The following is a 56,956-nucleotide window of genomic DNA, read 5'->3' on the forward strand; positions in this document are numbered from 1 at the left end:
CTGTCAATCCGGTGCGTGGAATGCGCCAGCCACACAGCTTGAGCGAATGGTCTGGGAAGTGAACTCTGGAAAAAACTATGGAGATATATGCCAGTCATCTCTCAAGGATTCTGGGCTACTTGCGCAAGGGTGGATTTCAACGGGTTCAGACGCTTGTACAGAAGATGACGTGATGTGCAGCGTTGATAACGTTAAGTGCTTTGCCATCAAACTTAAGTGATAAGACCAAGTTAATAATCCAGTATGACTTTGATGCAACTACAGTAACCGTTGGGTTGATCTCCTGGTTGGATAACAGGGCACCTATCATCTGTTCGTGGAGTAAACCCAACGTAATCATCAGACCTACCTTTGTCAAAGGATGTCCTGCGGCAGTAGTATCCAGAACGTCCAATTCCAGGAGACACCCACGCACCGGATTGACAGTGTTATTGCATTTTTCGCGCAAGGCTTTATTTTCTTCGCCTTTTTGGGAGTAATAATGTCTTCTGTTGCGCGTTTAAGAAAAATGTCCCTCAGTCGGGGACTCGATAAATATTACGAGTCGGTATCAGTTCACAAAAAAGGCCATCTCCAGGAATTTTACCGGGTCAATGTGATTAAACGGCACCCACTGGCCAGCCGGAACATGGATGAGATCACCACAGTTGATATTGCAGCCTACCGTGATGAAAGACTGATGCAGTGCAACCCCAGGACTGGGAACCCTATCTCAGGCAATACAGTAAGGCTTGAACTGGCGCTGTTATCATCACTTTTCGGAATTGCACGAGTGGAATGGGGGACATGTCGTAGCAATCCGGTCGAACTGGTGCGTAAACCTAAAGTATCCAAAGGTCGCGATCGCCGCCTGACATCCAGTGAAGAGCGCAGACTCTCCCGTTATTTCCGCGAACGAAACTTAATGCTGTATATAATTTTTCATCTCGCGCTTGAGACAGCCATGCGCCAGGGTGAAATCCTTAACCTGCAATGGGAATACATTGACCTGCAGCACGGCGTAGCACATCTGCCCGATACCAAGAATGGCTCATCGCGAGATGTTCCTCTCTCACGTAAGGCTCGTAACCTCCTTCAGATGATGCCGGCCCAGCTAAAAGGTAAGTTGTTTTCCTATACGTCATCCGGTTTCAAAAGCGCCTGGCGAAATGCTCTCAAGGAACTCTCTATCGAAAATCTGCATTTTCATGATCTTCGGCACGAGGCCATCAGCCGTTTCTTCGAACTCGGTACGCTGAACGTTATGGAGGTCGCAGCTATATCAGGCCACCGCTCGATGAATATGCTAAAGCGCTACACCCATCTGAGAGCTTACCAGCTGGTCAGCAAGCTGGACGCGCGACGGCGCCAGACTCAAAAGATCGCCCCCTACTTCGTGCCCTATCCTGCCCAGGTCGAGCAGGACAGCGAAGAGTCAGGAGACATCAAGGTAATGCTATGCGATTTCGAAAATCTGACGGTATCAGCGCCGACTCGCGAACTTGCATTGGCCCGCGCCAGCGAACTGCTACTGCGGACACTGGCTCTTGCAGCCCAGCGCGGCGAACGAGTCCCCGCGCCGGGGGAGCTTCCTGTCAGGACAAACAATCACATCATGATATGTCCGCTTAACCCCGACCAGGCACTGTCGGCCCTGGTATAACTTTTCTTCTGGAGGGGCTGTGTTTTTGATTCTCCTTTCAGCAGTACCACTAACACTACTGCTGTATTGCCCGATAATGACAATCGTCAGTGCCGTTACGCCCTGGAAAGGGTTCCGAACGGCCTTGGTTCGACATCGTAAGAAGCATTACACAACCCTGCATCTGTCGACATTTGACCGGGTTGGCCATCTTAATCTCCGACGTGCGGCACGCTTTCACCGGAGCTTTCTGGCCACGTTGCAGCTGGCGCTACAAAGAGACAGCACGCCGGTGTACTTCACATCCCATCTGATGCGACCGGCACACCTGAAAAGCATGACTATCCTGATGTCAAAAATGGGGGAAACGCACCGCTGGCGCTGCACCATAGTCACGATACCTCCAGCCATCAGAAACGGGATACGGATGCAAACATTTTTACAGGAATGGCGCTGGATAACCGTACCTGAAACCGGCGTGCTTGTACTCATTCGTCCGCGCCGGAAAGCGCGTTAAAAAAGCAAATACACAAACGCAATTAAAACGAACACGCAAACGCAGTCGATCTACACGATCGAATTAACTCGTTATACATACGCGTCACGATTAATTATTCTTTAACCCACTGAGTAACAAAGTTTAATTTCACTTAAGGGGGCCATGTGGCAAACAGTCTTACAGCAATTTTCACCTCGCTTCTGGCGCTCCCCGACCTTGATCGGAACAGGATTGCAGAACTGCTTCAGCGCAATGATAAGAAGCCCATGCAGACCACATCACTTCGGTTGCGACCTGGTACCCGTCAACTGATTGATGAGCTGTCAGGCAAAATTGGAATTTCTCAGTCAGAGTTGCTGAATATGGTAATTGAAGGCTCTTTTCGCGATATCTTCCTGCCATTCAGTAATACTGCAATCAGCGTTATAGACCGCTTTGAGCTACTGATGCAGTCACACGAGCTTAGCCCGACGGACATCGCAGAACTGCTGTCGTCATGGAATGTTCGGGTTAGTGTGCTACAGGACAGGGAACGTACAATGGACTATCTGTCCACCCCGCTTCTCCAGGCGCTCGCTGACTGGTTTTTCGTTTCGCCTGGCTGGTTGCTTGGAAGCAACGTTCCCCCTGTCGACACAGGCAGCGCGAGTCATCAATGGCCACAAACGGAAGAAACTTTCCGGGAGGTAATTATTCCTTCAGCCGAAAATAATAATGACAACATTATTTTCTGGAAGACTGAAAATACAACTGAGGATAAAGATCAGGAACGAAACGGCATATTAATTAAGAAGAAAATATCTTCATCTCAGCTGACATATTTTCCGGTGCTATCCATTATTACGAGCACCCTGAATACAGAGCAGGAATGCTGGAAAGAGCGACTCCTCAGGGAACACGCAGCATCAGGTACTATCCGCCCCGTCACCTTAGGTGCAGGGCTGGCAACAGCACTTGAACACGGAACAACGTTACCCGTACTTATATTCAGACAGCTTTAAACCACGCTGAAAATCTGAATTAAAAAAGAAAAAGAAAATTTTGATGCTGGCGCATCAGGACCTTCTTTTGCCTAAATCCAGACAGGACTACAGGAAATTTACTTATGAAAAAGACTCACATTGCAAAAACACTGATATCTTCCGCCGTCGTGATGGCATTTCATGCAGGAGCTGCAACTTCTTATATGGAAGCCCGCAGCGATGCGATGGGCGGGACTGGCGTAGCTTCCGCACATTACGGTACAGCTGCCTTATCCAACCCTGCACTCCTGACGAAATTTGGCGCGAACGATGACTTCAGCCTGGTGCTGCCGTCCGTAGGTGTCCAGGTCGCAGACCCAGATAATGCCATCGATAATACCGATGACGTAAAGGATCTGTGGAACAATTTTGACAATGCAGTTGACCGCCAGAGCGGTGTCAGCGAAAGTGCAGCCGCATTACGCAACAAGCTGGAAGACCTGAAGGACGTAAAAGCAAACGGACAGGTCGGGGCATCTGTCATTGCTACCACCCCTAATAAGGTGCTGCCATTTGCGGTTGTAGTGAAGTCCTGGGGCACCGTTTCCGTAAACGGCAAGGTCAGTGATCACGATCTACAGTATCTCGATAATATCGCCAGCGGCGCCATCCCGTCAGATACGGTAGACAAGGATGCGCTAACGTCCCGCGCTTATGGTCGGGCTGCCGTTATCACCGATGTCGGTGTGGCTATGGCGCACGAATTTGAAACAGCGGGACATAGCTGGTCACTGGGGATCACGCCCAAGTATCAACGCATCGATCTTTTCAACTACAGCGCAAAGGTAAACGACTTCGACAAAAATGACCTGAATTCGGATGACTACCGCAATACTAAAACCGGATTTAACGCCGACATCGGTTTGGCAACAAACCTCGGCGACAACTGGATGCTGGGTCTCGCGGTACAGAACATCATCGCCCGCACCGTTGACACTAAAGCAGTGAATGGTGAGAAAGAAACATTCAAAGTAAAACCACAGGCCACTGCAGGCGTGGCATGGAGTAACAGTATCCTGACCACCGCTCTCGATGTGGATCTGACCGAAGCCAGCCGCTTTGAGCGGGATGACAAACGCCAGTTCGCCAGTGTGGGTGCCGAGCTGAATGCCTGGAACTGGATGCAGGTACGCGCGGGTTATCGTCAGAACATGGTCTCCAGCGAGGGCAACGCTTTCACTGCGGGTCTGGGCTTCTCTCCTTTCGACGTAGTACATCTGGACCTGACCGGTATTGCAGGAACCGATCGTACCTACGGTGCGGTCGCACAGTTGCAGTTCACGTTCTGATAGTTTAGGGGAAGCCCGCAATGGGCTTCCTCTGCCGTTTCTTTGTGTGTTATCCCCTGTGCACTGGCTGTAATCCCCCCGAACTTTCTCCCGCTGAGACCGTTGAAGATGAAATCTTTCCGATATGTACATGTATTGCATCAAATCAGCAGTGTTGCTTTCAGCAGCCTGATAACTGCGCCAGCCACCGGTTTTTTTATTCTGTTCATGCTATTTGGATTCAACCACTCGCTCGCCGACACCTTCCTTGAACAGGCCCGATCACTTACCGGTGATGCACCACCAGGCATGGTAAGAGAATGTAAACAATCAAACGATAGCGGCCCGCCATCTCCTCTTGTAATGCCTCAGGTATGCAAAACGGTATTAATTGATGAGGATGACTGGAAAGAGCGTGTTGACGATACCATCAGGCAGTTTTATCTCACTTTCTCTGTATTCGGACTTTTATTCTGGATGACCGCAAATAATCAACCAGCTGAATTAATTGGCTGGATACGCAGGAAAAGTAAACATCAAAATTAACGGCATCATAAGCCTCGCCCACTGAATCTTCTGGCTTTAATCTCCGTCGCCCCCCGGCAAGGTAACTACCATGAATTATTTAATGCTTCCCGGCGTGTTGGCCATCTCCCTGCTCGCCGGCTGCCAGTCCTGGACTACGCCATCAACGTCTCCAGTTTCTCCTTCCCCCGACCGTTACGGCGCGGCCTCATCCGTTGCCGTTACCCGTCACACACAGTATCAGATGTGGAATAACGGTGTCGGGTCCGGTTCGAAAACCGTGCCATCATCCATGGAGATCATTCGCTCCAACAGCGCTGACGTCTCTTTCGACTGGGAAGGTGATGCTGTGGAACTACTGGATGAACTGGCGCGGGCACGTGGCCTGCAGTTCAACTACAGCGGCGTTCGCCTGCCCTTGCCCGTAACATTGCACGTTCGTGGCATGACGTTCAGCAATGTGTTGCGCGTTATCGAAGCACAGACCGCATGGCGCGCAACCCTAAATCAGTACCCTGGGCTGCTCCAGCTCAACTTCATGCAACCGGAGACCAGAAAGAAATGAAATGCTTTCTCTTGTTACTATTCCCTGCTCTGCTCCTGACTGGGTGTGCAGGAGAGCGGCCGGCTTCACCGACAGATACAGGGGCACCACCTCCGGATATGCAGGCCTGGCTCAACCCGGAGCGACAAAGACCAGAAGGTCTGTCCGAAACGCGCTGGCAAATGCTTACTGATGCTGGCAGAACACTGGGATTCCGGGGAGGAAAATCCCAGCGGGCATGGGAGTTAACCCAGGCACTCAACGCCCGCGAATCCACCCTCAATGCCCTTTACGATTTCCGTCCACTTATCAGCCCTGAAGGCTGGCTTCCTCCGGTTATTGATGAAGCGCAGGATGTAGCACACATCACTCCTGATCAAATTCGCACAGCCTCAAAAGTCTGGACCATCATCCGACCGGAGCGATTCGTCAGTAACCCGCCCAGCTGGCGCAGCTGGTTACTACGCGGTCTGGCCACCACGGCAACCCCTGGCACAGAAGGTCTGGTTGTGCCGGAAGACAGCGCCCAGAGAAAGGTCTGGGAAGACGCACTGAAAAAAGGCTGGCAGGAAGGTCGCGAAAATGCCGATCTGACCTTTGAGGCCAGCATGAATCAACTCACCCGGGACTATCGCGGCATGATGCTTTATTCCCTGCTCTGGCGACGGGGCATGATTTCCCGGCCGGAAGTCACCGAGCAGCAGCAGACTGTTACTGGCAGTGGTCAGAAGCTCGTTACCGGCGATCGTGTTCGCCGACTCAAATCACATGCATCGTTTGAGCTACAGAAATCACGCTGGCGCCCGTCCGTTACCATCCAGTAAGGAGTTTTCCTCGTGAACATATCAGCTATCCCTGACTCGTTCGGGCTTTTCCCGTTCAGCGGTGCCTATACCGCCGACGAGTTCAGGACATTTTTTGCCTGGTGTTCGGCACATGGAGTCAGTGATGTGGATCTGGTTGGCGGCTCACCAGTTTCAGTGAGTCGTTATGGCCGACGTGAGAGAGTCTCAGACACCATACTGCCGAATATCATGCTGGGAAATATGCTTGACGACCTGCTGGGGCCAGAAGTGCGCCCCCGAGTGCAGGGTGGAAGACCGCTGGACAGAGCCATTCAAATCGACGGCGACATGCATGGGCGATATGGCCTGGAAAGGGGGGAACGCGTGCGGCTACGCGCGCACATCATCCAGGGGACATCTGCCCGGGAAGAAAAGGCTCTCTCCGTCACTCTGCGTGTGATCCCCCACATCATTCCCGATTTTCTGAAGCTGGGTATCGAGCCCGATCTGGCGGCGGCAATGCTGCCAAAAACCGGGCTGGGTCTTATTTGCGGTGAAACGGGTTCGGGTAAATCAACGTTGCAGGCGTCGTTGTATCGCCACTGCCAGGACACACAGCCAGATCGCAAAATTGTGACCTACGAAGATCCAGTAGAGTACATTCTCGGCCGCCCCGACGACCTTCTGCCGCCGCATCAGGCTCAGGTAAGACGTGACGTCGCAAGTTTTGCAGATGGGCTTCGCTCCGCAATGCGCCGAAACCCGGAGGTCATCGGTATCGGGGAAATTCGTGACACGGAAACAGCAGAGGCTTCTGTCCAGGCCGGTGAAAGTGGACATTTAACCATCGGTACACTGCACTCTAAATCACCAGGTGAAACCCTGAACCGACTGCTTGGTCTGTTCCCGCCTCAGATTCGTGATGCACGCGCCTGGGAGATGCTTGGGATGTTACGGTTTATCGTAGTCCAGGTACTTGTCAGAACGACAGACGGCAAACGCCGGGCTCTCCGGGAATACATCGTCTTCGACGATGAGCTACGCGATGCACTACAGAATCTCCCGTCAGAGAAGTGGCCGGCCCACATCGATAACATCCTGAGACTGGAGAAAAGGCGCATTGTCGATCAAGTGCGTGAAGGTTACGTAACGGGTGATATAGACAGACACGAAGCGGCACTCTACCTACCGACACAGGAGCTTAGACATTGAAACGAGAAGGATTCTGGCGCTATGCCACACCGCCTGTCACCTTTTTTGGTATCCCGCTGCCGTTCCTGTTGCTGTATCTGGTCTGGTTTCGCTGGCCGTCCATGAAGACGCTGTATATCTGTTCCGCCATTCTGGGATTCTTTGTTGCCCTGAATTTCTTTGGCTGGAGTGTACGGGCTATCTGCCTGCGCGTAATAAGTACCTTCAGGGGAAAGATTGCCTCCGGTCGCCCCTGGTGGTACCGGCATTTTGTTGAAAAACCACGAGACTGGACTGGTCTCTGAACCCGATGTAACCCGTTCGTTCCCCATAGCGCTCCCACGCTACTCCCTCAATATCTTCCAGGAATGTGACCATGCAAAAAAGTCACCGCGTATGGCTTGCCGTACCTCACGAAGAGAAGGACGACGCCATCAACGCCCACCCGCGTCTCAGCGATGGGCAGAAAGCCCTTAAATGGGACGATGAGCACCGCCTCTGGTATGCCCGACCAGGAGCCGACCTGACCAGGTTCGAGCGATGGATGCCCCGCCCCCATGAACTGTCGATGAATGCGGACGATCCGGTAAGAGAGTTTGCTCAAAAACTTGAAGAAGCAGGACTGCTGGTTAAGGGGCTCCCCGTGATGGATGGAAGCCTTCAGCGCGTACCGACGAAACAGGACAAGAAAGGTTCGAAAAGCGGAGCTTACAAGGCTTACCTGGACGGGCGCCCTGCCGGATGGTACCGCGATTATCGCAGCGCCGACGCTAAACCGACGCAGTGGGTGTTTTCAGGTGGTGGCGAGATGGATCCGCTTGCGCGTCTTCATCTCCGTGCACACGCCCAGCAAACGCGTGAAGACAATGCCCGTGCTCTGAAGCAACAGTACAACCGGCAGGCGGAGTACGCCGCCCGATATGTTGAACGCTACCCGCAGGCTACAACGAACGCCTATCTGACCCGTAAGGGTGTGGAGGCTGCGCCGGGTATAAGAATCAACGATAAGCAAGAACTTGTGATCCCCTTCAGCAATGCGCATGGCGACATACGATCTTACCAGCGTATTCCGCTCACCGGCGGAAAAGACGCCCGCATCCTTAAAGACAGTGAAAAAACAGGTAACTGGTTTGCACTGGGGACGCCACAGAATGGCCTGCCTTTGCTGTTTGCTGAAGGATATGCCACAGCAGCCTCTCTGCATGAGGCATCAGGTCTGCCGGTACTGATGACGGTTGATGCGGGAAACATGATTGCCGTTGGCCAGAATGCTCGTGCCGTCTGGCCTGACAGTCCTTTTATTTTCTGTGCAGACAATGATCATCAGCTGAAGAATGCGCAGACAGGACAACCTGAAAACAAGGGCATCCTGAGTGCTGAGAAAGCGGCAGAACTCACGGGCGGCAGAGTCATCGTCCCTGATTTCACCGAAGAAGAAAAAGCACGCTTGCTGACGGACTTCAACGATCTCGATATCAGCCGGGGCAGAGAAGCCTTCCGTGAGCACATCAGCGACCGCCTCAGGTCTGCCGGCATCGATATCCGGACAGACTACGCACCCAACGATGCACAATTTCTCTCACAACAGGACCCAAAAATGGAAAATCTGGAAAGCCAGGAATCCGGCCAGTCTTCGATTGCCCCGGATGAACCTGTCGTTATTCCGTCTGAAAGCCACAGGCTGGATGAGTCAGTAAACCCAGCGCCTCCCGCCCCGCCTGAACCTGAAATAATCTCTCCGGCAGCGGTGATGCCGCCCGATGAAGCCAGTATCAGTGCGGCACCGGTTGAGAATAAGGCTGAACACGATGAACCCGCCCCCACGTCCCTGCGAGACGCTGATGTTTTAATTCCTGATACGCAGAGCACCACGGACGGGACGATCGTGACGTCTTCTGCGGATGCCGGTCAGCGTAGTCATAGTGCCGTCGAATCAGGATCGAATATACCGGTTCCTGACCTCGATGATTATGCAGACATACGTGCGCAGATGGACGACCCACAATTTGCTGAATGGGTGAACAGTCAGTCTGATGACATTCCCCATATGCCTGCTCAGGAACGACAGACAGACCATGAACTACCAGAAACGGGTAAACAAACCCTGAAGCCTGAGGCTGCGTCACATGAAACAGACGCTGAGTCTCCGGAGCCGATCGTTCCTGAATTACCAATCCCTCCACAGCCCCCCGGAGCAACATCAACCGGGCAAAAACAGGAGCAGACACAGACTGCCGATGTGGATCAAAACACGTCAGAGCCCTCCCCGGGCAGGAAGGAAACGGCAAAGAGTGAGGTGCATGAAGCGGATGGGCTTGTCTACGGACCGCGAAGACCGGAACCGCTTCAGCGAGAAGATCTCGATGAAATCATTAAAGCCCTGTCAACGGAAGAACAGCGTGACAATAAGGTGCTTTACCGTCTCGACGGGGAAGATGCGTTTCACGATCTCGGCAACCGTCTCGAAATGTGTAACGGTGCGAGTGAGGACAAGCGCAAGGTGCTCGCCGCGCTGGCCGTGGCATCACGCTATTACGGCGGCGTGGTGGAGCTCACCGGCAGTACGCAGTTTAAAGAGCAGGCCATGCGGCTCATTATTGAATATGACCTCGATATCCGAATGAAGCTGCCTGCGCAGCGCGCGCAGCTTGAGGATATGCGGCAACAGTTTGGGGCAACCAGGGATTCAGTCACAACGCATATTCCTACGCCGGACCTGAACCGACAGACTCCATCACCTGATGCCGCATCGCCAGTGTCACCGGCAACAGCCGCCCCCGAAGCTGTTACCCCTGACGCTCCGGGCATACCCGTGCCCCCCGTATCACCGACGCCGTCAGCACAGGCAACTGCCGCAAAGCAGCCTGCCGTTTCACCCTCAACAGAGCCTGTAGCGCCTAAGCAGGCCGACAGCATCCGGGTCCCTGATATGCCCGCTGAGCCCGCCCCCTCTGCACTGAAACCAGGCCAGAGCGTCACGGCGGTCCTCAAGAACTTTGGTGAAGCGATGTACGAAAATAAAGAGCAAAAGGGCAAGAGCTTCTTTATCGAGCTACAGAACCGCGGTGGAAGTCATACCTACTGGGGGCAGGATTTACGGGAGCTGATCGCGCACCACAAAACCGGCGATGTGGTCACGCTGACGCTCAATTCCCGTGACAGCTGGCAGGTACCTGGTGAGGAAAAAGAGCGCGTAAAAAATAACTGGTCATTGACGTCCGCCTCAACAGGTCTTGCCGTGGCACATGATCGACCGGAGCAGGGACAGCCTCTTCAGGCTTTCCCGGTCGATACGTTTGGCCGCCTCACACAGCAAATCCGACAGGCCTGGCCTGAGTACACCACAGACCTGAAGCTGCCACCTCGCCTGGAAGAGCGTCAGTTTTATCTGGGCGAAGACAGGCATCCTGTAAAGTCACCGGTAGCCGCGGCCAGCATTTCGCCACCGTCCACGGAAGCACCAGACAGGCTGGTACCCGTCATGGCCTCTATGGACACACAGTCAAACCAGTTAGATCTTCTGCTTGTCCAGTCTGCGGGGGAACACCTGCAGGGGATGGTTCGTCTGGATGGAACGCTGTATCCGGCACTGGCCACGCCAACCACAGACAACAGTCAGCTGGTTATTAATGCCATCACCGATGACGGTCCCCGCTTTGTAGGCTACGGACAGGCGGTGAATTTCGAACCCGACGGCACCACACGTGCCGCACCTCAGCTGATGACGTTCCACCTGAAAGGTCGGGAAGAGGATACACCGCTTCCCGCCCGGCTCTACACACCGGAAAAACAGGCAGATACCTTGTTCCAGCGCCTCGGTTTTGAACAGACCTGGAAACAATGGGATGACGCCCGAAAGCCGGAGGGCAGACAGGAAAAAGCGCTTCATCAGGAACACTCCCACAGCCCCGGCCGCTAAGCCGATAAGCCGATAAGCCGATAAGGAGAGAGAATGCGATATCACATGCTTAAAGCCGGACTTTTGTCCGGCTTCATGCTTTTTTCTGCCGCCGCTGCGGCGGCAACCTGCCGAGCAGGAAGTGCTGCTGAAGCGGGTAGCCAGGCTGGTTATGAGCGAGCCAGGGCGGCCGCAACAGCCTGGGAACAGCGCGAAAGCAATGTCTCATCCTCCCTGCAGTCCTGTCTGTCCCGTATCAAGAACGTCAAGGTGACCCTGCCGCAATTCCCCGGGCTCGATGAAATCATTTCGCAACTGGAAAATAAGGTCTGCGAAGCGGCCCTGGATAAAGTCAACGAACAGATCCCAGACAACATCGATCCCTGGAAAAACTTCAACTCCTGAAACCTATGACAAAACAGACACAATCAGCCCCCCCTGCAAAGGGGCGGGCCCCCTCCCCTGCGGAGGATCCGCTGAAAAACGCCGTGAACATGATGAAAACGGCAGAAAAACGCCAGAAAATGGCACCAGAGCTGATGAAGAGTAACCTCCTGCTGGGGAGTGGCCTGCTTATCAGCATCATCCTCAATGCTGGCCTGACCTGGGCTCTGATACAACAGCCACGGGATTACTTTGCCACCGACAGTGGGCGCCTGGTTCGCTTGGCTCCCACTTCCGAACCAGCATGGAGCCAGGACGATGCCATCGCCTTTGGCAGCAAGGCTCTGATGCGGGCCTTTAACCTGGACTTCGTTCATTATCGTGAACAGGTATCCTCTACAGCATCGCTGTTCTCTGAAGCAGGACACGCCAGTTACATCCAGGCGCTAACCAACTCCAATATCTACGATGCCCTGAAACGCGAGCGTATGAATCTTACCGGCTCCGTAGGGGCTGGTGTCGTCATCCGGCGTGGGCGTCTGTCTGACGGAACCTGGTTCTGGACAATGCAGTATCCGGTACGTTTGCGCCTGGTTGGGCAGACGACCAGCAAGCCTGAACAACCGTTTGTTTTCGAAATTACCATCCAGCGCGTAGATCCACGACAGAAACCCGTCGGGATGGAAATCCGCCAGATGATCTCACGCAACGCTCCCCGCAACCTCTGAGGCTCCCGCCATGAAACTTCGTTATCTCATGACCACACTACTGCTGTGTGGTCCGGCCCTCGTAGCCGCCGCTGACAATACTGGCTGGCAGGATGCCAGGACGCCTGGTGCAACAACTGCCGCCGCTCCTCAGGGGGCAGAAGCGCAAACAACAGGTGTACCGGCAACCCGGATTAGTGGAGAGCTCCCGCCCCCGGAACAAAGCTCGCCGCTGGTAGATGAGGCAGCAGGTTTAGACTCGCCTCTGTCAGCGGATGAGATACGCGAATTGAGGCTTCGACTGACCGACAACGAGCGTTCTGTAAATGCCCCAATGATAAGCGTGGTTCCGCGTATCAGTTCATTAACCCTCAATCTTTCTCCAGGCGCCAGTATCCCGCTGGTACGCACGGCCATGAATAACCAGAGCGTCGTCACCCTGACGGACATCAGTGGCGCACCGTGGCCACAGTCAGATCCGCCAATTAATGCCAGCCCGAAGAGTTTTGATGTGAAGTTCAATGCTGGAACCAACATGCTGGCCATAACACCACTGCGCCCGTGGGCGGCGGGGAATATTTCCGTATATCTGAAAGGGCTTGATGTTCCAATCATGATCAATGTGACAAGTGGTGAGACAGACACCCGTACTGCCAGTCAGGAGATCGACAGTCGGCTGGATTTACGCGTCCCGCGTCTGGGTCCTGGCTCAGCAGCCCCGGGCGTACCCGTCGATAAAATCGCACTCCACAGCGCCACGTTGCAGGCTTTTCTGGATGGCACACCACCAGAAGATGCCCGTCGCCTTAAATTCCAGGGCAACGTCCCTGACACTGCGATCTGGCAAAGCGGTGATGATCTGATGGTCCGTTCCCGCGCAATGCTGCGCGACGAGTTTGAACAGACACTCTCTTCAGCGGATGGTACGCATCTCTGGAAACTCCCCGTCACCCCGTTACTGACCTTCTCAGTAAACGGGAAATCCGTTCACGTCACGCCGGAGCTTCAGTAATGAGCGCAGAACAGGATGCCGGTAAGAACGGCAAAAAACTTTTTTCAATAATTGGATTTAGTGCCCTGGTTTTAGTGACCGCGGGTTATCTGGCCATGTCGTGGCTGACACATGACCCTTCAGGAACAGATTCTGCCGTCAACCTTAACGGTACGGCCTCAAGTGCCGTAACCACCACGACGGAGAGCCCGCGTTACCGTGAACTGCTTAAAGCCTCAAACGATTTAGGCGCGCAGGAAGCCGCACGGACCGATTCATCCTTCATCGCCAGTCTCCCGGTCGGCCTTGAAGTCATGGAACCCCCTCCGGATAAGGTGCCAGAAACAAAACCGGTGGACCTGCCACCTCCGCCGCCAGCAGCATCACGCCATGCGGAAAACCCGGCCGGAGAAGAGCAGGCAAACGAAAAGCGCCAGGCTCAACTGCAAAAACTGCTTAAGCGGATCAGTGACGCACAGACTGGCGGCGATGCACCGGTGCTGGCAACTGCCCTGGCAAGTGTTACGCAGACATCGCCAGCGACTGGCACAAGAAACCTGGCAGAGACAAAAACTGAAACAGAGAGTGCACAGGTCTTCATCCACGCACTTACGCGTGCGGCCGGTTATATGGAGACTGCCGTGGATTCAGATAACCCCAACTCAGAGGTTGTTGCGGTTATTCCTGCCGGGCCGCTGGCTGGCGCAAGACTTCACAGTTCGTCAGTAAAACTTGCCGGCAATGGACTGGACATCAGATTTACCAGTATGAGCTGGAACGGCATGGAGCTGAACGTCAATGCAAGCGCACAGAGTGAGAAAAACCTGATGTCTTCTGTGGCCTCCGATGTTACCCATCGATGGGGAACACACATCGTTCTGCCCGCTGTACTGGGAGGTCTTGGTGATCTTGGCGGTCTGTACAAGGATGCTAACACTCAGGTTATGCAGTCCAGTGTCGGTACCGTCACCGGACGAGTGGGTAAACCTGATGGCAGCACAGTGGCTGGCGTAATGGTTGGCGGCACAGCCCAGACCGGGGCGGAAGTCATCAAACAGGAGATGGCCCGTGAGCCGTTCCGCCAGGTCACCGTGAAGCAGAAAGAAGTTATCTCCATTCTCTTCGTTGACTCGGTTACTTCTGACGACATTGTCAGCAGCAATAAAGCGGCCCGCCCCGCAATCAATAGCACCTTATCAGCACCCGCTGCCGCAGAGCAGCAAACCGAAACCCGCCTGCAGGAAGCCATCGCGCGCCGCCAGGCTGAAATCCGTCGTCAGTATGGCGATACCGTACCCGTGAGGAACAATGATGAACCAGAAAATTGATATGCCTGAAGAAGAAACACTGGAAAGCGAGGATGATTTTGGCGCGCCAGATCCTCGCGAGAAACCGCCCTTCTGGAAGCGAGACCTGCTGTTTGGCTATTCTCTGCCGTGGCTTCTCGGGATAACGCTTCTGGCAGTGGGCAGCCTCTGGTACCTGTTCGGTCCATCACTGTCATTGACGAATAATACGCCGTCTGAAACCAGCTTCAGTGAAGTTGAAAATACACTCGACGGTGCACAGCATAGTACGGTTGAGTCTGTTCCGCAGCAGGCTGTCTCGCCAGCCGCGGCGCAACCGGCGGCACATACGTCCCTGCCAATGGCTCAGGACGACAGGGCGAGCATGATGACGGATATCCGTGACGAGCTGAACGATCGTGACCGCAAGATAAATGACTCTCTGACGTCGCTTAAAGACAGCGTTACGCGCCTGTCTGATGCTATCAAAAGGGATGAGGCTTACGCAGTAGAAACGCGTGCACAGCTTAATGAGCTGACACAGAAGCTGGCTGTTCTGGAAACCCGCGTAAGCACCTCTGATGCCTCAAAAACAGCTTCCCGGCCCCAGAAACGGCAGACAACCAGTGCTGTTGCAGGCATGAAAATCATGTCGCTGGAAGCAGGAATGGCGTGGATCAAATGGCAGGGCAGTACCTGGTCAGTCCGGGAGGGGGATACGCTGGGTAAAGTCACTATTCGTCAGATTGACCCTGCCACGCGCTCTGTGGTGACAACCGGAGGAACCCTGCGCTAATGGCACTGGATGCCGTCACGCTAATAGAGAATCTTGCTTCGGGCATCTTCACCGCTGGGCTGGATTTATTATTCAGCTGGTCCGAGATGATTGGTTTTTTTGGCCTCATCGCACTTCTGACCCGGCAACGTTCCAGTCGAAGTCCATTGTCCCCGGGCAAGTTTGCTATTGGCCTTTTTTCCTGCGCCGCGCTGGTATCTCTCCCCTCCATCATTAATGCCAGTGGTGCGCAGCTTGGCTTTGGCGCCACATCTTTTGATGCAATCGCGTATGTGCAACCCGCCACCTACGGCGTTGCTGCCGGGGCTGCTAACGCCGTACTTTCTCTGGTCCGGCTAGCAGGAGTGGGGTTTGTCTATGCGGCACTCGATATGTTTCGACGATCAGAGCTGGAGGGGCACACCGCACTCAGTTCAAGTGAAAGCATTCGCGCTGCGACAGTAAAACTGTTTGCAGGGACCGGTATGGTCTTTTCACCTCAGCTCATCGATGCCGCACTTGCCACTCTCGGCCTCTCTTTTTAACACACTTCGTTTTTTTATAACCCAAGGAGACACTATGTCACTTTTCCGTGCTATTTCCGCGCGTCTTTATGCCGTCGTTATTTTCTGCCAGCTGACCATGATGCAGTGCCGCGAGCGCATGATTCAGGGGCTGTGTGCTCTGGTCACTTTCCTGTTACCCGGCATGGCCTTCGCTGATGGCGATCTCGCCGATATGTTTGGTAGCGCCGCCTCTGGTGCCAAAAGCGGTAAAACTTCCGGTCTGGAAATTGCCCAGGCGATCGGTGTGTTCATCTTCATCGGTTCACTGCTGTCCTTCAAAAAAGTGGGCACCAATCCGCAGATCACTGTGGGCCGCTGCTGTGCAGGTCTGGCCATCGGCGCACTACTGGCCGTAGTCCCTGAAATTATGGGACGAACCCAGAAACAGCTCGGTACCAGCTCTGTCAATATCAGCTAACCACAGGAAAGGGTCGGTGTTTACCGACCCTTTCAGGAGAAAACGATGAGCAAAAAGAAAAAGACACCTGACTGTCCATGGCAACATCCGCTTCCGGTTCCTGATGTTGTCCATTCCACAGCCCCTTTACTTCCTCCCCCAGAGAGCGTTTCTGGAGGGCGGTGTTATTGCTGTAGTGCTGACATGAAACATCTGTTTGTGTTACCGGAATCCCTGCCATTATCCCGACTTGCGGAAGACGCGCAGGATGCCAGGACCCGACTCGTCAGAGCGAAAGACACGCTGGCTCAGCTGGAGTCACGTCCCACCCCGCAGGTACCGGTTGAATATGAGAAACACGCCCGGGCTCTGAAAGCTGCCCGGACCGGGATGCAGCACGCATCACTTGCCGCCCGCCGGATTGCTTTGCGACACATCCCCAAAACACTGCTGACCGACACCAGTCTGCTGTCTGACATCGAACATGCTGAATTAGAACGGCTCACGACACCGTTTCACCTCTGTTACCTCTGCCATGCCTGGCATGCCCTCAACGGATTTGCTGCTGCTCAGGGGGTCATGGTCTGGCTACCGGACCTGCACCCACGTAATGTTGTTGCCCTGAACCGAAAAGCCCTGCTGGCCGTCTTCAGCACCAGACCAGGCGAGGTTCGGGAAGGCCGTCGGGTACTGTCGGAACTGACCCGCCATCGTCTTCCTCTGGAAGAACGTTTCGGGGGATGGCGACCAGCTGACTATGCAGATGCGCTTAAACGTTTCCCGCCAGTCATGCGCGATGAAATGCGACAAAAAATGAACGGAGTGGCGTTGATCCTGACACCTGATTCAGTGACGGACAGTGACGTCCTGTCAGGAGCCTCGCAGACAACAATATTATCCTCACAGTCATCTGGTACCACTGTCACGTAAACCTAACGCAAGCCTTATCCCGCAGATGCGCCCACAGAAGCGCCTCGCCCATCAATACACGCCATTCCGGTGGAGTCTTCGCAGCTATGAATATCAACCGCCTTGTCTTCACTATTGAAGACGTTATGAATACCTGTTCCCGTTTCGCCGTCTCTGCTGACTTTGTCGACTACTGCGACATTCGTACGGTGATCGGACTGGACAAACAAGATCTGGAGCTCAGACCCTGGCTGGAAGCGCCTTATATAGGTGTCACCCATCATGGCTATTTCCTTTCTGTATTCGAAATATCCGGGGCATTGCGTGAAATGTCGGAAACAGCCTCAGACGATCATCCGGATGCGTTTGAAGGAATGATCGCGCACCTCGCGTCCACGCTCAGCACCACCTGGAAAAATATCGGCCATAAACTGGCCTTCATTTTCGAACGTGACCCGGAAAAAGGGCGTGACGAAGTCAGCGCCATGATCGCCCCACAAATGCGTTCAATTCAGCACATCGGCGTCCAGCTGGATGACCTGCTTAATGAGAAGATCAATGTCATTTCTCCGTGGCTTGTTCGTGAGCGCTGCTGGCTTGCCGTCTGGAGCTCTCCGACACTGGTGAGTCATCAGGAACGAACCGATTTTAACGCCACCGTTCGGGCCATTCAGGATAAAGCACCTGTCGCGCGCTTTGGTCAGGAGCCCTGGCGCTGGCAAATGTCTGGTCTGAAGATCCGGCACGACAGCTTTATCACCACTCTTGAAAAAGCACTCGTACGCGGTGGAGACGGCTTGCTTGTCCGCCTGCTTGATGTGCCTGAGTTCTGTAATGAAATCAGACGTGAAACAGCACGCAACAGCACATCGGCCGCATGGCGCCCGGCATTACCGGGGAAGGCTGCGCCAGCGGGTGCGCTTCAGGAGGGCGACGCTACAGCACTGCTAGCTCCCTTCCTGAATCTTCAGGTATTTGGTTGTACGCCAGAAACAGAAGGTAATCTGGTGCATGCAGGGGGGCTGTGGCACGGCATGGTGGCCATAACACTTCCGCCTCAGCATCCCCGCCCCTTCAATGAGCTTGTGAAATTGGTTCCACGTTCCGTTCCCTGGCGCATACGAATCGACATCATGCCTGGCGGGATGAAAGCGCTGGGCTGGAAAAAGACTATTTCATCATTTGGACAATTTATTCCCTCTATTCGCCCACTTTACGACGCTTTCACACAGCTGGTTGCAACGGATGAACGCGATCCGGTCTGCGTGATGACCATTGTGGCGTCCACCTGGGGGCATACCCGGGAAATATGCTCCCGTAATCAGATGCTGCTTGAATCAGCGTTGCAGGGCTGGGGAGTCTGTAACACTACCACCACATTCGGTGATCCTCGCAGGGGATGGGTCAACAGTATGCTGGCCGCGTCAGCGGGCTCCGGCCCTGTTCCGCTTTACCCGCCACTCTCCCATGCGCTATCGATGTTGCCCTTCAACCGACCAGGTACCGTCTGGCGAGGGGAAGGCAACCTGATGCTGCACACGGAAGACGGATGCGCCTGGGAAGTCGGGCTGGGGTCTTCTCGCCAGAACAAGCATACCGAACTTGCCCCTGGCGATTCGGGTCTGGGTAAATCGGTACTGATTAATACCCTGACGGAAATACAGGTATCTTCCGCCCAGGTTTCGCTTCCTTATGTGGCTCACATTGATAAAGGATTCAGCGCGATGGGGTTAATCCAGCTGATACGTGACAGTCTGCCAGAAGAGCGAAAGGACGAAGCAGTCGGCATCATACTCAGCAACGACCCGTCTAAGTCACGCAATGTCTTCGACATCCTGTACGGCGCTCGTAAGCCAGTGACACCAGAGAAGCAATTTATCGCGTCCATGTTGACGGCCTTCTGTATCGAACCGGATAAAGGGACCCCGCCTAACCCTACAGATACCCGGCAAATAGTGAACCGCCTGATTGATCTGGCGTATGACATGCGTAGTGGTATTGAGCCAAACATGTTCCGTTCAAACGTAGAGCCAGAAGTGGATGCGGCACTGGAGTCATCCGGTTTGTGGGGTGAGCACGATCCGGAGTGGTGGACCGCGACACCATGGTACGAAGTACGTGACCTCCTGCATGAACGTGGACAATTATCTGCGGCTCAGCGGGCACACTACCAGGCGGTACCAGAACTTGCTGATATGCCCGCGCTACTACGCAGTGAGGTCATTCAGGAGACTTTTGGCCGGATACAGCGTAACGGCTCACAGGAGCCCCTGGTGGAGTACATTGAGCGCTGCATGATTCAGGCCCGACAGGACTACCCGATGATGGCCAGTCGGACTCGTTTTGCGCTGAACCCGAACACACGCATTATTGCCGTAGACTTAAACAACGTCGCCGGCGATAAGACCCCGGCAGGCAGACTGAAAACCGGCATCATGTTCCTCTTTGCTGGCCACATCACTGCGGGTGATTTTTTGCTGCCGCAGTATCAGGATGAGGTAATGCAAATACTGCCGGAAGCCTACCTCCCGGGCATTATGCGACGCATCAACCAGCTCGATAGTGAAATGAAAACCAAAATCTATGACGAACTGCACAACGTCAAAGGCATTGATTTCATCTTCGAAGCACTGGATACGCAGGATCGTGAACAACGTAAGTTTGGTATCCGCACGGTGCTGAGTACCCAGTTCCTTACCGACTATCCGAAAAGCCTGCTCGACTCTGCCAACACCCTCTGGCTGCTGCGCTTCCGCCAGGAAGATATTCCACTTTTACGGGACAGTTTTAAGATCCCTGAACACAATCTTCATGCATTCCTGCGTATGCCAGCTGGTCCGGCTGCAGACGGTAGTGGCGTACCGATGCTATGTATGATGCGCACAACCCAGGGGACGCTGGCACGGATTGTCCGGTTTACGCTCGGACCGCTGGAGCTGTGGTCGCTTAACTCAGACAAAAAAGACGGCGCGCTACGCAGAAATCTCTCGGATACGATCGGTACTGCCCGTGCCCGTCAGTTACTGGCGGAGAAGTTCCCTCGCGGATCCGCAAAAAAACTCATTGAGTACAGGGAGCGTAACAGTGGCGCCCGTGGTGATAAGGGCGTCATCGAATTGATGGCAGACGAAATGATAAATGAGCTGGGGTATGACCTTTGATGTGTTCCATCCACCTGACGCCACGCTGTCGCCGCCCGGTAAAGGGCCAGGTCAGTCTTTCCCGCCTGGTGATCGATGCCGACGGCGTGGAGTTCGTCCTGCCGTCCCGGCACTTCCGTACAGACAGTGCAGTGAACTCCCGGGCGGTATACGCGACCGATCGCCGGGCAACGCAAGAGGCCTGTGGCGTGCTTCTTTCACTCAAAGCGCGACCACGCCAGCTGGTCACAACAGCCATCTGGAAGGTCAATGAGCCAGGCGAACCGGTGCGGGAATCGCGTCATGTGGTCCAGTGGTTGCTACCTGAAAATACAGGGGCGGTGTTAACTGATGATACCTGGTTATGGCCGGAGGGAGCAGATACCCCACAACTCAGCCCGGGAGACTGGCCGGTACTGGATATCACCCCTCCAGCTCATGCAAGAATCACGCGTCGTGGGCTGACAATCATAGACACCCGCAGCCGGGAAGGACGTATCAGCAGACGCTTTCAGACCTTCCCTCTGGTCGCCCTCGCCCCCGGCACACAGTCACCCCGCCTTCCCGACGTGTTTACCCCGCTCAAATAAACGGAGAATTTCATGATACAACGTCACCTCCCCGCGCTGGCGCTGGCCATCGCGTCCAGCCTTCCCACTGTTGCCAGTGCTTTAACGGTCAACGTGAACTCCAGCGTTCCGATCACGACTCAGGTTCTGCCTGAGATGGCCACCATCCAGGCAACTCTGGTCGAAATACTACAGATGCAACAGGCCACCGGCACAGCCATCACACAGAACGCCGACAAGCTCGGCGCCCTGATTAATCAGGATGGGCAGGCTACTCGTCAGCAAATGATTTTCAATAATGAAACCCAACGTCTGGAGGAGGCACGGCAGAGTTTTTCGGTACCGGATTCGATCTGTAGTGATTCCGCATCCGGTGTGGCAGCACAAAGTAAAAATGCATCAGGCAGCGCCGCGTCAAAACTCTCATCAGGCAAAGGTGTTTCCAGTTCAGCGGTGCGGAAGAGGATTTCTACAGCATCGGAAGAACAGGCCCGCGACGCTTATGACGGTGCGAACGTACATGCCGCGTACTGTACGGCAGCAGAATATGAACGCTTTGGCGGAACCGGTATCTGCCCTGCCGTCAGTAATTTGCCCGGAGGTGACAGTCAGGTACGCTCCATCTATGGCGGCGCGGGACCTGAAGGGCAGGCACCGGCACTTTCCTGGTCACAGGAACAGATTGATGCCGCTATGGCCTACATGAAAAACACGGCTCGCCCTTCAGCAGGCCGCACGCCTGGCAAAGGTGAAGTCAACACTGTTACCGGTCGTACGTATGTAGGGTTGCTCAACGAATACAACGGTATCATCGATGCCGCGTCTGAACCTCAGCTCTCGCTGATTGCCGACAGTAAGACCAGTGAAACTACCCGTGATGCCCTGAAAGAAGCACTGCAGTCACCTTCCGCAGCGCAGTATTTTGACAATGTGGCTTCGCCGGAGGCGAAGGCGAAGGGCTACATGAGCCAGCGGGAATTTGAATCGTTTGAGGCCGGACGTCGATATGCCAACACAGCCTATCTCTCTGACCTGCAGCAAATGGACGGAGATAACCTTATGCGCGAACTCATCCGAACTACGGCACAGATGAACTGGCAACTTAACGACATTAAAGAGTTGCTGCGCAAAGGGAACGTGATCGACGGCCAGCTGCTCGCCGCCTTTGCCCGTCAGTCCTACGCCCCACGACTGAAACAACTCGAATCAGCCATGAACCAGGGAGCGGCCAAATGACACTGGAAAAAACAGTCACACGGAAAAAAGGACTACCTGGACGAATTACCCGGGGACTGCTGAGCATATTTCTGCCATTGCAGGAAACGAAGTGGTATTTGCGGGCTGCCCGGCACATGACATCACGAAATATTGAACGAATGCGTGATGCTTTTCCGGAGCTCATTACTGACGACAAACCGCCGGCTTCTCCTGACTGGGAAAAAGCCGTTGCGGAATCAGGTTGTACCCCCGCACAGCTGGATAAGGGGTATGTGAGCCAGCGCAAGCGCTGGCGAGTGCTGTTCTGGCTTATGGCCATACCGGTTCCGCTTGCAGCACTGACACCATTCATTATTGGCGGGAGTATCTCCGCACACCAGATCAGCACCTGTGTGGTGCTGTTTTCCGGTGCTGGCGTGGCATGGTCAAAAGCGCTAATCGTAACCTACCGACTGTGGCAGTTACGCAACCGTCGCGTAAGTCTTGCTGAAAGAGGCACCTTTCAGCATTTCATGGCGGAAACCCATGCCGTACGAGATGCCATTCTCGGGAAATAGCTGCCCTTCTCTGCCTCCTGCCGACATCCCGGCATTCATGCATTATCCGGAGTTACCGTGAAAAATCTCATTCGTGCGCTTTGTGCAGGGCTGCTTATCTCTGTTACCCCGGCACGCGCAGGTGTCACTTACGATGACATAGTCTCTGCTGCAACCAATGCACAGGACCTCTCCCGACAGGCACTGGTCACTATCTTCGGCGATGTGGTGCTGGACCCTCTCGCCGCCGGCAATACCACGATGATCGGGAATCTGTTTGCTCTGTTTAACGGAATTATCGCCGTCCTTGCCGTCGTCTGGTTTGTATTTATTGGTCTGAAGCACATTAATAAAACGGGGCATCAGGGCAAGGTATTCAGCGGGGATCGCGATATCACCAGCACACTGAGCACAGTGTCAGGATTTTTGATGATTATCCCGACCGCCAATGGCTGGAGCATGTCCCAGCTAATCATCCTCTGGGGCGCGTCGATTATGGGCGTAGGTTCTGCCAACCTGATGGTGTCCAAAGCAGCCAGTGATATTGCCAGCGGCTATTCCCTGACTGTCCAGCCCACACAGGCTTCGACCCGAACTTCTGCACGCGGTATTTTTGAGATGCAGCTTTGTAAATATGCCATCAATACTGCGCTGGACGATTACAACAGCACGGCAAACTCGACCACAGCCAGAATGGCAGGGGTATCCGGTTCTTCTGGAGGGAATTATACCTACCGGGTCACCAACGGCAGCGGTGTGTGCGGCACGGCGACGATACCGGAACAACAGAAATCGGACTCCTCGTCTGGTTCCGGAAGCTTCTTTAACCCCTTCAGTAACCGCGATACAAGTGAAGTGGTGGATGCGCAAAACAAAGCTATGGAAGCAATGATACAGGATATGGACAGCGCGGCCAGCGAGTTTATGGCAGGGTTTATGAATAAACGAACAACCGGCAACGGCACACTCCCGGATATTGAAACCCGCATTCAGAGAGCAGCCAGTACGTACGAACAAACTGTTCAGCGCGCACTACCGGCGCAGAGTGAACAAAATGGCATACAGGATGCTGTCAGGAATTACCTCGACACTTATGGTTGGGCGGCTCTCGGTGCCTGGTATCAGACTTTTGCAACGGCCAATCAACGCCTGACAGAAGTTGCCAGTCGCGCGCCGGCAACCAGTGGGATGTCATCCCTTGGGGAAATTGGCAGCGGAGACCTGTTCAGTGCGGTAATGAGCGCCTACCGTACCCAGTTACAAAACTCTAATTATGCACCTCCAGCAGGTACAGCAACATCACAAAACGAGTTAAGTGCTTCTGAAGGAAATGACCCAAATAGCATATTAATGAACTCGTTCGCTCCATTTTTCGTCAGTTTAACCAGCAACATCGCAACAAATTATAGTGGGACAGGAACCTCAACAGGGCAGGTAAACCCATTAGTTAAAATGAAAAATGTTGGAGATTACACGCTGGTTGCAGCGGAGGGAACTTTAACAGCATACACGGTCATACGGGCTGCTGTTGCGGGTGGAGAGTCATCCCTTCTCGGGAAGGTTGTCAATATGACAGGAGCAATTAGCGCTGTAGATAAAGGGCTTGATGCCATTTCGCCAGCAGTATATTTCTTGTTACTACTTATGTTTAGCGCTGGATTTACACTTTCAATCTATTTGCCATTTATTCCGTTTATCTTCTGGATGACTGGTATTGGTAACTGGATTGTCAGTGTTCTAGTAGGTTGCGCAGCGGGACCTTTATGGGGGGCAACTCACCTAGGTACGTCTCAGGATCGAGGCAGTCGTGCGGCTTATGGTTACATTTACTTTATAGATACCATGATTCGTCCCGCACTTATGGTTTTTGGATTTTTCTTTGCATCTGTTGCGATTGTTGCTACTGGCACTATCCTTCATGCACTTTTTGGTGTCGCACTGGTCAATGTTCAAGCCAACTCGTTAACAGGTTTATTCAGCATGGCTGGTTTTTTAATGATCTATGCTCGAATTTGCACGACACTGGTATCTAGCATATTTGCCTTACAGGCATATTTACCTGACTACGTCATTTCGTTCCTTGGCGGTAGAGATGCAGCAAATACTCTTGGAAGCATGGCTGGTTCTGTCAAAGATATGTTCGTAGCCGGTGGGAGGAATATACGGCATACCCCTGGCGTTAATACGAAGGGTATGAATGGTCCAGGGGAAACAAATAATGATGGAATAAAAAGTTGAGATGTGGACATCTATCCAGTAGTGCTATAACATTGAGTGAAATACCTAAGGAGGGTTTACTGTGAAAGATAGATTCCCTAAGTGGTGGGTTTTATACTCTGTTGCAAAGTCTTTATTTTTAAAGTTCGGTATAATCTCTTTCTTGCTGATTTTTTTTCTATGCTCCATTTCAATCATCATGGATGAGTACGTACGCCCGGAGGCATATCTATACGCCATAACAAGTTGCTTACTGTTATTCGGTCCATTTGCCATCAATTATGTTATAGCCAAGAAACGCAAAAAAAAGATCCTTGCTGTTGTTGAGAAAATCAAGGAGACAGGGCATTTCAACCCGGAAAGCGGTTCTGAGGGCTGGCTCTTCTGGAAAAGTACCTACCTGGGTTTCGACTTTCAGCAAGGAACCTTTTTGTACGTCCGAATCTACCCGGGCAATGTCATGGATGTCATTGGCTTCGATGCTTACAGCCTGACACGTACAGAAGTTGAAGATTCAAAGTTGCGTCTCTTCACTAGGTTCACATCATTGCCGATGATTACTATCGATACCGGTGCTGCATCCAGTATTGCTAACCATCTGCATGCAATGAACAACAAAGGATACACCTATAACTTCAACTTCAACGATGTCGTGAATAAAAAACGTGCCGAGATTGAATCTCTGACAGGGCTACCTGTTCCCGTTCTTGTCTGAAACACATCCAATACCCTCCAATAAATAGCCGGTTTAATTGCCGGCTATTTTCATTGATTTCATTAACGCAGATCATCGCTCTGAAAATTCACTTTAAAACAGATGATGATAATAAAAACCACAACCCATCTTATTAATGGCCCTCACTAAAACAAAGGAGATCCGTATCAGATCCTCAACAATCTAATACTTGACCAATCAATATAATTCAACCTGCCGTTATCAGCAGTAAATACGCTTGCTAATTTTTCGTAAGCTCGGGCTCTGCTGCCCTCGTTTATTCAGTTAGTCTTCATCGTTTTTATTTAGGGAGCTTTTCCATGACATCCGCTCGCGCGGGAACGACTGACCCGCTTGAATTTCTTGGAGCCCTCGCCATCCTGGGCATTATGCTTCTGCTTGTTGCATGGCTGTTCTTGCCTGAGTTTGTGTACTGGTCATGTTTCATTTTGCATACCTTGTGGGGCATGGCTGATTTTGGCCCCTTCCACACCTGGGCCGCACCGCGTTATAACCTGCTGGCCGTCACCGCCAACAATGCCGAAAACATCACTTACGATCAGTGGATCAACGTGATGAAGCAAACGACGGTGATCCTGATGATATTCCTCATACCCCTGTCTACCGCTTCGCTGTGGAGCTGGTTATGCCATCCAGCACGAAACTGGCAAACGCGACGGGTACTCAATATCAGCACGCTGCCCTTCGCTATGGAAACCATTTCTCCTGCAATTGCCCCCATTCTTAATGAGGGGGATTCCAGTCGCCTGTTGCTTGATAAACGTCGTCCAGAAAGACGTCCGGCACAAAGCCCTGAGGGTTTCGCTGAAGAGCATGAACTCATCAGTAATATGCAGCTCGATGTTGCCCGCTGCCGGGCTGTTTTTATGGCCCAGCTGGGGCGTCCACTTAATGGATGGAAAAGTCTCGCCCCTCATGAAAAGGCATTATTCGCAATATTCGGCCTTCAGTTTTTCCTGGACGACCGACCGGCCGCACGTCAATTAATGGATGCCCTGAACCGCTCCTGTCGGATAAAAAGCCGCCGTGATAAGGGGAAATTCTCAGTTCCGGTCTATACGCTGGCGAGAACCGCTTTTAAGCGCGTCATCCATAGCGAAGGCGCGAAACAGTGGTTGCGTGAGCACCGTTACGTCAGAAGTGGTCTGGTCTGGCTGTACGCGCATGATTTACGGCTGACACCACCTAACTGGCTATGGCTAAAGGGGGTAGACCGCCCACTCTTCTATGCCCTGCACCGGGCAAACACCACCAAAGGATTTATTGAAGGTGCAGGTATCGTCGCCGTCGCCCGCACCGAGAGCGAGGCTATCCGACTTGGCCTCCCCTGCCCGCAAGCCTGCGTCGATGAAGCCATTGAGGGATTGCGCATCGATATGCTGTCCCTGGGGCTAATCTGGAACGAACCTCAGCCAGACCGCGACCGCAGGCGTCGCATCCGGACCAACTGGTCACTCACGGAAGATGTCATCACTCGCCCGGGCGACGATGACGATCTCATCTTCTGAAATTTCGCTCATTTCTGACGCTAATTAACTTACTGTCTACTGGAGTCTCATTATGTCGCTGGAAAGCACCTACACCACCTTTCGTTGTAACGACACCATTGTGGTTTTACATCAACATGGACATGGTGTTCCTCAGGCCCTGTTCACCTTTCGTGAGCCTCAGCGTATGGCCATCCACGATAAAAAGCTCATCGCTTTTTATCCATATTCAGCAGAAGCCGTGACACTTCTTGATGACCCGATGCACGATGCGGCGGAAGTCTTCAACACCATAGCGCGACACCTCAAAACCCAGAGTAAGGCAATAATGAAACGCCGTATTAAGTCCCTTGCCCTGTTTGTGAGCGGCGCGCTGATAGCATCTTCGTTATGGCTCCTGGGTACGGACAACCATTTCTCACTCAATGTGGGAAACCAGACAATGACTATCCCGGCAGAACCAGGCGCAATCGCACCGGCCCGGCCGCGGCAGACTGTTGCTGTTCAGGAGCCAGCCAACCCGGCGGCAGTCAATACAGTCATTCAGGCTGCCCAGGCTGAATCCGACAACATTCAGAATATTATGAAGGAAAGTCATAAATCCTTACCGGCTTCGCCTTCTGAAGCCCTGAAAACAGCACCAGCACCGGTAACGTCAACCACATCAGTAAAAAAAGAAGCGACGGAACAGCCAGCGCGACAGAAGATGGTGGAAATACTAAAGCGCAGTACCGATCGCGGTCTGTTCACCATCCAGCTCTCAACCGGGCATGAGCGTACGCTGTATGCATTCCTCGATCCAACCTGTGCGGTCTGCAGAAGTATGGAGCCGGCAATCGAACAGCTGGCGCAGCGTTACAACGTTGTTGTATTCCCTGTATCAGTCGTGAATGACGGCGGCGATGCTGTAGAGAAGATCATTCCAGTTTTATGCGAGAAGGACCAGACAGCTCGTGCTGTTGCATGGAGTGATCTTTTCCGACCGGACGCAGGTATGCTGGTTCCGGGACAGACAACACCTCCACAGGTGAGCTCAGACTGTTCCGCGTCGGCTCAGGCCGTAGTAGCCGTAAACGATACTGGCTTCCGCACCTTTGGTTTTTCAGGTACGCCGACAGTGCTGACTGACACGGGCATTCGCCTGGCAACGGGCATGCTGACCGCGCCGGATAAAATTGATCACTTCCTGAAAATTACAGATCCAATGTCACCAGAACAGGTCGACCGCTTTGTGAGTTCCCTCAGTATCCAGGAGTAAACCATGAATTATACGCCCGTAAACCAGGCGCTCATGAAGCGCAATGCCTGGAACTCCCCTGTTCTTGAGCTTTTACGCGACCACCTACTGTATGCCGGCATTATGGCAGGAAGTGTGGTGGCGGGGTTTATCTGGCCACTCGCCATACCGCTTTTGCTTTTGCTGGCCATCGTGGCCAGCATCAGCTTTGGAACACACCGCTGGCGTATGCCCATGCGAATGCCTGTCCACCTGAATAAAGTAGACCCCTCTGAAGACCGGAAGGTACGGCGCAGCCTGTTCAGAAGGTTCCCCTCACTGTTTCAGTATGAAACAACGCAGGAAAGTAAAGGTAAGGGAATATTCTATCTCGGCTACAGGCGAATGAATGATATCGGTCGCGAACTCTGGCTCACCATTGATGACCTGACCCGTCATGTGATGTTCTTTGCCTCGACCGGTGGAGGGAAAACCGAAACCATCTATGCGTGGATGCTCAATTCATTTTGCTGGGGTCGGGGCTTCACCTTTGTTGACGGTAAGGCGCAGAACGACACGGCGCGCACCTGCTACTACCTGGCCCGCCGCTTTGGGCGTGAGGATGATGTGGAGTACATCAACTTCATGAATAGCGGCATGTCCCGCAGTGAGATGATCCACAACGGTGATAAAAGTCGGCCACAGTCTCACCAGTGGAACCCCTTCTGCTATAGCACTGAGGCCTTTGTTGCTGAGACGATGCAATCAATGCTGCCGACCAACGTACAGGGGGGAGAATGGCAGTCCAGAGCAATTGCAATGAACAAGGCGCTGGTTTTTGGCACAAAGTTCTATTGCGTCCGTGAAAACAAAACCATGTCGTTGCAGCTGCTGCGCGAGTTTATGCCACTGGAGAAACTGGCAGAGCTTTACTGCCGTGCCATAGACGATCAATGGCCAGAGGAAGCTGTCTCTCCACTCTATAATTATCTGGTAGACGTACCGGGTTTCGATATGGCCACCGTTCGTCAGCCTTCAGCCTGGACAGAAGAGCCGCGCAAGCAGCACAGCTACCTGACTGGGCAGTTTCTGGAAACCTTCAACACATTTACGGAAACGTTCGGTAATATCTTCGCTGAGGATGCCGGTGACATTGATATTCGCGACAGCATTCACAGCGACCGGATACTCCTGGTGCTTATCCCGGCAATGAACACCTCTCAGCACACAACCTCTGCACTGGGGAGAATGTTTGTTACCCAGCAGAGCATGATACTGGCCCGGGACCTGGGACATCGTCTGGAAGGGCTAGATTCCGAAGCTCTCGAAATCACCAAATACAAAGGCCCCTTCCCCTACATGAACTATCTCGACGAGGTGGGAGCCTATTATACCGAGCGTATTGCCGTTCAGGCCACACAGGTACGTTCCCTGGACTTTTCTATCGTCATGATGAGCCAGGACCAGGAGCGCATTGAAAGCCAGACTTCAGCCACAAACGTTGCCACCCTGATGCAAAACGCCGGCACTAAGGTTGCGGGTAAAATCGTAAGTGATGATAAAACGGCAAAGACAATCACTAATGCCGCAGGACAGGAAGCCCGGGCGAACATGGTCAGCCTGCAACGGCGTGACGGTATCATTGGTACCTCCTGGATCGATGGCGACCACATCAATATTCAGATGGAGAACAAAATCAATGTGCAGGATCTGATTAAATTGCAGCCAGGTGAGAACTACACGGTGTTTCAGGGCGATCCGGTTCCGGGAGCATCCTTCTACATCGAGCCGCAGGACAAAACGTGCAATGCACCCGTCATTATCAACCGATACATCACGATTAACCCTCCGAACCTTAAGCAACTACGTAAACTTGTTCCACGAACAGCGCAGCGCCGTCTTCCGGCTCCGGAGAACGTCAGCAAAATCATTGGTGTTCTGACAGAAAAGCCCTCGCGTCGGCGTAAAGCGGCAAAAGCTGAACCCTGGAAGATAATCGATACCTTTCAGCAGCGTCTGGCCAATCGCCAGGAAGCGCATAATCTGATGACTGAATATGATACGGACCAACGTGGACGGGAAGAAAACCTCTGGGAAGAAGCGCTGGAGGTAATCAGAACAACCACTATGGCGGAACGTACAATACGGTACATCACGCTTAATAAGCCTGAATCGGAACCGACGCAAGTAAGCGCTGAAGAAATTCAGCTCGCACCAGATGCGATACTGAGAACGCTGACACTCCCGCAGCCGGCTTATATTCCTCCTTCCAGATATCGAAACGAGCCATTTATCTCCCCGAAACTGCCTGATTCACCACATCCGGATATGGAGTGGCCAGAGTGATAGTTCAAAAAAATTGTCTTGTTTCAGGAACCGCTGCCGATAAACAAAATGATATAGAACTGAAGGAAATGAAATGAAGAAGCTACTATTTGCCGCCCTCTTTGGTTTTTCATGCGTTGCCGCTGCAGCGCCCCAGCCCGTTATCGACACCGATGCCGTGGCGCAGCTGACTGAAATCCGTAACATCCTCCTCACGAACCAGCAGAAGGTGTACGCCTGCTCCGATGGCGAGAAGCTTTATACTGTTGGGTTGCAGATAAAGCATGATGGTTCTGAATACAAATGTGTTTTAAAGAAAGACCATGCTGAATGGGAATTAGTCCCACGCATCGCATTCAACTAAATAAGGCCGCGAAAGCGGCCTTTTTTTTGACCTGATTATACTACCCTCCGGATTGGGCACAGATTCACACTATCCCGTTCTGCTGGCAGTACGGGAAATTGATAAGTATGATTGATAAAACAGGGGGCAGAGAATGAACATTCCTAAACAGACACTGGTTTTATCTATTGCAGGTTGCTCACTTCAGTTATTCTTTATTTTCGCTTCTTTCATAGGTGCTGATGATAGTTTTGCTGTTTTCTGGACATCATGCGGCTTTGCCTATGTATTGCTTGCGTTCCATGTAGTCACGGGCATTGTCGCTTGTTATGACATAAAACATCCTCTAAAAGTTTAAAAGGCCGCATTTGCGGCCTTTTTTATTTCTTATCTGCGGGCTAAATTCCATCTGGTCCCCGAATGCTTATAACGGTGAAGGTGGTTTCCAGTTTGGTCCTGACTCATTGCGCACAGCTTCTGTATTACTCCCCTGATTTGTCATTTCAGCAAAGCGCATCTCGCTTTCAACACGCACCTGGTCAACCTCCGGTCGCGAGATCTGGTATTCACCTTCATCACGGTGGTTCACATTGTGCCATGCCACCATTTTGGCAAAAGCTGTATTGAACTGTTCATTATCCCCTTCCGGCGCCATCGCGACGCTCGGAGAACGGCTGAAGAGAACCGGCGCGACTTTGACCATATCCCGCTTAAGCGCATCGTAATCGCCACTGTTCCGGAAAATAACCCTGTCGCCATAGTCGGTACAAATATGGCGGCCTGTCTCCGGATCGCGGAACTGGACGCGACCGTTCTTCTTAAGTGAAGCCCGCAGGCCAGGAACACCGGAATACATCGGCGTTCCGCCTGGCTCACAGATAACGACACATCGGTTGTCTGTTGTGGATTTCACCGCATTACCACGACGATCCCGGTAATCCCATCCTCTCAGCTGCGATATCGCAGCCTTGTCACCTTTCACCGCTTCAGCTTCAACCCACTGCCGGTAAGACGGCGGATACCATTTCCCCTGCCCGATAAGCTCAGCTCGTTCAGCCTTCATGGTTTCTTTCAGCGCAATCAGTGCCTGCATGCGCTGAAGCTCTGCAATATGATAATGCAGCTTCCTCACCAGAGGGTCACGATGTTCGATGCGGATGCGCGCTTTACGCATCCTGCATTCGTCATGAATCGCCTGGTAACGTTCACGGCCATGCAAATCAGGGCGCTGCCAGTTAGCCCGCCAGGCTGCATAACGGGCTTTCAGATCTTCTCGCGCAGCTGCGCGCGCTTCGCGACGCTGGCGACGCAATTCAGGATCACGCTTCATACCCGGAATATCGCGGTCGCTCACGGCCAGTTCCGGATTGTAACGGCTGACCGGCTTAACACGTTCAAAGATGTCTGCCGGCACCGAAACAAACGAACCAGCATGGGGTTCCGAACGCGCAAGCGTCAGATCAGGATGAACGTGGCTGGCCTTTACAGGGGTCTGTTCGTGATTGTAAGCGTCCATCACAACCAGGCCCTGCTGCTCGCGCATCAGCAACAGACCCTGACGCGCAAGTAGCTCATGACAGCGTTCCCAGGTAAATTCACCACTACCGATCAGCATCTCAATATCCTGACGGCAGTGTGAAACCGCATAGCCCCAGAGGCTTTCCTTATCAGAGAAAATCTCACGTTTCAGCGCCCCCTGCGGGCCCGAACCTGTTCGCAGTTTTCGCCATTCCCGATCGGAAACTGGAGTGGCTTCCAGACCGCCGCCGGTGAACTGTTCCGCAGGGGGAACCTGCTGGAAAATGTCTTTCGGTACCGGCTGCCAGCCTCCTTTATACGAGTCCAGAATAGCCTTCGTTAGCGCAGGCCACACACGTTCCGCCCTGACAGGTGTACGCGTTGAGTCATACCCGTCACAAATTACCAGACGGTCATGCTGTTCTTTCAGATACAGTCCAGACTGTGCCAGAAGCGTATGCACTGACTGTATGGTTCGCTGCGTTGGATCCTGATCAAGTGCAATCAGCGGCGCCCGTAAACGTGCGATCGCATAGTCGGATAAGGATTCTTTCTCTGTCATCCGTTCAGGGCGAGACGGCATAATAATCTTGTCTGGTTCATAGCGGCCGACAGCCGGAACTTGCGTGAAAATGTCCTGTGCAGGAGGAACAAACTCACCCAGTTTACGAATAAGTTTATCGGTATCAAAGGCGTGTCCAAACACAGAAAGCGTAACGCCAGGACGTTCACGTTCCCAGCCGTCCTTCACTTTTAGCTCGCCGCTCTCCTTTGTCAGGAACAGACCTTCTTTCGCAAATCGCTGATGGAGAGAAGGCCAGTCGGTCACCGGTGACTCCCGTAAACCAGCTATTGCCGTGTCAGCGATATATTCACTCAGGCTCTGATTACGGCCACGTTTCCAGGCACTTTGACGATCGCGTTCAACAGAAGTACGACGAACAATATGATTATCAGGGGCAATCACATAGCAACCATTGTCAGGTGAAAACCCATGTTTAAGCTCCAGTTCACGACAGGCCTTACTCAGTTTTTCCTGGCTGTAAGCAAGACGGTTAAGATAACCAGTCTCCGGATGTACGCGATTTACAGCGATGTGAACGTGGAGGTTATCTGTATCAGTGTGAACGGCAGCAACGAACTGATGGCCCGCTAAACCGAGACGGGAAAGTGTATGGCTGACCGAATCGTAAATCTGTTCAGGACGCGGGCTTTCGTGCGATTGCCAGCTCAGAATATAGTGGAATACAGGGTCGCTTTTGTTGTGGGCAAACTTCGCTTTACGTGCGGAGAACTCCATTTCTTCAGCTGCACTTTCAATTGATGTGCAATTGTGGAAACAGGTCACACCGTAAAAATTCACCCATTCCCCGCCGTCAGGCATCACGTCAACCAGCGAGATAAACGACTCATCGCGCAGTTTAGTAGCGTAGTCAACCAGACGGGAAAAGCGACTGCTGTGCGGCATTTCTGGCTTTGTTCCGGAAGCTTTCACGGCTTCCATTAAATCATCATCGCGCGGTTCATCACGAACAGAAACGTACGACACCAGGTCCCCAAAGGAGGACTTGCCGTCTTGTCGTTTCGGTGGAATAACCGGGATCATGATGTTGTTCTTCTCTCCGTGCTAATCGTTACTCATGAGTTTTTTTCTGAGCGTGGTCGACAGTTCTGTTATTGCGACAAGGACCGTGGAGTACTCTTTATCCCCCACTCGTTTCCCTTCAACAAAGAGATGCTTTTGCAGTCTCCCCAGCCTTAACAGCTCGGTCATAAAGCTGTCGTCGATGAGTGAAATCATCTTCCTGTTCATCGCAGCGTTACGGATATAAGCCGATACGCTTTGCCCCACTGCTTCCGCTTTCTTTTCGATCTCTTCGATTTCATCCGGCGTGAACCTCAGGGTCTTGATTACGGTTTTCTGCCGTTTATCACTTCCCCTTCGGGATGCTTTGTCGCTCATGTGTGCTCCTTACTCGGGTGTCGGGGCGGAGCCCTGACCAGGTGGCATTTGGAATATCGTGCGTGCGCGGTATTACAAATGCACATCCTGTCCCGTCTTTTGAGCCATTATACGCTTCGCTGTCTGTTTCGCCTAGTGGCGATTTGACGGCATAGGCAGTGCGGAGCACTGCCACTTTTGAGTGGTCAATGTTATGATTTGGATGACAATATTCTGAAATGGGTAAGAAGATGAGTAAGAAGGCGTTTTATTCAGATGAAGATATCGAGCTGGCAAAGGTTGCTCTGGCTGGTTTACCGGATCTGACACCTCAGCGCAAATCACAAAAGGAATTTCTGGATGCAATCCGTGATGACCTGTTAGCACTGGTCAAGACCAAAGGTTACACGGTCTCAGACATTAAAGAGACACTAAAAACCACGGGGTATGAAATCAGTGAGAGAGCACTTCGTGAAATCGTTCGTGATGCTGATAAAAACAAACCAGCCCGTAAATATCGCAGGTCGTCGGCAGGAAATTCGTCATCACCAACGAAATAATTCCTGCATCCTTAAGATGTGATGTACTGAAATATTTCTTACCAGGATGGAATATTTTTTCAGCCTGGTAAGAAGGGAGATGATGTAGAAATTACCATTCAAAGGTCGGAACGTCTGCCAGCATTTCTCCCCATGAAGTAAAATGAACCATGCTGATGTCAGCCTTTATCATGGCAGTGTAAATCACTATTCTCGCCGCTTTTGAAATACCATGATGTTTCAGAATGAGAAGCGGATAACTGACGGCATCAACACGAATGATGTAACCCAGATCGGATTCATGGATCCATTCGCTTTCATACTCGGCGTGACATAGTTCGCTCAGAATCTCGCTATCCCTCCGCGTAATATGGCTCAGACTACATTCCAGAACAGAACGCAAAACTTTGTGATTAAGTTCAGTACGCTGTCCCCATCCGAGCGATGCAGTAACATCCTCCCATGTCCATTTAGGGTTATCAGGAACCTGAGCAGTAATCTGTTTAAATGGCAAGCTAAGTGCCGTCGACAGGTTAAACCCTGATGCAATAATACGCGGATAAAGTTCACTGGCTGTACATGAGGAAATCAGTTCTCCATTCACAAAGAGAGCTTCATCACCGTTATCAAGACGGATACAGGTAACGCCATGAGGCGCACGGGATATGTAGTGTGGCATGTTCCATTCCTTCCAAAAATGTGCCGGATAATACTCCGGCACTGTGTTATTAAATTACCGCCCCGTTGCAGGGCGGTGGTTATCAGGCGTACGCGCGGGAAAGCTCAAGCGTACTCAGGACGTGATCCCATTCAGCCCCGTTAAGTGCTGGAATATGGATCGGTTTATGAATACGCCCGCAACGGACAAGTGATGTCCCCAGTTGTTTCAGATGTGGCGCGATAGCGTCTGGTTTCAACGTTTCGCGGATTTTCCGTGGATGACGGGTTTTAACCCGCTCCTTTACAAAGTATTCGCGACATGCGACGATGAACTGGTCTTTCATAGTGCCTCCTCAGAGTCATTGTGATAACGAGCTGTTACAGCAGCCCGTGTAAACAGGCAGGGCACCCGCCCTGCTTTTTTATTGCCAGTCTTCCGGCAATATCCTGCGCGTCTTATGACGCAAATCTTGCAGGCCATCCGGCCTTTTCTGCCGTCGTCCTTTTCCGTTTTCTTGCAATGAGGGAAATGCCTTCATTACGCTAATGCCCTGACAGGGTGACGATGGAAAGCAGGGGTGAAGGACAGATTATTTGGAGCCTGCGAGAAAAAATCTGGACGGAAAGCGTCAGCGTCCCTTGCTGAACAGAGGCGCTCTGTCAGAGTGCATAAGTAATGAAAGGCTTTCACGGCAGAAACGGACAGGACGGCAGAAGGCGCCGGTTAATCCGGCGTTCCCTTGCGGCCGCCGTGGCGGTCAGTGGGAGCGGCGCTGCCGGAACGGCAGCTGCAAGCGGGATGGGTTCAGGTATCGCTTGCTATCCGTCAGGACGGAGACGCGTGCGGCTCCGCGTAGCGCGGTGGGCGTACGGCGACACGCGAAGTGCAGGCGACGACCCGGCAGCGACGGGGAGCCGAAGGTACCCAGATGTCAGTCCTGACAACATGCTTTTCGTCGTCATTTAGCATCAAATTAATCCACAAAAAAAATCAATAAAAGTGCAGAATCTGCACTTTATTCGTATGTACTTCCCCACAAAAAAAACACTAAAATAAGTGCAGAATCTGCACTTATTTAGGTATCAGAAAATGACGGGTTATGAACTTCGTTTATGGCGAAAAGGTATGAACTGGAGCAGTGACAGGGCGGCCGAAGAGCTTGGAGTCAGCCTGCGAACATGGAAAGTTTACGAGAAGTCGGAAAAGGTATCGCGGGTAGTAGAGCTGGCAACCGTAACACTTTCTATCGCTGCTGCTGTTCCTTCCTTCGGACACCGGAAAACCACCAAAGAAAAGATAATTACCATGATCCAGACACTAACCGGCGCTGCTGGACTCATCGGGAGGCGCTGAGCACCTCCCCTGCCCTCATCAGGCGGCTTTCGATAAATCGCGCATAAAGTCCATCATAGCTTTAAGTCTGCGCTGAGTGTTCAGCTTCGCTTCAAAGTCGTTGAGATAGTAAACAGGCGTATACCGTACACGATTGAACTGCATAGTGAGCGTGTTCCCTGTCACCACCTCCGCCGCAATCCCCAAAAGAGACAACTGGATAAATGCCATATCGGCAGCAACCGGATCAATATCGATGCAACTTGCGAACAGGTGCGCGGAGGGATTGATATCAGCCTCAAGCAGACATTCAGCATAGGCAATAATCATTCCTGCCGAACCGCAGGCCGGATCGCTTATCGTCGCGATACCCTCCCGCGTGACCGTCTCTTTAATGCCGGAAACCAGCATTCTGGCCATCATTGACTGGACAGAATAGGGGGTAAAATATTGCCCCATACCTCCCGACCCCAGCTCAAGCTCCATAAAAATTGAGCCGATGAAGTCATGGAATTTAGCCTCCAGCGCACACACCATCAGGCGGAACAACTCATGAAAATTGCGGATATCGTCAGCGTCGTATCGCGCGCAGATCTTCCGGCAATTTTCCGCGTTCTCTGGCGTTCTCACCCGCGCAATATCCAGTTCGCTCGCGGCAAGTCTGACAAAATCGCTGAATACATCCCAGCGGTGAAGGTGGCGGGCAGTCTGGTTAAACAGACTGATAAACTGCTTACGCGCGGTGTCGATGCTGATAAGACGCGGGAGGGCTGGCTCGGACTGGACAGCCGGAGCCGTCTGCACGACAGGGCGGGCGGCTCCGCGCTTTTTTGTCTCATTGAAGAAATCGGCAAAGCTAATCTGGGTCATGGTTTTTTCTCCTGCCGCCCCGTCAGGGGCGGCGTTGTTGTCAGTTACAGGCGCGGCTCAATTCAAGCGTGCGCAGCACATGACCCCACTCGCTCCCGCGCATGGCGGGAATACGTACGGATCGCCCCTTTTTCCGGCAGTGCGCAATATGACGCCCCAGTGCCCGCATTTCCGGACTGAGGGCATTGCTGGCAATTTCACCGCGTTTGATACGCACCTGCTTTTTCACGGGCGCGTTTTGAGCCTCCTGCATCTGGACATAGAGGGCGGTTGGTGTAACAATCGAAACTTCACTGAATTGCATGGGTTTGTTCCTTTTGGTGAAGGCCGGATTTTTTCGTTGGAATCGCTCAAATCCGGCGTGGATGGAGCAGGCGTAAGCCTGCTTTTTTCATTTCTGGCTCTGGTTCTCAGGGCTGAATGCTGCTTTCACCTTCTCCACGATATCGGCGTGATTCAGGTTGCTGTAATCACGTACGCGGAAATAACGCTTTCCAATACGGACAAAAATGTCCGTCACGTTCATACAGATCATCTCTGCCAGCATGAAGGTTTCAGTGTCCTGCGCGGTATCACAACGCCAGTTGATCATCGGTGGGTGCATTCCCGCCGCATCGTGGAATTTGTTCACATCGATTTCCACGGGGGCGATCAGTGCGGACTTTTCGCGGCTCAGCCAGTAGGCCATTTCAGATTCAGCGCTGGCGCTGGAATCAAGAGAAGCGAAAGAGTCAGTCGTGTGTAAATGCATGGTTTATCTCCTTTTATTAGTACATGCCGGATATCCGGCGTGGGGTTACTGCTGTACGTATTGCAGGTTGCGTTTCAGATCAAAAAGAAAATCCGGTTCAAACGACCAGGCGCGCCAGTTAAGCGTTCCGTTGGTGCGGATTTCCACCTGCACATCGCCGTATCGGGATACTTCAGACACGGTGACAGTGACACCCGCTTTCAGCGCAGTGGCCTGTGCCACCCATTCCTGCGCGACAGAAACAGGGTTTTGTTCTTCCTCCATCTTCCTGGAAGATTCTTGAGCGGCGGTTTTGACGTTGACGTTTCGTGTGTACATCCTGGTTTTCTCCTGTGGTGATGGTTGCCCATCTCCCTGGTGAGTTCTCTCGCGGCAAAGGGCAAAGGAGCGACGGCGGGGCGGCAGGAAAAGGGCGCAGACAAAAGTTTTTGCAGTCCCTTGCAAAAAGTTTTGGCGGCGTTCACTTAACCCTTTGGATGACGACCTGACGGTGCTACGACCAGCCCTCCGCGTGAGGACACACGGGGGATGGGCTCACGCGGGCGAACAGGATGCACACACCCGACACGTCGGAACGGCGTGGCGCCATTAAAGCGACGGCTTCGCCGGCGCGGTGAAGGCGTTTCGGACGGTACGGCCGGAGAAGCCGCAGCTGTTGACCTTTGCCATCAGACCCTAGCGATAGCCCGAAACCGCTTGCGGGTTCGGCGGAGACTGGCTGGTGCGTAAGCAGCTGCCTGGCGGAGTGGGGCTCGACGACTGGACCGCCACGCGGGCCAGGAGCCGAAGGTGGCCATTGCCCTGCCCGTCTTTCTGGCTCTGGCCATCACGGAACTGTAGCGAAGAGAACTAACCAGCAGGAAATCGATCAAAACAGACAGGATGAGGCACACGGAAAAGTCCTGCCTGAAGCACAGCCTCAGCAGACTAATCGCAACAGTGTGAATTAACAGCAGCCAGGAATTGAGTGATTGAGCGAGGACATACCAGACGGAGCAGAGGGGCAGCGCTGGAGGCGCGCCCCGCTTCCCCCGCCCCCCGCAGGGGTACGGTCCGTCCCGGAAGTTCAGGCGTGCGGTCGCGTCGGGATGGAAAAAGGGGCTACCGGCGAACCGGCAACCCCTTCATAAAGGCGCTTCAGGCATGTCAAACCAACTCAGCCCTGAAAAGGCGGGGTTTCCCCCGCCTCCAGGTTGCTACTTACCGTTGGATTCGTAAGCCAGAATTGCAGCGACCTCCCGTTGTCCGTCCCTCAGGCGAATTTCGCAAAGCGATTTCCGCGTCAGGTAAGTGAATATCAGCAGTGTGAGACACACTATCAGTACGCACCAGATAACGGTACTTCGCGGCAGTTTCATGGTTTACTCCTCCTTGCATTAAGCTCGGTAAGAGGCCATACTGTTGTTGTTGAGACATACAGGGGGCCTCGTGGGTTAATGAAAATTAACTACGGGGCTTTCTGCTTTCTGCCACACAACACGGCAACAAACCACCTTCACGTCATGAGGCAAAAAGCCTCAAGCGCCATCGCCATTATATCCCGACGAGCCGATTCTGCCCAGGAATAACAGACTGATTACTGGATAAATCGTCACCTTTGACAGGTTTAATCAGGATCACTTCTGCCTGTGGACCAGTTGTGTATCTGTTCGTCGAGCGCCTCAAGATGCTGATCAATGCTTTCTGCGAGTCGCTCACTTTCTGTTTCCAGCCAGCCGCTTAACCCGTCCCACTCACAGCACATGTCTTTCAGCTTTTCCGACATGGTTTTCAGCTTATTACGCTGGCTGCGGGCAACCTTCAGCTCTGTTTTCCACGGGTTGTTTCTTACGGCCATACCAACCTCAGCGTAATTTTGTTTGGTACCATCCACCGTTCAAGCTCTTTTTCCGCCGGTGTCGAAGACTCCGCCACATCATGTACATCAAGTACGATCTCATGCGCACGGTCGTAGTAAGCCTTCACCAGATGAGACAGTGACGGGCTGCGTTCCGTCCACGCCCACAACATTCGCTGGATGTCATAGTCCCGTATATCCTGCTGGGACCAGAACTCATACCATGCGCGCAGTGTCTCCGGTGTCTGAAATGCCAGGTCGATTTCAGCCTGCCCCACGCGGTTCTGGTATTTCTCTTCCTTTTCACGGTGTCGTCGTGATTCCTGACGGGAATAAAGATTATCCTCGCGCACTTCCCGCTGCGTGTGGCGTTCTCTGATGCTGAACGCCTGCTCCGGAAACAGGTTCTGCACCATGTCGGTACCGAGCGGAGGGTAACACAGGCGACCGCGGCTACTGATCAGTATGTCAAACGCCTCTTCATATCGGGCCAGAGAAATTTTATCCCCCTTCAGCCAGTACGCCCCGCGCACCTGGTTGATCGCCTTTCCGCTAATTTTACTGCTACCACTCAGGAACCGGAAAAATGCTCTGGCATAGGGATATGGCTGCGGGTATCGGCTTCCGTACCGCCCGCCCCCCTCTTCTACGGCAATAATGGCTCGTAACGCTGCCTCACGCTCCGGCAGTTGCGTGACAAGAGAAAGGTGACGAGGGATCATCAGGCCACCTCCATTCGCAGCGTTGAGAGAATATCGAATATTGAGTACCCATCACTGTCCAGCCTGCTGGTCAGGCTCAGCACATGGTTTATCACAGCAGCGTCAAATTGTGGGCATGAGCGGATACAGGATACTTCCTGCCCTTTTCTCCAGACCAACAGCATGATCCAGTCCTGACTAAACTCACCAGGACTACACAGAACCACTTCAAATCGGCCATGAGTGGGTGAAAAACGGATCTGCACGGGAAATAAGCCCCCGAACTCGCTACGATACTCCCCGTTAACATCCCAGTTTGCAGGCGCACTCAGTGCCCCCATAACAGCGTGTGTCATCTCACGGCGATAGGAGTAACCAGCGGCGCGGCAGGTTTCGAAATCTTCACCGATCATGGAGGAAAGCTTAAAATTTGGCATATTCATCAGATATCTCCTTATTGCCGCCCCGTAGGGCGGCTATCCTTATCAGGCGGCAATTGCCGCGTTGTCAGTGTCGGTATCGGTGCTGTCTTTTGTATCAGGCTGCGGTGACTGTAACCATGCAGGAACCCAACGGTTCTGCTTCATAAAGAACTCCGCATGCACTGCCGCGTCGCCTTTCTTCATTTTTTCTGCGTCAGCAGCGGCACCAGTCAGACCTGCATCTTTAAGTGAAGTGACTATCTGTGAATGTTTCAGGCTACCGAAGTAGTTCTCTTTTGTAGGCTGCCACCAGTCGCGAAGGTGAAAACCTATCGCGGCCTCAACCGTATCGAGAGGGCTGCGTGATGTGTGTCCATTATCACGCGTCTGTACACCATCGACGGAACAAGCCGCACAGAAGGCCAGCAATGACATCAGTACCTCTCCGTTCAGGGCGAAGAAGGTCGTGAAGTCCTTCTCCCATCCTGCTGGCAGCAGGGTTTTCAGGCGCTCTTTTTCGGTCATCAGGGCTTCAAACGCTGCGCCTTCTTTACCGGATGGGGCGTTCTCAGTGAGGCTGCTGTGAGAAACGGTCAGGTTGATACGGAACGGATGCGGCGTGGTCACACATCCAGCAAAAACGCAGGTACACATACGCCAGACCATAAGCGCCACAGCCTTTTCAGGTTGCTGCATTAGCGCGGCCTGTACCGCCAGAGTGCGCTCGGATGACATTTTGGTGAGCAGCGGGATGCTGATCCCTTCTGCTGCATCAGGTCGATGCATATGAGTCACGGCAGGAGACTGCGCGGAATCCTCTCCGTTACTGTCATGGTCAGGTAAATCAGACATGCGGCATATACCACGCTGAATACGAAGCGCACCGTGCATGTAGCTCACCACCACGCCTGATTTTGCTTTCAGATCTTCTGTCCACCCACGAAGCTCAGCGGCATGTTCAATGAGGGATATTTCGCTGCTAATGGCCTCGGCTTCATCACTGTCAGGATCCAGAGCGTTAAATTTGTCGGACAGTTCATCGATACGGCGGCTGTCATCTTCGCTGTAGATTGCATCTGGCTCCGGCAGAATGCGGTAGTCCTTTCCGTCAGGTCCGTAAAGGTTAATTGCAGCCAGACGTCCGGTACCCCACATCCAGCCCTCTTTTTGATGGATTTCCTGAGCGATCAATTCAAGTTTTTCCAGTACCAGACGTTCAACAAGCAGACTGTCTACTGTTCCGTCCCCTTCCTGCTCACTGAACAGATCTTCACGGACAATTCCGCCTGCGGCTTCATAAACTTCCCGCCCGATAAATGCGAAACGTGGATGCGAGACAGAAATTTCACTTTCCGTAATACGATTTTTAAGTGCGTTTACGGTAGTGCGTCCCCATTCCTCCTTTACGCTTTCGTAAACAGCAACCTGACGCTCAGGATCGCTTTCAAGACACAACACCTGACACTGTTCAACATCAAGCTGACCTTCTGCCAGAAGTGCAAGCAGTGACGGGGCAAGACTGGCAAGTTTGAGCATGCGCTGGACGTGGCGGGAACCGTACCCAAGCACCTCACCAATCTGCGCGGGAGTTTTTCCCTGCGCCGCCAGCGTACCAAACGCTGTGATCTGCTCGGCAGGGTGCATGGTTTCAAGCTCGTTGTTCTCGGCGTAAGAAGCCTCAACAGCAAGCTCGTCGCTGACACGTTTAACCGGAACCTGATAATCCGGTTTGATACGCCCCATTTCAGACATGAGCGTCAGCGCAGTCAGACGCCGACCACCTGCTGCCACACCGTATTTTCCCTCGGGCAGGGCATGGACAACCAGATTGTGAAGCAGTCCGAGGCTTTCAATGGAGTTAGCCAGTCGCTTAACGCTCTCGGTGGTGTAGGGAATCGTGCGCACGTTCAGCGGTGATTTAATGAGATCGGTCAGCGGAACATACTCAATGACTGCCGCATCGAGGGCTGTTTTCAGCGCCTCGTTTCCGGCAGTTTTATTCTTACTGGTTTTTTTTGGTGCTTTTGATTTAACATCTGCAACTGTCATGATTTAGTACCTCTCAGTATTAATGATTGTCTTGCCCTGCGGAGTGACAGCTCCGACAGGGCACCTTCTTACTGCTGTTTTCTGGCTCTGTAACTGGCAAGAGCGCGGTTAAGCAATGCCCCCACGTCGTTCTCAAAGTTCCACGCGCACTTCGTCAAAAACCCTTCTTCACCCCGCACAACAAGCTGAAAATAAGTACCCTGATCGTTCTCAATACTGACGTTGGTGTACTGCGCCACCAGAGCGGTCGCCTCTTCACGGGTAAACGGCCCCTGAGGCAGCACCACGGGTGCAGTGACGGTACTGCCATTCAATAGAGCCGCCAGTTCGTTTTCTTCGGCGGTGGGTTCGCGCAGCAGCACTGGCTGATTCAGAAATTCCTGTAATGTTTTTCCCACTGAATACTTCCTTTAAAAAAGTGGCTGGTTTTAAAACCCATCACCCGTTGAGTTACGGGAGCCGCGGTTTTGACGTTTCGCGGGAACCTGCTGAACTTTCCCGGGGGATAAAACATCACCCGTTTGAGAACCTTCGCCGCAGGTGCGTAAACGACACCGGCCGAGGCAGATGTCCGGGGCGGACGCAAAAAGTTTTTGCTTGCAAAAAGTTTTGGTGGCCGTGCGTCAGCATTCACCCTGGACAGCCACGAGGACTGTGGCGGTCTCAGCACCCGGAGGAGGGACTCAAAGGGGTGTAAAAGGACCGGATGGAATGGGCAGGGACACGCCGCAATGACGGGAAGCCGCGCGCGGCGAAACGACATTGCCCCCTACATCACGACGGGGTATTTAGGGCGTGATGCAGGGAGCGCAGGAAACGGCGCGACTGAGCGGCGCAGCCGGAACGGCTGCTGCAAGCGATGGGGGTTGCGTCATGGGATGGACACCCGCTGCCCCGCAGGGGCCGGGCAGAGACAGCTTTGCTGGCTCTGTGCGAAGCATGACAGCCCGCCCGGACGCCCACTGCAACAAAGGCAATGAGTTTGATTTACAGCATATCTTACTGAAAAAATTACTTTTTATTTGCCTCAGCCATTTCTGAATATTGTGGATCGCTGGCTTTCGGCAACTGCTGGCTAAGCTGGCGGTAATGGCGCAACCTTTCCAGAAAATATTCGCGAAGCTCTTCGGGCACCTCTCGTGCCACAATTTCCGGCACCACTGGCTGATTTAGCCGCTCTTTAAATGCCACACCTGACGCGGCCAGGTCTACGGCGATCCTGTCCTGATCCTCTTTTGAACGTACCGAAAGATTAAATTCGCTCATGTTCTTCCTCTCTTTCACGCGCCTGCAACGAGATCGTTGCTGACTTTTTCTGCCGGGGCGGTTTGTTGCTGCGCCGCAGGCGCGGTAACAACCGCCGGCAGGCAAAGCCTGCCAGGGTTTTTCGCGCGGGCTAACAGGCGGATGATACCGCCTGCCAGGTTATCAGTTACCTTTTCCACCCTGCAAAATGAAATGACCGCCGATATACACCGCACGCTGGCAGGTCATGTAATAGCATATTTCGTCGATCACCTGCTCCGTTCTTAATTCCCGTTGACCATTTTCACGTCGACGGGCGTTAATAATATTTTTGTACTGACGCAGGATGTCACGGGTCTGTGGATCAAGTTTCATTTTTATTCTCCTTTGTGGCGGGGCCCTGCCCCGCCTCTGACATCAACCGTTGAACACGTAGCCATCCAGAAATACCAGACCATCCAGGAACAAATCCCGCGCCCAGGCTCCCATATCGAAATAGCAACGCAGCGATTCCGGAATGTCATTGAGAAGGCCGCACTCTTCTGCCATAGTCCAGGCGTAGTCCTCTTCGCTCTCAGCTTCTCCGCAATAAGCATCCTCGAAGGCGTCATAATCACACTCTCCGGAGTATTCCACCCAGGCAATAAATGCAGCATCCATACCGTCTTCTACTGCGCGCTTGTAGGCTTCAATGAAATTCCAGTCAACGGAAGATTCGGATGCAAATGCTGACGGGATCCCTTCCCAGTCCTGGAACATGAGTTCCGGGTCGGATTCATTGGCGTGCAGCTCGTTGCAGGCTTCCAGAAACTCTGCTTTATCATCAAAGTCGGTGAGGTCAAACCATTTACCGTAGAGGCTACCGCAGTTGTATTTGTGGTATGTACCTACATAAATCGCCGGGGTGGTAGTGTTCATAAAACTCCTCCAGTGTCTGTGTCGTCTGAGTTCCGGCTTACGCCGTGCCGACACGACAGCCCGACTTCGAGCGGAAGATGCAGGGGCGACACCGGAGGCCGCAGCGCAGATAAACAGCGATGACGGTCTGGACGGTTCTCCCGCGAATATTGAGCGGGAGAACGACGGAAAGAACGGCATCAGGCGTAAAAATCTGCGACCGGGCGAGGATGGCGGCGGAGCGAACCCTTGCATCTGAAGCGATCGGGCTAAAGTGAAGGCACGGCGTTAGCCGCAGACCGCACGGACGTTTTCACCTGCGTCCCCGTAACATCGTGGAGGGGGCGCCGGTAAAGCGGAGCGTGCGACATCCTTTTCGCAATAAGGCGGGGCGCATTGCCCCGCCCAAAATCAGGCGGCAATCCGGATGCCGGAGAAGGATTTCATCATCGCGTCAATCTCGGTTCGTGCGCTGCTGACCACATCCCGCAGCCAGTGTCTGTCAAACCAGTCGCGGGATGGGCTGTCAGGGTGACGAAGGGCATAAGGCACGTGGGTCTGCCCGACTGTACGGCCATTGCATTCCAGACGGATTTGCAGACGGCGAAAGGTTTCCTTCCCGTCGAGTACCGCTTTAAGACGCGCGTCGAGCGTCTCATTATCCCACTGCGCATCATCCTGCACCTGCTCCACTTCCGTTACTGTCAGGAGGAAATTACGGGTTCGGCGGGTAAATACCAGCGGTTCAGCGGCGGGGCGCAAGGCTTCCATCAGGCGGTATCCGGCGGATGCCACGCAGCTACAGATGTGGTTAATCTCATCACGCAGGGCTTTCAGCAGACAGAGGATATGTTTCGTGGACATACCCTCAGGGCAATTATCATATTCAAGCGAAATGGTTCCGGCATGTGCCTTGCGATGCCCCAGCGAATTACGGTAAAGACGGATAACCAGTTCACTTCCTGTGATTAATGGCTGAAGCACTTTCATCGCCTGATCGGACATCAATCCACGCAGTGCAATTTCAGGTAACAATCGCTGCAGCTGTACAGCATCCAGCTGGCCATAAAATGCTACCCCCTCCCCTCGCGAGTAATTCAGGCTGGTATCAATCTCCATAGTGGCTGGCCACCCGCGCGCAACCAGCGTGTTACGGGTATGTCGGTGCATAAAGCGGTAAGCAATGGTCATGATAATCTCCTCTTCTGATGCGGCGACGACTTCGCCGTGCCGACACGACAGCCCGACATCGAGCGAAGAATGCAGGGGCGACACCGGAGGCCGCAGCGCAGAAAAAAATCATGACGGTCTGGACGGTGTTCCGGCGAAAATTGAGCCGGAACGCAACGGGAAGAACGGAATGAAGCAATAATCACTGCGACCGGGCGATGATGACGGCGAAGCGAACCCTTGCATTTGTAGCGTTCGGGCTAAAGTGAAGGCACGGCGCTGATATCCGCCGCGCTCGCGCGGCATAAAAAGTGGAGTCAACGACATCCTCTTCTTGATGCCCCAGAATCAAGGCTCTATATGAGGAAAACACCCGGCACGGCTAACCTAATGGAAATAATTTCTTTGCCGATAAACATAACTGAACTAAACAGGAGAGTTAACAATGAAAAATACTGACTACAATTTCGACAACATATATGCATTTATACGCGAGTATTTCTTATCCGTATTCCCCTACCCAGGGAATAAAGATGCAAAAGAAATTATGATGGCCCATATTAAAGCGCAGCAATCTACACTAACAGGAACTGACATTGGATCCCACGAAAATATCATACCAGGCTTAGACAAGCCGATAGAAAAGTTTATCGTAATTAAATCAAACTTTGCGGCACTGGATCAAGACATTAAACAGATGATAACCTGGCTCGTCAAAAATGAATATTTACATGTAACCACCTCACCATTGCAATACCATGCAACTGATAAACTTTTATTTACCAAGACCTTACACCCTAATTAAATTTATTATATAGTCAGTGCATTAAACATTTTTTTACAGAAAGAAATTCATTCCACAAAATCTGTTTAATTTGCGTTCATTTACTGGGTGGTTAGTATGATACCACCCAGTAAATCCTGTACGGAAAGTACACGTTTTTTTATTAAAGTAGCGACATTAAAAAATGCAATCACCTTCCTAAAATTAAAGTTCTGCCAAAAATTGCCGTTAATAATAATATACTTTTAAAATTCGAGTGTTTTTATGATGATTGACAGCAGCATACAAGTACATACATCCTCCGATGAAGCGCTTGCGCACCTCAAAGAATGTTTAAAATTAGAAGTCATAAACAGAAACGGGAAAAAGAATTTCTCATGGTTAAAAGTATTACACCGGGTGGCATTTAGCCGTAAAAAGAGATTTTACTTCTGGTGGCGTCTGGCTAACTACATGAACCAGACACCCTCAAAGCGATACCAGAAGTGGGCGAGGAAGATAAATGCTAACCTGCGTTGCAAATATGGAGCAGACATTAGCATTGAAGCGCAAATTGGCGCCGGTATGAAACTCAATCACTATATAGGCATAGTGATACGTTCTGAATGCAAGATTGGTAAAAATGCTAACATCCGGCAGAATACAACTATTGGGAGAAAAACCTCAGATGGCGTCATAGGAATGACTATCATCGGAGATAACGTTGATATCGGAGCCCACTCATGCATCATTGGTGATGTTCACATAGGCAATAATGTGACGATCGGCGCAATGACATTCATTAATAAAGACGTCCCTGATGACTCGCTTGTCTATAACCCGGTTACATACGTAGTGAAAAGCAAGTAAAGTGATAACTGAGACGGCCGCACCAGCGGCCATTATTTAACATTACTTATATTTCCCCTTCTGTTTCCTTATCTGATCAACCTGATTCAAAGATGTTGAATACATCCCTCCCTGGCATCGGAACAAATCAAAAAAATCTGGCAGAATGTAACCCAGACAACTATATTGGATTACCTCTCATTAAACAGGAATGTGTTATGGATAATGTACTGACAAAACAAGACATTATGGGCTTAGTTGAGAAAGGATTAGAAATCTACAATAACAAGGATTTTCTGGAAGCTTATGGTATCTTCATGGGCAAAGCACAATTACTTGAATTTGGCTTAAAGAAAGTCCTTACATCATTACCCGGTGTTGTTCTTTCTGAGGATAAGCTTGAAAGGCTGACTTTAGGAATGACTCGCGTTGAATTAGAAAAAAACAACTTACGTACAGATTACAATGACTTGCTAAAGATATTCGTTAAAAAACGCAACACTATGGCGCATGATTTTCTGGCTGGTTTTGCTCTCACCCAGCATACGCTTCAGCAAACGGGGCTACAGCACATGTTTATGGGTGATTTATTCAGAGCCTCATATGAATTAGAACAGCTTATTGTTTTTTTCGATTTCATCAATGAAGCACAGAATATTAACGCATGGCTTGAGCCTCAAGCTCAGTGACACTTCACATCAAATCACTGCGGTGCTCTTGAGGCACCCTGTGGGAGAGGCACTTCGTATGCGCCATGCTTGCTTTCATATCTACGGATGAAAGCAAGCACCTGTGTGTTTAATTGTGAAAACAGCATTATAAGGTCGGAGATCAACTCAGCTACATAACCCTCATCAATTATAATGTGGTGTCGAATAAGTCGAATATTTTTTTTGCGCTTACAGTAGTGTTCAATATCTGCAACACGCTCGACCCTATACCGTTCAATTTCCCCTTCGGAGTGAACCAATACATGTCTTATTTGTTCCACTTTCAGCGCATCTTCCCAAAGGTTCCATAATAAGTCCCCCTGACAAAGGTCAAAACCAGCTTCGCATCTCAGAAACTTTCTATAGCGCTTTATAGATACTTCTTTGAAATTATATTTTCTACTTTTATCACATGGTAGCAACTTATTAATTTCAGAGCATAACGTTTTGATTTGATGCTCAAAAAAATTATACAACGTTATCACCATCGCTTTACGATGCATAGGTGGGTAAATATCACCAAACTCTTGAAATTCCTGACTGTAGTTGTCGATAATTTGTTCATGGAATCTTTCTTCGTTAGCATCTAATTGCCTCTGAACCTCTTCGCAAATTCTGGCATTACTGTCAGCTATATTTCTTTCAGAAAATTCATTATATGCCGCGTAGTTATGGAGATCGATTGTTGTGAAATGGCAAAGATGAAACAGGGTTGTTCCAAAAAAGTCGATAATGTTTGGGTAGCGAAACTCTATATCCTCTTCCATATATTTCCTTTATCAATCTGAAGGTATAAATCACTTAGTGATAAGCACCGACAGGAAGATGTCTTCAAACAACACGACGGGGACTATAACGACCACGTCAAAAGCTATCATTCTCTGCCGGTATTTATCACCAGATCCTTTTCCTAAGCTTTCGTTTAATCACTGACATGTTCTAGTCTCCGAATGCCCGTTGCATATTTTTCTTTATCCTGGTCGCTTCACCGGTTACCGGTGCGGCAGGCTCTGCTGGTTTCTCCGGTACTGCAGCCTGACTCACGCCAGCCGTACCGGCCATCTGCTGAACCAGAACCTGCAGCTCGCTGACCGTGCCGGGCGGTACCGGCATACTGGCCAGCAGACGCGGCAGCTCCGGCGCGGTCGTATGCAGGGCCAGACCGGTAATAATCAGGTTTCTCAGCAGCTCTCCGCGCAGGCGGGATGACACGCCCGTCAGCACACGCTCAACCCGTTCACAGCTCCGGTCATCCTGAAGCGTCAGGGTGTAACGCCGGCGCTGGTATTCCGTCTCCGGTGACATGGCCAGAGCAGCCACGCCACCATCAGGCTCATCAGGAAGTCCTGAGAGTGAAGACCAGGTGCCGGATACCAGCGCCATCACGGCACAAAGCCGGATGGCGCTCAGATGTCCGTCAAAGAACACCGGGATCAGCGCCGGTAAACGGGCATCCGTCTGGTACATCACAGCCCCGGCGATCGCGGCGGTCCGGATGAAGTCACCGCGCAGGGGCTGTGAGATGGTGCTGATGGTCGCCATCGCCGCGATGTCGGTGCGATCGTCGCTGTGCAGATAGAAAGAATACTGGCCGTCCGGCACGTTTAGTCCTCTTTATTGTAAAGGGCAATCTCTCTGGCCAGCGCCAGCTGCGGATCGCCGATAACCTCGATACGGTCAGGAGCCAGAGGCCAGGCCTGACGGATAGCCTCTTCAATGAGGGATGCCCCTCCCCCGACCAGGAATACCCGGTTAACGTTCCTGAAGGCCGTCAGCTCACTGGTGACACGCGCCCCCAGGGAAGTGATTGCCTCTGTAATTTTGTTCAGTACATCATCAATTTTTCCGGCATCGTTGATCACACGCTGCAGATACTGACGATCATTGCGGTTGCGGATGACCGTGTCAGCAATAAGCGCGCTGGTTTCGCTGTCTGCAGCCCGCAGCGCGCCTGCAGCTGCGCGGGTGACCTGCGACACGCCGACAGACGGATTGCCGTGTACCGCACTGATATCGTCAAACTGTCCGACAATCACGCCGGCATCGAGCGTGGTTCCGCCGAGATCGATAATCAGGGTGGTCTCTGCGGGTCCGGGCTTCAGCTCCGCGAGACGGGAGAACGCCGCCGGCAGTGATTCTGGCATCACCTTTACGTCCGTTACGGTAAATGCCCTGCCCTTATTCAGAACCAGCTCACGCATCAGGTTTTCCCGTTTGCGTCGGATGTTCTCCTCGTTCCGCTGGCAGTCCCCGTCATAATACTCGCTCAGGGGCAGCGTCACGGTCAGGCTCACCGGCTGCGGCTCAAGCCCGCTGTTCAGCAGCGCATGATGCACGGCCAGCAGGTTGAGATCACCGTACTGATACTCCACGTTTGTTGTCGGGATGGCATCCCGGCTGACGCTGTCCCAGGTGTATTTCAGCGTGCCCACCTGATAGTTGAACGTTGCAGAACTGAACTCCGCCACTTTCCAGCCATGCCGGAAGGAGTTAGCAGAAACCCGGGTCTGCAGCTCGTTTCCTTCAAACCATGCCAGCTTAACATTAGTTGAACCATCATCGCAGTAAATATTCATCATTATGCTCCGTCAATTAAACTCAATTTGATACATATTATAAGAGCAAAATGGGAAATTAAAAGCCTTATTTCTCATTATGAGTAACACTAAAGAATCAAAATGATATTTACGAACATTTTGAGTAGCTTAGGTTACTCACTCTGTTCATGGCGCAGGCGATCTGGATTATCCTCACGCTGTTAAATATACTGTATAGATAACCAGTATACTTAGACGTCAGGAGGAAAGATGAAACTGCAGCTTTTCAGCACCGGGAAAGCACTCCCGCCACAGGCCCATCCGTTGTTTGCAGACCTTGCCAGCTGCGGTTTTCCCAGCCCTGCAGCTGACTATGTCGAATCCGATCTGGATCTCCATGATTACTGCATACGGCATCCGAGCGCGACTTACTACCTTCGCGCCAGCGGAGACAGCATGGCCGACGGCAGCCTGTACAATGGCGATCTACTGGTTGTGGACTGTGCCGAGAAGCCCCGGCATGGCGATATTGTTGTGGCCAGCGTGCAGGGGGAGTTTACGGTCAAACGGCTGCTGCTGACGCCACGACTTACGCTGCAGCCCATGAACGCCGCCTGGTCGCCGATTTATCCCGACCCGGACGATCTGGATATCTTTGGTGTCGTCACGCACATCATCCACCGGCCGAGGGAGATGTACTGATGTTTGCCCTGGCCGATGTGAACAGCTTTTATGCCAGCTGCGAACGTGTTTTCCGCCCGGATTTGAAAGGAAAGCCGATCGTCGTCCTGAGCAACAACGATGGCTGCGTAATCGCAAGAAGTGCCGAGGCAAAGCCCTGGATCAAAATGGGCACGCCGTGGTTTCAGATGAAAAACGAAAGGTACCCGGAAAAAATATACGCGTTCTCAAGCAACTATGAACTTTATGCTTCGATGTCAGCGCGCGTGATGGCCTGTCTGGAGGAGCTGGCGCCCCGAGTAGAATTTTATTCAATTGACGAGCTCTTTGTTGACCTGGACGGTGTGGAGCACTGCATGGACCTGGAGGACTTCGGCCGGCAGCTGCGCCAGCACGTATATGACTGTACCCGTCTGACCATTGGCGTGGGCATCGGGCCGACTAAAACCCTTGCAAAATCAGCACAATGGGCCTCAAAGGAGTGGAAACAGTTTCGTGGTGTGCTCGCCCTGACCCGGGGGAATCCTCAGCGAACGCGGAAACTGCTTTCATTGCAGCCGGTCGAAGAGATCTGGGGCGTGGGAAACCGTATTGCACGCAAGCTGAATGTTCTGGGCATCAGGACCGCACTTGATCTGGCCCTGACGAACCCGGCCTTCATCCGGAAAAATTTCTCCGTCGTTCTCGAGCGAACAGTACGCGAACTGAACGGGGAAACCTGCATGTCACTTGAGGAGGCCCCGCCAACGAAACAGCAGATTGTCTGCAGCCGCAGCTTTGGAGAAAAAATCACGGAGTACGATTTGCTCCGCCAGGCTGTCTGTCAGTACGCAGAGCGGGCCTCAGAAAAGCTGCGTAAAGAGCGCCAGTATTGCCGGCATATTTCCGTTTTCATCAAAACGTCTCCGTTCGCCGTTAAAGACCCTTACTATGGCAACGTGGCCACGGAGAAACTGCTTACCCCCACTCAGGACACCCGGGACATTATTGCGGCCGCTACAACGGCTCTGGAGCGCATCTGGAAGGATGGCCACCGGTATGCTAAAGCCGGTGTGATGCTGAATGACTTCACCGACTCCGGCGTTTCGCAGCTGCAGCTGTTTGACGAACGTCCGCCACGTCCTCACAGCTCTGAGCTGATGAAGGTTCTCGATGGCATTAATCATTCCGGTCTGGGACAGGTCTGGTTTGCCGGACGAGGGATTGCGCCATCCTGGCAGATGAAACGCGATATGCTCTCCCCTGCTTACACCACCCGCTGGAAAGATATTCCCATTGCAAGGATCAGTTAAATTTCGCCTTTCAGAGAGAGCCAGTAGTGCTCGCCGCAGCGAACGACAGGGCGCAGCCCGCGAGTGAGTGAGGAAGCACCAGGGAGCCTGAAGCCTTTTAAAGCACCTTACGCTCTTAAGTTGAATAGATTCTATAATGAGTTATCCACATATCCTTTGAGTAGATCCAATAACTTATCCTAAGTTACCCGAATAGATCCAAACTGATCCCTTTTGCTGTAAAGCCTTTATCTACGGGCTTTACAGCGTTTTCAGGTGTGTCGTAGTGGGAGAAAGGTGTTCCGAAGGGGGAAAAAGGTGTGTCAAAACGGGGAAAGGGTGGGTAGAATCGGGAAAAATGGTGTGTCGAAACGGGAACAAATAAATAATTTAGGCACATATCGATCATATACTGGAATGGATATAACTATATGAATGACAATGTTTTTATCGGAGAGGTTATAGGTCCAGATTGTGAAAGTGTTAACAATAAGCTCACAGTAACCAGTAAGGCAACAGTTCAGCCTGTAGCCCTGATGAGATTAAATGTTTTTGTTCCCTCAAGCAGACCTGCAAAAGGAGCCAGAACATCAATCGATGCGACCTCTGTTCTAAAGGATTTGGAATTCTCAAGGCGAGAGGGCTACGACGATATTCGTATTACCGGCGAACGGTTGAGTATGGCCATCGACTTCAAGGTATGGGTAGGTATCATTGAAGCTTTTAGTAAGTACGGTTTAAAAACGAACAGCATTAAACTTACCTTTCATGAGTTTGCAGGAATGTGTCGCTTTGAGTCTAAGAGATTCGATTCCCGTCTTAGGAAAAGCATTTCAGAAGCTTTAACCAGGATACGTGGCAAGACCATTACCTTTAACCGCAGCGGGTCAGAGGGCCTTCAAAAAGTTTCCGTGACAGGTTTGCTTAAGACTGGTGAATTGGATTTTGCAAACGACCAGGTGGAGCTTGAAGCGGATCAGCGACTATGGGAACTCTACCAAACTGATTACACTGTATTGCTTCGACATAAGCCTATAAACGCTTTAACCCGCAAGGAAGCTGCTCAGGCCCTGTATACTTTCATAGAAAGCCTGCCTATGAACCCAGTCCCCATATCTTTCAAACGAATACGTGACAGGCTCTCACTGCTCTCCCCAGTAAAGGAACAGAACCGTATCATTAAACTGGCCCTCAAGCAGTTACAAGATATTGGGTATCTTGACCACAGCATCACAAAAAAAGGTAAAGAGACTTTCGTTCTGATACACAGTCGCTCCGCAAATCTGAAACCAGGATCAGCTGTATAAGGTGTGTCAATCCGGGAAAGCGACTCGATTAAGGTGTGTTGAAACGGGAGGCCTTATATCAAACGTCTTGATAGGTGTGTTGTAGCGGGAATCCTCTTCTTAAACGTCTTAATAGGTGTGTTGTAACGGGAGGATTACTCGTTAAGTGCTTTTTTCACTGGCGTACATTCCCACTTCAACACACCTTTTGGATACAAGTGAGAAGCTATCCCGCTTCAACACACCATTATCCCAAATTGCCTGCCCCTGCCCCACTTCGACACACCGAATCTGCAAAGGCTTCCCACTACGATCCACTTTTTGCTTCACGGAGCCATTTCTTTCGTTAAGTGCGGCTGAGTTATAGCCCATACTTCAGTACATGCTGACGCGTAATGTATAAAATCATGCTTACCATCACATAGCTATCATTGTGATATTGCTTTAATATTAAAACAACATCATAAAGGCATTATCTTACTGTTAAGTTCACTCAACCAAGACTTGACTTAGATGAGATTCACTTACTACTATGTTGATAGTTTTTTAATATTAAAAAGAGATGAAAATGATACTAACGATTGCTAATACGAAAGGAGGAGTAGGTAAGTCTACTCTCGCAGTTAACATCGCAGTGGCAAGAGCTCGGCAAGGCAGAAAAGTATGGTTAGTTGATGGTGATAAACAAGGGTCTTCTCAAACAGCTATCCTGGTTCGTTCAGAAGACGGGGTTGAACCAGGTATTGCTTGCTCGCATTATCCAGAAGGCCCGGTGTTAAGGAGCCAGGTTCTCCAACAGAAAGATAACTTTGACGATATCATCATCGAATGTGGAGGCCGTGATTCCACTGCAATGAGAGCTGCTCTGACAATCACAGACGTCCTTTTAGTTCCTTCAGCACCTGGAAGTTTCGAAGCTTGGGCCATGGATGCCAACGCCGATCTAATCAAAGAAGCGCGAAGTATCAGAGATGGATTGGTCTGTTATTCGCTTTTGAACAAAGCAGATACTCAAGCCAGATCCTCCGACAACAGAGATATGCTGGAAATGATGGAAGAGTACAAAGAGGACATACCAATCCTAGACAAAATCATCTATCAAAGAAAAGTTTATGCCAATGCTGCAGGCAGTGGGAGAACTGTAAGTGAGCTGAAATTACGTTCGCATGAAAAGATTGCAGTGCAAGAGTTAGATGCTCTCATATCAATACTATTTAAATAGTCAAATGCAATCAAAATGATATTAAAATAATGTTTAGGTGATATGAAATGGTAATCCAAAAAAAACCCAAAACCCAACCACCCGTTTCAAAGAATGATGCAGTAGAGAACTTTATAAACTCAGCCCCTGATGCAAAAGTCCCCGCTTCGAAGGGAGTGGTAAAAGGAAAAAAACAGCAGATCACAATCACAATGGACCCTGAACTGATTCAGCGTATTGACGAGGCAGCTGCAGAGAACGGGCAATCGCGAGCTGCATTCATAAATATGTCTTGCATCAACATACTGGACTATGGTTTGCAAATTGCGGGCAAGAAGAAAACAAGCGAGTAGGTAACATTAAAAAACAATCAAATCAATCTCCGTCTGATGTTGTTTTAATATTAAAACAACATCAGATTGAGGTGTTAAATACTTTCTACTTTCTTAGATTTTTTTTATCAGCGCCACCGCCTCATCGCCAGGCATCTGGAACTGTACCCTGTGCCGTGCCGCCACATCGAGCGCAAACACCTTCGTATACACCTCTGTCGAACTGATGCTCTTATG

Annotated in this window: 63 protein-coding genes and 3 pseudogenes (1 of these 66 cut by a window edge); 42 read left to right on the plus strand and 24 right to left on the minus strand. The window is 51.9% G+C overall.

Annotated elements, in window-relative coordinates:
- The 30 genes and pseudogenes from OWK27_RS20670 to OWK27_RS20815 all read left to right on the plus strand — a co-directional run.
- A pseudogene (locus OWK27_RS20670) lies at positions 1-220 on the plus strand (prepilin cleavage protein); the annotation flags it as partial.
- A 261-nt stretch (positions 221-481) separates the two neighbouring features.
- Positions 482-1,642: a site-specific integrase gene (locus OWK27_RS20675; protein ID WP_267591120.1), complete on the plus strand. Its 1,161-nt coding sequence runs from the start codon at positions 482-484 to the stop codon at positions 1,640-1,642.
- Positions 1,643-1,661: 19 nt separating this feature from the next.
- On the plus strand, positions 1,662-2,138 hold the full coding sequence (locus tag OWK27_RS20680; RefSeq protein ID WP_267591121.1) for a hypothetical protein: 477 nt from the start codon (positions 1,662-1,664) through the stop codon (positions 2,136-2,138).
- Between the two features lie 146 nt (positions 2,139-2,284).
- Positions 2,285-3,121 (plus strand): hypothetical protein, encoded by an 837-nt coding sequence (locus tag OWK27_RS20685; RefSeq protein ID WP_267591122.1) that lies wholly within the window; start codon positions 2,285-2,287, stop codon positions 3,119-3,121.
- A 104-nt stretch (positions 3,122-3,225) separates the two neighbouring features.
- Positions 3,226-4,431 carry a conjugal transfer protein TraF gene (locus OWK27_RS20690; RefSeq protein ID WP_267591123.1) on the plus strand — a complete coding sequence of 402 codons (1,206 nt, stop codon included), beginning with the start codon at positions 3,226-3,228 and terminating at the stop codon, positions 4,429-4,431.
- Between the two features lie 108 nt (positions 4,432-4,539).
- The gene (locus tag OWK27_RS20695) at positions 4,540-4,956 is read left to right on the plus strand and encodes a hypothetical protein (protein ID WP_248077455.1); all 417 of its coding nucleotides are present in this window, start codon (positions 4,540-4,542) and stop codon (positions 4,954-4,956) included.
- Positions 4,957-5,026: 70 nt separating this feature from the next.
- Positions 5,027-5,500, plus strand: a complete 474-nt coding sequence (locus tag OWK27_RS20700; RefSeq protein ID WP_267591124.1) for a DotD/TraH family lipoprotein — start codon at positions 5,027-5,029, stop codon at positions 5,498-5,500.
- Positions 5,497-6,303: a type IV secretory system conjugative DNA transfer family protein gene (locus OWK27_RS20705; RefSeq protein WP_022649986.1), complete on the plus strand. Its 807-nt coding sequence runs from the start codon at positions 5,497-5,499 to the stop codon at positions 6,301-6,303. Before OWK27_RS20700 ends, OWK27_RS20705 begins: the two co-directional genes overlap by 4 nt.
- Before the next feature lie 12 nt (positions 6,304-6,315).
- Positions 6,316-7,476 (plus strand): plasmid transfer ATPase TraJ, encoded by a 1,161-nt coding sequence (gene traJ / locus OWK27_RS20710; protein WP_225828800.1) that lies wholly within the window; start codon positions 6,316-6,318, stop codon positions 7,474-7,476.
- Entirely contained in the window at positions 7,473-7,760 is a 288-nt protein-coding gene (locus OWK27_RS20715; protein WP_022649988.1) for a hypothetical protein, read from the plus strand. The genes traJ and OWK27_RS20715 overlap by 4 nt, the downstream gene beginning before the upstream one ends.
- A 71-nt stretch (positions 7,761-7,831) precedes the next feature.
- A pseudogene (locus OWK27_RS24395) lies at positions 7,832-10,108 on the plus strand (LPD7 domain-containing protein); the annotation flags it as partial.
- A 1,299-nt stretch (positions 10,109-11,407) separates the two neighbouring features.
- Positions 11,408-11,758 carry a hypothetical protein gene (locus tag OWK27_RS20725; RefSeq protein WP_022649990.1) on the plus strand — a complete coding sequence of 117 codons (351 nt, stop codon included), beginning with the start codon at positions 11,408-11,410 and terminating at the stop codon, positions 11,756-11,758.
- Positions 11,759-11,892: 134 nt separating this feature from the next.
- The gene (locus OWK27_RS20730) at positions 11,893-12,465 is read left to right on the plus strand and encodes a DotI/IcmL family type IV secretion protein (RefSeq protein ID WP_267591126.1); all 573 of its coding nucleotides are present in this window, start codon (positions 11,893-11,895) and stop codon (positions 12,463-12,465) included.
- A gap of 10 nt (positions 12,466-12,475) precedes the next feature.
- A complete protein-coding gene (locus OWK27_RS20735; protein WP_045891814.1) occupies positions 12,476-13,456 on the plus strand; it encodes a DotH/IcmK family type IV secretion protein in 981 nt (326 codons plus the stop codon).
- The gene (gene traO / locus OWK27_RS20740; protein WP_267591127.1) at positions 13,456-14,763 is read left to right on the plus strand and encodes a conjugal transfer protein TraO; all 1,308 of its coding nucleotides are present in this window, start codon (positions 13,456-13,458) and stop codon (positions 14,761-14,763) included. The genes OWK27_RS20735 and traO overlap by 1 nt, the downstream gene beginning before the upstream one ends.
- Positions 14,744-15,517: a conjugal transfer protein TraP gene (gene traP / locus OWK27_RS20745; RefSeq protein WP_267591128.1), complete on the plus strand. Its 774-nt coding sequence runs from the start codon at positions 14,744-14,746 to the stop codon at positions 15,515-15,517. The genes traO and traP overlap by 20 nt, the downstream gene beginning before the upstream one ends.
- Positions 15,517-16,041, plus strand: a complete 525-nt coding sequence (gene traQ, locus OWK27_RS20750; RefSeq protein ID WP_022649995.1) for a conjugal transfer protein TraQ — start codon at positions 15,517-15,519, stop codon at positions 16,039-16,041. Before traP ends, traQ begins: the two co-directional genes overlap by 1 nt.
- 34 nt (positions 16,042-16,075) lie before the next feature.
- Positions 16,076-16,480: a DUF6750 family protein gene (locus OWK27_RS20755; protein ID WP_022649996.1), complete on the plus strand. Its 405-nt coding sequence runs from the start codon at positions 16,076-16,078 to the stop codon at positions 16,478-16,480.
- A 45-nt stretch (positions 16,481-16,525) separates the two neighbouring features.
- Positions 16,526-17,389, plus strand: a complete 864-nt coding sequence (locus OWK27_RS20760; protein ID WP_267591129.1) for a conjugal transfer protein TraT — start codon at positions 16,526-16,528, stop codon at positions 17,387-17,389.
- 86 nt (positions 17,390-17,475) lie between these two features.
- Positions 17,476-20,529: an ATP-binding protein gene (locus tag OWK27_RS20765; protein WP_267591130.1), complete on the plus strand. Its 3,054-nt coding sequence runs from the start codon at positions 17,476-17,478 to the stop codon at positions 20,527-20,529.
- Entirely contained in the window at positions 20,529-21,098 is a 570-nt protein-coding gene (locus OWK27_RS20770) for a conjugal transfer protein TraV (RefSeq protein WP_267591131.1), read from the plus strand. The genes OWK27_RS20765 and OWK27_RS20770 overlap by 1 nt, the downstream gene beginning before the upstream one ends.
- A gap of 12 nt (positions 21,099-21,110) precedes the next feature.
- Positions 21,111-22,313, plus strand: a complete 1,203-nt coding sequence (traW, locus tag OWK27_RS20775; RefSeq protein WP_248077441.1) for a conjugal transfer protein TraW — start codon at positions 21,111-21,113, stop codon at positions 22,311-22,313.
- Entirely contained in the window at positions 22,310-22,852 is a 543-nt protein-coding gene (gene traX, locus OWK27_RS20780) for a conjugal transfer protein TraX (protein ID WP_267591132.1), read from the plus strand. Before traW ends, traX begins: the two co-directional genes overlap by 4 nt.
- 57 nt (positions 22,853-22,909) lie before the next feature.
- Entirely contained in the window at positions 22,910-25,069 is a 2,160-nt protein-coding gene (locus tag OWK27_RS20785) for a DotA/TraY family protein (protein ID WP_047625721.1), read from the plus strand.
- A 61-nt stretch (positions 25,070-25,130) separates the two neighbouring features.
- Positions 25,131-25,763, plus strand: coding sequence for a plasmid IncI1-type surface exclusion protein ExcA (gene excA / locus OWK27_RS20790; RefSeq protein WP_267591133.1), 633 nt, complete (start codon positions 25,131-25,133; stop codon positions 25,761-25,763).
- A gap of 320 nt (positions 25,764-26,083) precedes the next feature.
- Positions 26,084-27,292, plus strand: a complete 1,209-nt coding sequence (locus OWK27_RS20795) for a conjugal transfer protein TrbA (protein WP_267591134.1) — start codon at positions 26,084-26,086, stop codon at positions 27,290-27,292.
- Between the two features lie 52 nt (positions 27,293-27,344).
- Positions 27,345-28,529, plus strand: coding sequence for a thioredoxin fold domain-containing protein (locus OWK27_RS20800; RefSeq protein WP_267591135.1), 1,185 nt, complete (start codon positions 27,345-27,347; stop codon positions 28,527-28,529).
- A 3-nt stretch (positions 28,530-28,532) separates the two neighbouring features.
- The gene (trbC, locus tag OWK27_RS20805) at positions 28,533-30,833 is read left to right on the plus strand and encodes an F-type conjugative transfer protein TrbC (RefSeq protein ID WP_267591136.1); all 2,301 of its coding nucleotides are present in this window, start codon (positions 28,533-28,535) and stop codon (positions 30,831-30,833) included.
- A 73-nt stretch (positions 30,834-30,906) separates the two neighbouring features.
- Positions 30,907-31,176: a hypothetical protein gene (locus OWK27_RS20810; RefSeq protein ID WP_022650007.1), complete on the plus strand. Its 270-nt coding sequence runs from the start codon at positions 30,907-30,909 to the stop codon at positions 31,174-31,176.
- Between the two features lie 133 nt (positions 31,177-31,309).
- A complete protein-coding gene (locus OWK27_RS20815; RefSeq protein ID WP_133147680.1) occupies positions 31,310-31,513 on the plus strand; it encodes a hypothetical protein in 204 nt (67 codons plus the stop codon).
- A 66-nt stretch (positions 31,514-31,579) separates the two neighbouring features.
- Here the strand turns inward: OWK27_RS20815 and OWK27_RS20820 are convergent, their stop codons facing one another.
- Positions 31,580-34,279: a relaxase/mobilization nuclease domain-containing protein gene (locus OWK27_RS20820; RefSeq protein ID WP_324291177.1), complete on the minus strand. Its 2,700-nt coding sequence runs from the start codon at positions 34,277-34,279 to the stop codon at positions 31,580-31,582.
- Between the two features lie 21 nt (positions 34,280-34,300).
- Complete coding sequence (gene mobA, locus OWK27_RS20825; RefSeq protein ID WP_267591137.1) at positions 34,301-34,636, minus strand: plasmid mobilization protein MobA; 336 nt, start codon at positions 34,634-34,636, stop codon at positions 34,301-34,303.
- Positions 34,637-34,866: 230 nt separating this feature from the next.
- Here mobA and OWK27_RS20830 point away from each other — a divergent pair, with 230 nt between their 5' ends.
- Complete coding sequence (locus tag OWK27_RS20830) at positions 34,867-35,175, plus strand: molybdopterin-guanine dinucleotide biosynthesis protein MobC (protein ID WP_267591138.1); 309 nt, start codon at positions 34,867-34,869, stop codon at positions 35,173-35,175.
- A gap of 91 nt (positions 35,176-35,266) precedes the next feature.
- Here OWK27_RS20830 and OWK27_RS20835 read toward each other — a convergent pair whose 3' ends face one another.
- Both OWK27_RS20835 and OWK27_RS20840 read right to left on the minus strand, forming a co-directional pair.
- Positions 35,267-35,833, minus strand: coding sequence for a DUF5983 family protein (locus tag OWK27_RS20835; protein ID WP_267591139.1), 567 nt, complete (start codon positions 35,831-35,833; stop codon positions 35,267-35,269).
- 82 nt (positions 35,834-35,915) lie between these two features.
- Entirely contained in the window at positions 35,916-36,158 is a 243-nt protein-coding gene (locus OWK27_RS20840) for a hypothetical protein (RefSeq protein WP_022650012.1), read from the minus strand.
- A 782-nt stretch (positions 36,159-36,940) separates the two neighbouring features.
- Between OWK27_RS20840 and OWK27_RS20845 the strand changes: the two genes are divergently transcribed.
- Positions 36,941-37,168 (plus strand): XRE family transcriptional regulator, encoded by a 228-nt coding sequence (locus OWK27_RS20845; protein ID WP_369794051.1) that lies wholly within the window; start codon positions 36,941-36,943, stop codon positions 37,166-37,168.
- Between the two features lie 18 nt (positions 37,169-37,186).
- Here OWK27_RS20845 and OWK27_RS20850 read toward each other — a convergent pair whose 3' ends face one another.
- The 15 genes and pseudogenes from OWK27_RS20850 to OWK27_RS20925 all read right to left on the minus strand — a co-directional run bounded on the left by OWK27_RS20850 (position 37,187) and on the right by OWK27_RS20925 (position 45,940).
- Positions 37,187-38,017: an N-6 DNA methylase gene (locus OWK27_RS20850; protein WP_267591140.1), complete on the minus strand. Its 831-nt coding sequence runs from the start codon at positions 38,015-38,017 to the stop codon at positions 37,187-37,189.
- Positions 38,018-38,057: 40 nt separating this feature from the next.
- Complete coding sequence (locus OWK27_RS20855; protein ID WP_045347622.1) at positions 38,058-38,321, minus strand: hypothetical protein; 264 nt, start codon at positions 38,319-38,321, stop codon at positions 38,058-38,060.
- An 87-nt stretch (positions 38,322-38,408) separates the two neighbouring features.
- Positions 38,409-38,768 carry a hypothetical protein gene (locus OWK27_RS20860; RefSeq protein WP_045891845.1) on the minus strand — a complete coding sequence of 120 codons (360 nt, stop codon included), beginning with the start codon at positions 38,766-38,768 and terminating at the stop codon, positions 38,409-38,411.
- A 45-nt stretch (positions 38,769-38,813) separates the two neighbouring features.
- Positions 38,814-39,086, minus strand: coding sequence for a DUF905 family protein (locus tag OWK27_RS20865; RefSeq protein WP_049222004.1), 273 nt, complete (start codon positions 39,084-39,086; stop codon positions 38,814-38,816).
- An 878-nt stretch (positions 39,087-39,964) separates the two neighbouring features.
- On the minus strand, positions 39,965-40,090 hold the full coding sequence (locus OWK27_RS20875; protein WP_224753136.1) for a type I toxin-antitoxin system Hok family toxin: 126 nt from the start codon (positions 40,088-40,090) through the stop codon (positions 39,965-39,967).
- Positions 40,035-40,184: pseudogene (locus OWK27_RS20880) on the minus strand (DUF5431 family protein); the annotation flags it as partial. The gene OWK27_RS20875 and the pseudogene OWK27_RS20880, both read right to left, overlap by 56 nt.
- A gap of 190 nt (positions 40,185-40,374) precedes the next feature.
- Entirely contained in the window at positions 40,375-40,605 is a 231-nt protein-coding gene (locus tag OWK27_RS20885; RefSeq protein WP_045891847.1) for a hypothetical protein, read from the minus strand.
- The gene (locus tag OWK27_RS20890; RefSeq protein ID WP_267591141.1) at positions 40,596-41,327 is read right to left on the minus strand and encodes a plasmid SOS inhibition protein A; all 732 of its coding nucleotides are present in this window, start codon (positions 41,325-41,327) and stop codon (positions 40,596-40,598) included. The genes OWK27_RS20885 and OWK27_RS20890 overlap by 10 nt, the downstream gene beginning before the upstream one ends.
- Entirely contained in the window at positions 41,327-41,749 is a 423-nt protein-coding gene (gene psiB / locus OWK27_RS20895; protein WP_120784901.1) for a conjugation system SOS inhibitor PsiB, read from the minus strand. The genes OWK27_RS20890 and psiB overlap by 1 nt, the downstream gene beginning before the upstream one ends.
- A 42-nt stretch (positions 41,750-41,791) precedes the next feature.
- The gene (locus OWK27_RS20900; protein ID WP_267591142.1) at positions 41,792-43,777 is read right to left on the minus strand and encodes a ParB/RepB/Spo0J family partition protein; all 1,986 of its coding nucleotides are present in this window, start codon (positions 43,775-43,777) and stop codon (positions 41,792-41,794) included.
- Between the two features lie 68 nt (positions 43,778-43,845).
- On the minus strand, positions 43,846-44,091 hold the full coding sequence (locus tag OWK27_RS20905) for a DUF905 family protein (RefSeq protein ID WP_032623592.1): 246 nt from the start codon (positions 44,089-44,091) through the stop codon (positions 43,846-43,848).
- 697 nt (positions 44,092-44,788) lie between these two features.
- On the minus strand, positions 44,789-45,043 hold the full coding sequence (locus OWK27_RS20910; protein ID WP_022650024.1) for a DNA polymerase III subunit theta: 255 nt from the start codon (positions 45,041-45,043) through the stop codon (positions 44,789-44,791).
- Positions 45,044-45,057: 14 nt separating this feature from the next.
- Positions 45,058-45,222: a hypothetical protein gene (locus OWK27_RS20915; protein WP_154299603.1), complete on the minus strand. Its 165-nt coding sequence runs from the start codon at positions 45,220-45,222 to the stop codon at positions 45,058-45,060.
- Complete coding sequence (locus OWK27_RS20920) at positions 45,206-45,397, minus strand: hypothetical protein (RefSeq protein ID WP_022650025.1); 192 nt, start codon at positions 45,395-45,397, stop codon at positions 45,206-45,208. Before OWK27_RS20920 ends, OWK27_RS20915 begins: the two co-directional genes overlap by 17 nt.
- Before the next feature lie 42 nt (positions 45,398-45,439).
- Positions 45,440-45,940: an antirestriction protein ArdA gene (locus OWK27_RS20925; protein WP_022650026.1), complete on the minus strand. Its 501-nt coding sequence runs from the start codon at positions 45,938-45,940 to the stop codon at positions 45,440-45,442.
- On the opposite strand from OWK27_RS20925, the gene OWK27_RS20930 reads away from it, so the two are divergent.
- Positions 45,933-46,178: a hypothetical protein gene (locus OWK27_RS20930; protein WP_032623563.1), complete on the plus strand. Its 246-nt coding sequence runs from the start codon at positions 45,933-45,935 to the stop codon at positions 46,176-46,178. The genes OWK27_RS20925 and OWK27_RS20930 overlap by 8 nt on opposite strands.
- Before the next feature lie 152 nt (positions 46,179-46,330).
- On the opposite strand, the gene OWK27_RS20935 is transcribed toward OWK27_RS20930, so the two are convergent.
- Complete coding sequence (locus OWK27_RS20935) at positions 46,331-47,110, minus strand: hypothetical protein (protein ID WP_267591143.1); 780 nt, start codon at positions 47,108-47,110, stop codon at positions 46,331-46,333.
- Between OWK27_RS20935 and OWK27_RS20940 the strand changes: the two genes are divergently transcribed.
- From OWK27_RS20940 to OWK27_RS20955, 4 genes are all read left to right on the plus strand, one after another.
- Positions 47,109-47,291, plus strand: coding sequence for a hypothetical protein (locus OWK27_RS20940; protein ID WP_267591144.1), 183 nt, complete (start codon positions 47,109-47,111; stop codon positions 47,289-47,291). The two genes, OWK27_RS20935 and OWK27_RS20940, sit on opposite strands and share 2 nt — an antisense overlap.
- A gap of 243 nt (positions 47,292-47,534) precedes the next feature.
- A complete protein-coding gene (locus tag OWK27_RS20945) occupies positions 47,535-47,894 on the plus strand; it encodes a hypothetical protein (RefSeq protein ID WP_267591145.1) in 360 nt (119 codons plus the stop codon).
- A 243-nt stretch (positions 47,895-48,137) separates the two neighbouring features.
- Entirely contained in the window at positions 48,138-48,722 is a 585-nt protein-coding gene (locus OWK27_RS20950) for a serine acetyltransferase (RefSeq protein ID WP_267591146.1), read from the plus strand.
- A gap of 197 nt (positions 48,723-48,919) precedes the next feature.
- Entirely contained in the window at positions 48,920-49,390 is a 471-nt protein-coding gene (locus OWK27_RS20955; RefSeq protein ID WP_267591147.1) for a hypothetical protein, read from the plus strand.
- A 14-nt stretch (positions 49,391-49,404) separates the two neighbouring features.
- Here the strand turns inward: OWK27_RS20955 and OWK27_RS20960 are convergent, their stop codons facing one another.
- The 3 genes from OWK27_RS20960 to parM form a co-directional block, all read right to left on the minus strand.
- Positions 49,405-50,178 carry a hypothetical protein gene (locus OWK27_RS20960; protein WP_267591148.1) on the minus strand — a complete coding sequence of 258 codons (774 nt, stop codon included), beginning with the start codon at positions 50,176-50,178 and terminating at the stop codon, positions 49,405-49,407.
- Between the two features lie 172 nt (positions 50,179-50,350).
- A complete protein-coding gene (locus tag OWK27_RS20965; RefSeq protein WP_267591149.1) occupies positions 50,351-51,013 on the minus strand; it encodes a plasmid partitioning/stability family protein in 663 nt (220 codons plus the stop codon).
- Between the two features lie 2 nt (positions 51,014-51,015).
- Positions 51,016-51,987: a plasmid segregation protein ParM domain-containing protein gene (gene parM / locus OWK27_RS20970; RefSeq protein WP_267591189.1), complete on the minus strand. Its 972-nt coding sequence runs from the start codon at positions 51,985-51,987 to the stop codon at positions 51,016-51,018.
- A gap of 231 nt (positions 51,988-52,218) precedes the next feature.
- On the opposite strand from parM, the gene umuD reads away from it, so the two are divergent.
- The 5 genes from umuD to OWK27_RS20995 all read left to right on the plus strand — a co-directional run bounded on the left by umuD (position 52,219) and on the right by OWK27_RS20995 (position 56,740).
- Positions 52,219-52,650 (plus strand): translesion error-prone DNA polymerase V autoproteolytic subunit, encoded by a 432-nt coding sequence (gene umuD / locus OWK27_RS20975; RefSeq protein ID WP_267591150.1) that lies wholly within the window; start codon positions 52,219-52,221, stop codon positions 52,648-52,650.
- Positions 52,650-53,921, plus strand: a complete 1,272-nt coding sequence (locus tag OWK27_RS20980; RefSeq protein ID WP_267591151.1) for a Y-family DNA polymerase — start codon at positions 52,650-52,652, stop codon at positions 53,919-53,921. Before umuD ends, OWK27_RS20980 begins: the two co-directional genes overlap by 1 nt.
- Before the next feature lie 410 nt (positions 53,922-54,331).
- The gene (locus tag OWK27_RS20985; RefSeq protein ID WP_267591152.1) at positions 54,332-55,207 is read left to right on the plus strand and encodes a RepB family plasmid replication initiator protein; all 876 of its coding nucleotides are present in this window, start codon (positions 54,332-54,334) and stop codon (positions 55,205-55,207) included.
- Positions 55,208-55,754: 547 nt separating this feature from the next.
- Positions 55,755-56,408 carry an AAA family ATPase gene (locus OWK27_RS20990; RefSeq protein ID WP_040264785.1) on the plus strand — a complete coding sequence of 218 codons (654 nt, stop codon included), beginning with the start codon at positions 55,755-55,757 and terminating at the stop codon, positions 56,406-56,408.
- 47 nt (positions 56,409-56,455) lie between these two features.
- The gene (locus OWK27_RS20995; protein WP_267591153.1) at positions 56,456-56,740 is read left to right on the plus strand and encodes a ribbon-helix-helix domain-containing protein; all 285 of its coding nucleotides are present in this window, start codon (positions 56,456-56,458) and stop codon (positions 56,738-56,740) included.
- Between the two features lie 93 nt (positions 56,741-56,833).
- Here OWK27_RS20995 and OWK27_RS21000 read toward each other — a convergent pair whose 3' ends face one another.
- On the minus strand, positions 56,834-56,956 hold the end of the coding sequence (locus OWK27_RS21000) for a site-specific integrase (RefSeq protein WP_267591154.1). The gene runs 654 nt beyond the window's last position; the window shows 123 of its 777 coding nt (coding positions 655-777); the start codon falls outside the window, past its right edge; it ends in the stop codon at positions 56,834-56,836.

This window comes from Enterobacter cloacae complex sp. 2022EL-00788 (assembly GCF_026627565.1).
Taxonomy (GTDB): Bacteria; Pseudomonadota; Gammaproteobacteria; order Enterobacterales; family Enterobacteriaceae; genus Enterobacter; species Enterobacter pasteurii.

Coding starts and splice junctions, on each gene's coding strand:
- OWK27_RS20675 (WP_267591120.1), top strand. CDS start 482: ATGTCTTCTGTTGCGCGTTTAAGAAAAATGTCCCTCAGTCGGGGACTC.
- OWK27_RS20690 (WP_267591123.1), top strand. CDS start 3,226: ATGAAAAAGACTCACATTGCAAAAACACTGATATCTTCCGCCGTCGTG.
- OWK27_RS20695 (WP_248077455.1), top strand. CDS start 4,540: ATGAAATCTTTCCGATATGTACATGTATTGCATCAAATCAGCAGTGTT.
- OWK27_RS20700 (WP_267591124.1), top strand. CDS start 5,027: ATGAATTATTTAATGCTTCCCGGCGTGTTGGCCATCTCCCTGCTCGCC.
- OWK27_RS20705 (WP_022649986.1), top strand. CDS start 5,497: ATGAAATGCTTTCTCTTGTTACTATTCCCTGCTCTGCTCCTGACTGGG.
- OWK27_RS20725 (WP_022649990.1), top strand. CDS start 11,408: ATGCGATATCACATGCTTAAAGCCGGACTTTTGTCCGGCTTCATGCTT.
- OWK27_RS20730 (WP_267591126.1), top strand. CDS start 11,893: ATGAAGAGTAACCTCCTGCTGGGGAGTGGCCTGCTTATCAGCATCATC.
- OWK27_RS20735 (WP_045891814.1), top strand. CDS start 12,476: ATGAAACTTCGTTATCTCATGACCACACTACTGCTGTGTGGTCCGGCC.
- traO (WP_267591127.1), top strand. CDS start 13,456: ATGAGCGCAGAACAGGATGCCGGTAAGAACGGCAAAAAACTTTTTTCA.
- traP (WP_267591128.1), top strand. CDS start 14,744: ATGATGAACCAGAAAATTGATATGCCTGAAGAAGAAACACTGGAAAGC.
- traQ (WP_022649995.1), top strand. CDS start 15,517: ATGGCACTGGATGCCGTCACGCTAATAGAGAATCTTGCTTCGGGCATC.
- OWK27_RS20755 (WP_022649996.1), top strand. CDS start 16,076: ATGTCACTTTTCCGTGCTATTTCCGCGCGTCTTTATGCCGTCGTTATT.
- OWK27_RS20760 (WP_267591129.1), top strand. CDS start 16,526: ATGAGCAAAAAGAAAAAGACACCTGACTGTCCATGGCAACATCCGCTT.
- OWK27_RS20765 (WP_267591130.1), top strand. CDS start 17,476: ATGAATATCAACCGCCTTGTCTTCACTATTGAAGACGTTATGAATACC.
- OWK27_RS20770 (WP_267591131.1), top strand. CDS start 20,529: ATGTGTTCCATCCACCTGACGCCACGCTGTCGCCGCCCGGTAAAGGGC.
- traW (WP_248077441.1), top strand. CDS start 21,111: ATGATACAACGTCACCTCCCCGCGCTGGCGCTGGCCATCGCGTCCAGC.
- traX (WP_267591132.1), top strand. CDS start 22,310: ATGACACTGGAAAAAACAGTCACACGGAAAAAAGGACTACCTGGACGA.
- OWK27_RS20795 (WP_267591134.1), top strand. CDS start 26,084: ATGACATCCGCTCGCGCGGGAACGACTGACCCGCTTGAATTTCTTGGA.
- OWK27_RS20800 (WP_267591135.1), top strand. CDS start 27,345: ATGTCGCTGGAAAGCACCTACACCACCTTTCGTTGTAACGACACCATT.
- trbC (WP_267591136.1), top strand. CDS start 28,533: ATGAATTATACGCCCGTAAACCAGGCGCTCATGAAGCGCAATGCCTGG.
- OWK27_RS20810 (WP_022650007.1), top strand. CDS start 30,907: ATGAAGAAGCTACTATTTGCCGCCCTCTTTGGTTTTTCATGCGTTGCC.
- OWK27_RS20815 (WP_133147680.1), top strand. CDS start 31,310: ATGAACATTCCTAAACAGACACTGGTTTTATCTATTGCAGGTTGCTCA.
- OWK27_RS20820 (WP_324291177.1), bottom strand. CDS start 34,279: ATGATCCCGGTTATTCCACCGAAACGACAAGACGGCAAGTCCTCCTTT.
- mobA (WP_267591137.1), bottom strand. CDS start 34,636: ATGAGCGACAAAGCATCCCGAAGGGGAAGTGATAAACGGCAGAAAACC.
- OWK27_RS20830 (WP_267591138.1), top strand. CDS start 34,867: ATGAGTAAGAAGGCGTTTTATTCAGATGAAGATATCGAGCTGGCAAAG.
- OWK27_RS20835 (WP_267591139.1), bottom strand. CDS start 35,833: ATGCCACACTACATATCCCGTGCGCCTCATGGCGTTACCTGTATCCGT.
- OWK27_RS20840 (WP_022650012.1), bottom strand. CDS start 36,158: ATGAAAGACCAGTTCATCGTCGCATGTCGCGAATACTTTGTAAAGGAG.
- OWK27_RS20845 (WP_369794051.1), top strand. CDS start 36,941: ATGAACTGGAGCAGTGACAGGGCGGCCGAAGAGCTTGGAGTCAGCCTG.
- OWK27_RS20850 (WP_267591140.1), bottom strand. CDS start 38,017: ATGACCCAGATTAGCTTTGCCGATTTCTTCAATGAGACAAAAAAGCGC.
- OWK27_RS20855 (WP_045347622.1), bottom strand. CDS start 38,321: ATGCAATTCAGTGAAGTTTCGATTGTTACACCAACCGCCCTCTATGTC.
- OWK27_RS20860 (WP_045891845.1), bottom strand. CDS start 38,768: ATGCATTTACACACGACTGACTCTTTCGCTTCTCTTGATTCCAGCGCC.
- OWK27_RS20865 (WP_049222004.1), bottom strand. CDS start 39,086: ATGTACACACGAAACGTCAACGTCAAAACCGCCGCTCAAGAATCTTCC.
- OWK27_RS20885 (WP_045891847.1), bottom strand. CDS start 40,605: ATGGCCGTAAGAAACAACCCGTGGAAAACAGAGCTGAAGGTTGCCCGC.
- OWK27_RS20890 (WP_267591141.1), bottom strand. CDS start 41,327: ATGATCCCTCGTCACCTTTCTCTTGTCACGCAACTGCCGGAGCGTGAG.
- psiB (WP_120784901.1), bottom strand. CDS start 41,749: ATGAATATGCCAAATTTTAAGCTTTCCTCCATGATCGGTGAAGATTTC.
- OWK27_RS20900 (WP_267591142.1), bottom strand. CDS start 43,777: ATGACAGTTGCAGATGTTAAATCAAAAGCACCAAAAAAAACCAGTAAG.
- OWK27_RS20910 (WP_022650024.1), bottom strand. CDS start 45,043: ATGAGCGAATTTAATCTTTCGGTACGTTCAAAAGAGGATCAGGACAGG.
- OWK27_RS20920 (WP_022650025.1), bottom strand. CDS start 45,397: ATGAAACTTGATCCACAGACCCGTGACATCCTGCGTCAGTACAAAAAT.
- OWK27_RS20925 (WP_022650026.1), bottom strand. CDS start 45,940: ATGAACACTACCACCCCGGCGATTTATGTAGGTACATACCACAAATAC.
- OWK27_RS20940 (WP_267591144.1), top strand. CDS start 47,109: ATGATAATCTCCTCTTCTGATGCGGCGACGACTTCGCCGTGCCGACAC.
- OWK27_RS20935 (WP_267591143.1), bottom strand. CDS start 47,110: ATGACCATTGCTTACCGCTTTATGCACCGACATACCCGTAACACGCTG.
- OWK27_RS20945 (WP_267591145.1), top strand. CDS start 47,535: ATGAAAAATACTGACTACAATTTCGACAACATATATGCATTTATACGC.
- OWK27_RS20950 (WP_267591146.1), top strand. CDS start 48,138: ATGATGATTGACAGCAGCATACAAGTACATACATCCTCCGATGAAGCG.
- OWK27_RS20955 (WP_267591147.1), top strand. CDS start 48,920: ATGGATAATGTACTGACAAAACAAGACATTATGGGCTTAGTTGAGAAA.
- OWK27_RS20960 (WP_267591148.1), bottom strand. CDS start 50,178: ATGGAAGAGGATATAGAGTTTCGCTACCCAAACATTATCGACTTTTTT.
- parM (WP_267591189.1), bottom strand. CDS start 51,987: ATGAATATTTACTGCGATGATGGTTCAACTAATGTTAAGCTGGCATGG.
- umuD (WP_267591150.1), top strand. CDS start 52,219: ATGAAACTGCAGCTTTTCAGCACCGGGAAAGCACTCCCGCCACAGGCC.
- OWK27_RS20980 (WP_267591151.1), top strand. CDS start 52,650: ATGTTTGCCCTGGCCGATGTGAACAGCTTTTATGCCAGCTGCGAACGT.
- OWK27_RS20985 (WP_267591152.1), top strand. CDS start 54,332: ATGAATGACAATGTTTTTATCGGAGAGGTTATAGGTCCAGATTGTGAA.
- OWK27_RS20990 (WP_040264785.1), top strand. CDS start 55,755: ATGATACTAACGATTGCTAATACGAAAGGAGGAGTAGGTAAGTCTACT.
- OWK27_RS20995 (WP_267591153.1), top strand. CDS start 56,456: ATGGTAATCCAAAAAAAACCCAAAACCCAACCACCCGTTTCAAAGAAT.